The sequence below is a fragment of the Campylobacter concisus genome (assembly GCF_003048375.1).
GTDB lineage: Bacteria > Campylobacterota > Campylobacteria > Campylobacterales > Campylobacteraceae > Campylobacter_A > Campylobacter_A concisus_T.
The window spans coordinates 807,400-864,694 of record NZ_CP021642.1 but is presented as its reverse complement, the minus strand read 5'-3'; the positions used below and the strand labels follow the sequence as shown (position 1 = coordinate 864,694).

55 protein-coding genes, 1 other RNA gene and 2 pseudogenes (2 of these 58 running past the window's edge) are annotated in these 57,295 nt (G+C 39.9%); 15 read left to right on the top strand and 43 right to left on the bottom strand.

What is annotated here, in order from left to right; translation table 11 throughout:
- Both fliS and CCS77_RS04300 read left to right on the top strand, forming a co-directional pair.
- Positions 1–29: the 3' end of a flagellar export chaperone FliS gene (gene fliS / locus CCS77_RS04305; protein WP_035143745.1), read on the top strand. 343 nt of this gene lie to the left of the window's left edge; the window shows 29 of its 372 coding nt (coding positions 344–372); its start codon lies off the left edge, out of view; the stop codon is at positions 27–29.
- A complete protein-coding gene (locus tag CCS77_RS04300) occupies positions 22–249 on the top strand; it encodes a hypothetical protein (RefSeq protein WP_103571903.1) in 228 nt (75 codons plus the stop codon). The genes fliS and CCS77_RS04300 overlap by 8 nt, the downstream gene beginning before the upstream one ends.
- A gap of 94 nt (positions 250–343) precedes the next feature.
- Here the strand turns inward: CCS77_RS04300 and rnpB are convergent.
- An RNA gene (rnpB, locus tag CCS77_RS04295) (RNase P RNA component class A) lies at positions 344–670 on the bottom strand.
- Positions 671–1,178: 508 nt separating this feature from the next.
- Between rnpB and CCS77_RS10845 the strand changes: the two are divergent.
- A pseudogene (locus CCS77_RS10845) lies at positions 1,179–2,072 on the top strand (Cache 3/Cache 2 fusion domain-containing protein); the annotation flags it as partial.
- A gap of 24 nt (positions 2,073–2,096) precedes the next feature.
- Positions 2,097–3,149, top strand: a pseudogene (locus tag CCS77_RS10840) (methyl-accepting chemotaxis protein); the annotation flags it as partial.
- Positions 3,150–3,260: 111 nt separating this feature from the next.
- Here the strand turns inward: CCS77_RS10840 and truD are convergent.
- Both truD and CCS77_RS04280 read right to left on the bottom strand, forming a co-directional pair.
- Positions 3,261–4,385, bottom strand: coding sequence for a tRNA pseudouridine(13) synthase TruD (gene truD / locus CCS77_RS04285; protein ID WP_107916681.1), 1,125 nt, complete (start codon positions 4,383–4,385; stop codon positions 3,261–3,263).
- Positions 4,363–5,184 (bottom strand): thiamine-phosphate kinase, encoded by an 822-nt coding sequence (locus CCS77_RS04280; RefSeq protein ID WP_107916680.1) that lies wholly within the window; start codon positions 5,182–5,184, stop codon positions 4,363–4,365. Before CCS77_RS04280 ends, truD begins: the two co-directional genes overlap by 23 nt.
- A gap of 63 nt (positions 5,185–5,247) precedes the next feature.
- On the opposite strand from CCS77_RS04280, the gene CCS77_RS04275 reads away from it, so the two are divergent.
- A complete protein-coding gene (locus CCS77_RS04275) occupies positions 5,248–6,267 on the top strand; it encodes a hypothetical protein (protein WP_107916679.1) in 1,020 nt (339 codons plus the stop codon).
- 865 nt (positions 6,268–7,132) lie between these two features.
- Here the strand turns inward: CCS77_RS04275 and CCS77_RS04270 are convergent.
- The 11 genes from CCS77_RS04270 to CCS77_RS04220 all read right to left on the bottom strand — a co-directional run bounded on the left by CCS77_RS04270 (position 7,133) and on the right by CCS77_RS04220 (position 16,413).
- Positions 7,133–8,941: a menaquinone biosynthesis decarboxylase gene (locus CCS77_RS04270; RefSeq protein WP_107916678.1), complete on the bottom strand. Its 1,809-nt coding sequence runs from the start codon at positions 8,939–8,941 to the stop codon at positions 7,133–7,135.
- A gap of 196 nt (positions 8,942–9,137) precedes the next feature.
- Positions 9,138–9,488, bottom strand: a complete 351-nt coding sequence (locus tag CCS77_RS04265) for an Imm10 family immunity protein (RefSeq protein ID WP_107916677.1) — start codon at positions 9,486–9,488, stop codon at positions 9,138–9,140.
- Between the two features lie 2 nt (positions 9,489–9,490).
- A complete protein-coding gene (gene hemC, locus CCS77_RS04260; protein ID WP_107916676.1) occupies positions 9,491–10,420 on the bottom strand; it encodes a hydroxymethylbilane synthase in 930 nt (309 codons plus the stop codon).
- Between the two features lie 8 nt (positions 10,421–10,428).
- Entirely contained in the window at positions 10,429–10,860 is a 432-nt protein-coding gene (locus tag CCS77_RS04255) for an FxsA family protein (RefSeq protein WP_103589763.1), read from the bottom strand.
- Entirely contained in the window at positions 10,857–12,557 is a 1,701-nt protein-coding gene (locus CCS77_RS04250) for a proline--tRNA ligase (RefSeq protein WP_107916675.1), read from the bottom strand. The genes CCS77_RS04255 and CCS77_RS04250 overlap by 4 nt, the downstream gene beginning before the upstream one ends.
- On the bottom strand, positions 12,547–13,830 hold the full coding sequence (gene hemA, locus CCS77_RS04245) for a glutamyl-tRNA reductase (protein WP_107916674.1): 1,284 nt from the start codon (positions 13,828–13,830) through the stop codon (positions 12,547–12,549). Before hemA ends, CCS77_RS04250 begins: the two co-directional genes overlap by 11 nt.
- The gene (locus CCS77_RS04240) at positions 13,830–14,723 is read right to left on the bottom strand and encodes a polyprenyl synthetase family protein (protein ID WP_107916673.1); all 894 of its coding nucleotides are present in this window, start codon (positions 14,721–14,723) and stop codon (positions 13,830–13,832) included. Before CCS77_RS04240 ends, hemA begins: the two co-directional genes overlap by 1 nt.
- Before the next feature lie 10 nt (positions 14,724–14,733).
- Positions 14,734–15,165 (bottom strand): hypothetical protein, encoded by a 432-nt coding sequence (locus CCS77_RS04235; RefSeq protein ID WP_107916672.1) that lies wholly within the window; start codon positions 15,163–15,165, stop codon positions 14,734–14,736.
- Positions 15,158–15,412, bottom strand: coding sequence for a DUF2018 family protein (locus CCS77_RS04230; RefSeq protein ID WP_107916671.1), 255 nt, complete (start codon positions 15,410–15,412; stop codon positions 15,158–15,160). The genes CCS77_RS04235 and CCS77_RS04230 overlap by 8 nt, the downstream gene beginning before the upstream one ends.
- 48 nt (positions 15,413–15,460) lie before the next feature.
- Positions 15,461–16,084 carry an HAD family hydrolase gene (locus tag CCS77_RS04225; RefSeq protein WP_107916670.1) on the bottom strand — a complete coding sequence of 208 codons (624 nt, stop codon included), beginning with the start codon at positions 16,082–16,084 and terminating at the stop codon, positions 15,461–15,463.
- Positions 16,081–16,413, bottom strand: coding sequence for a hypothetical protein (locus CCS77_RS04220; protein WP_107916669.1), 333 nt, complete (start codon positions 16,411–16,413; stop codon positions 16,081–16,083). The genes CCS77_RS04225 and CCS77_RS04220 overlap by 4 nt, the downstream gene beginning before the upstream one ends.
- Positions 16,414–16,520: 107 nt before the next feature.
- On the opposite strand from CCS77_RS04220, the gene CCS77_RS04215 reads away from it, so the two are divergent.
- Entirely contained in the window at positions 16,521–17,792 is a 1,272-nt protein-coding gene (locus CCS77_RS04215; RefSeq protein WP_107916668.1) for an O-acetylhomoserine aminocarboxypropyltransferase/cysteine synthase family protein, read from the top strand.
- 46 nt (positions 17,793–17,838) lie between these two features.
- On the opposite strand, the gene CCS77_RS04210 is transcribed toward CCS77_RS04215, so the two are convergent.
- The 6 genes from CCS77_RS04210 to CCS77_RS04185 all read right to left on the bottom strand — a co-directional run bounded on the left by CCS77_RS04210 (position 17,839) and on the right by CCS77_RS04185 (position 23,985).
- Entirely contained in the window at positions 17,839–18,018 is a 180-nt protein-coding gene (locus tag CCS77_RS04210) for a transformation system protein (protein ID WP_107916667.1), read from the bottom strand.
- A gap of 617 nt (positions 18,019–18,635) precedes the next feature.
- Positions 18,636–20,078 carry a potassium/proton antiporter gene (locus CCS77_RS04205; RefSeq protein ID WP_107916666.1) on the bottom strand — a complete coding sequence of 481 codons (1,443 nt, stop codon included), beginning with the start codon at positions 20,076–20,078 and terminating at the stop codon, positions 18,636–18,638.
- Positions 20,079–20,096: 18 nt separating this feature from the next.
- Positions 20,097–20,534 carry a pyridoxal-5'-phosphate-dependent protein gene (locus CCS77_RS04200; RefSeq protein ID WP_012001631.1) on the bottom strand — a complete coding sequence of 146 codons (438 nt, stop codon included), beginning with the start codon at positions 20,532–20,534 and terminating at the stop codon, positions 20,097–20,099.
- Positions 20,535–20,565: 31 nt separating this feature from the next.
- Positions 20,566–21,807 carry an ArsS family sensor histidine kinase gene (locus tag CCS77_RS04195; protein WP_107916665.1) on the bottom strand — a complete coding sequence of 414 codons (1,242 nt, stop codon included), beginning with the start codon at positions 21,805–21,807 and terminating at the stop codon, positions 20,566–20,568.
- Positions 21,807–22,484: a response regulator transcription factor gene (locus tag CCS77_RS04190; RefSeq protein ID WP_002940190.1), complete on the bottom strand. Its 678-nt coding sequence runs from the start codon at positions 22,482–22,484 to the stop codon at positions 21,807–21,809. The genes CCS77_RS04195 and CCS77_RS04190 overlap by 1 nt, the downstream gene beginning before the upstream one ends.
- A 97-nt stretch (positions 22,485–22,581) precedes the next feature.
- Positions 22,582–23,985: a Do family serine endopeptidase gene (locus tag CCS77_RS04185; RefSeq protein WP_107916664.1), complete on the bottom strand. Its 1,404-nt coding sequence runs from the start codon at positions 23,983–23,985 to the stop codon at positions 22,582–22,584.
- Positions 23,986–24,140: 155 nt separating this feature from the next.
- On the opposite strand from CCS77_RS04185, the gene CCS77_RS04180 reads away from it, so the two are divergent.
- Genes CCS77_RS04180 through CCS77_RS04170 form a run of 3 tightly spaced genes read left to right on the top strand, consistent with a single transcriptional unit; the run spans position 24,141 to position 27,044 of the window.
- Positions 24,141–25,037 (top strand): DnaJ C-terminal domain-containing protein, encoded by an 897-nt coding sequence (locus tag CCS77_RS04180; RefSeq protein WP_103641707.1) that lies wholly within the window; start codon positions 24,141–24,143, stop codon positions 25,035–25,037.
- Between the two features lie 3 nt (positions 25,038–25,040).
- Positions 25,041–25,415 (top strand): heat shock protein transcriptional repressor HspR, encoded by a 375-nt coding sequence (locus CCS77_RS04175; RefSeq protein ID WP_107916663.1) that lies wholly within the window; start codon positions 25,041–25,043, stop codon positions 25,413–25,415.
- 3 nt (positions 25,416–25,418) lie between these two features.
- Entirely contained in the window at positions 25,419–27,044 is a 1,626-nt protein-coding gene (locus CCS77_RS04170) for a cation:proton antiporter (protein ID WP_107916662.1), read from the top strand.
- A 250-nt stretch (positions 27,045–27,294) separates the two neighbouring features.
- Here CCS77_RS04170 and CCS77_RS04165 read toward each other — a convergent pair whose 3' ends face one another.
- Both CCS77_RS04165 and secA read right to left on the bottom strand, forming a co-directional pair.
- Positions 27,295–28,494, bottom strand: a complete 1,200-nt coding sequence (locus CCS77_RS04165) for an ABC transporter permease (RefSeq protein ID WP_107916661.1) — start codon at positions 28,492–28,494, stop codon at positions 27,295–27,297.
- A 51-nt stretch (positions 28,495–28,545) separates the two neighbouring features.
- The gene (gene secA / locus CCS77_RS04160; protein WP_107916660.1) at positions 28,546–31,152 is read right to left on the bottom strand and encodes a preprotein translocase subunit SecA; all 2,607 of its coding nucleotides are present in this window, start codon (positions 31,150–31,152) and stop codon (positions 28,546–28,548) included.
- Positions 31,153–31,249: 97 nt separating this feature from the next.
- Between secA and lolA the strand changes: the two genes are divergently transcribed.
- The gene (gene lolA / locus CCS77_RS04155) at positions 31,250–31,762 is read left to right on the top strand and encodes a LolA-like outer membrane lipoprotein chaperone (RefSeq protein ID WP_012001621.1); all 513 of its coding nucleotides are present in this window, start codon (positions 31,250–31,252) and stop codon (positions 31,760–31,762) included.
- A 27-nt stretch (positions 31,763–31,789) separates the two neighbouring features.
- Here the strand turns inward: lolA and CCS77_RS04150 are convergent, their stop codons facing one another.
- Genes CCS77_RS04150 through CCS77_RS04125 form a run of 6 tightly spaced genes read right to left on the bottom strand, consistent with a single transcriptional unit; the run spans position 31,790 to position 37,451 of the window.
- On the bottom strand, positions 31,790–32,329 hold the full coding sequence (locus CCS77_RS04150) for a hypothetical protein (protein WP_009293697.1): 540 nt from the start codon (positions 32,327–32,329) through the stop codon (positions 31,790–31,792).
- Positions 32,326–33,645, bottom strand: a complete 1,320-nt coding sequence (locus CCS77_RS04145; RefSeq protein ID WP_107916659.1) for an ATP-dependent DNA helicase — start codon at positions 33,643–33,645, stop codon at positions 32,326–32,328. Before CCS77_RS04145 ends, CCS77_RS04150 begins: the two co-directional genes overlap by 4 nt.
- Positions 33,646–35,661 (bottom strand): SH3 domain-containing protein, encoded by a 2,016-nt coding sequence (locus tag CCS77_RS04140; protein ID WP_107916658.1) that lies wholly within the window; start codon positions 35,659–35,661, stop codon positions 33,646–33,648.
- Positions 35,658–36,152, bottom strand: coding sequence for a chemotaxis protein methyltransferase (locus CCS77_RS04135; protein WP_012001617.1), 495 nt, complete (start codon positions 36,150–36,152; stop codon positions 35,658–35,660). The genes CCS77_RS04140 and CCS77_RS04135 overlap by 4 nt, the downstream gene beginning before the upstream one ends.
- Positions 36,145–36,588: a DUF523 domain-containing protein gene (locus tag CCS77_RS04130; protein WP_107916657.1), complete on the bottom strand. Its 444-nt coding sequence runs from the start codon at positions 36,586–36,588 to the stop codon at positions 36,145–36,147. The genes CCS77_RS04135 and CCS77_RS04130 overlap by 8 nt, the downstream gene beginning before the upstream one ends.
- On the bottom strand, positions 36,585–37,451 hold the full coding sequence (locus CCS77_RS04125) for a D-amino acid aminotransferase (RefSeq protein ID WP_107916656.1): 867 nt from the start codon (positions 37,449–37,451) through the stop codon (positions 36,585–36,587). The genes CCS77_RS04130 and CCS77_RS04125 overlap by 4 nt, the downstream gene beginning before the upstream one ends.
- A gap of 104 nt (positions 37,452–37,555) precedes the next feature.
- Here CCS77_RS04125 and CCS77_RS04120 point away from each other — a divergent pair, with 104 nt between their 5' ends.
- Positions 37,556–38,062 (top strand): hypothetical protein, encoded by a 507-nt coding sequence (locus CCS77_RS04120; protein WP_002940170.1) that lies wholly within the window; start codon positions 37,556–37,558, stop codon positions 38,060–38,062.
- On the opposite strand, the gene CCS77_RS04115 is transcribed toward CCS77_RS04120, so the two are convergent.
- Genes CCS77_RS04115 through rsmH form a run of 3 tightly spaced genes read right to left on the bottom strand, consistent with a single transcriptional unit; the run spans position 38,041 to position 41,200 of the window.
- Positions 38,041–39,990 (bottom strand): FUSC family protein, encoded by a 1,950-nt coding sequence (locus tag CCS77_RS04115; RefSeq protein ID WP_107916655.1) that lies wholly within the window; start codon positions 39,988–39,990, stop codon positions 38,041–38,043. The two genes, CCS77_RS04120 and CCS77_RS04115, sit on opposite strands and share 22 nt — an antisense overlap.
- On the bottom strand, positions 39,981–40,274 hold the full coding sequence (locus tag CCS77_RS04110; protein WP_002940285.1) for a hypothetical protein: 294 nt from the start codon (positions 40,272–40,274) through the stop codon (positions 39,981–39,983). The genes CCS77_RS04115 and CCS77_RS04110 overlap by 10 nt, the downstream gene beginning before the upstream one ends.
- Positions 40,275–40,276: 2 nt before the next feature.
- Complete coding sequence (gene rsmH / locus CCS77_RS04105; protein WP_107916654.1) at positions 40,277–41,200, bottom strand: 16S rRNA (cytosine(1402)-N(4))-methyltransferase RsmH; 924 nt, start codon at positions 41,198–41,200, stop codon at positions 40,277–40,279.
- Positions 41,201–41,326: 126 nt separating this feature from the next.
- On the opposite strand from rsmH, the gene CCS77_RS04100 reads away from it, so the two are divergent.
- The 4 genes from CCS77_RS04100 (at position 41,327) to ftsZ (ending at position 46,089) form a co-directional block, all read left to right on the top strand.
- Entirely contained in the window at positions 41,327–41,914 is a 588-nt protein-coding gene (locus CCS77_RS04100) for a class II aldolase and adducin N-terminal domain-containing protein (protein ID WP_002940326.1), read from the top strand.
- 139 nt (positions 41,915–42,053) lie between these two features.
- Positions 42,054–43,511: a peptidylprolyl isomerase gene (locus CCS77_RS04095; RefSeq protein ID WP_107916653.1), complete on the top strand. Its 1,458-nt coding sequence runs from the start codon at positions 42,054–42,056 to the stop codon at positions 43,509–43,511.
- A gap of 5 nt (positions 43,512–43,516) precedes the next feature.
- Positions 43,517–44,935, top strand: coding sequence for a cell division protein FtsA (gene ftsA, locus CCS77_RS04090; RefSeq protein ID WP_107916652.1), 1,419 nt, complete (start codon positions 43,517–43,519; stop codon positions 44,933–44,935).
- A gap of 14 nt (positions 44,936–44,949) precedes the next feature.
- Entirely contained in the window at positions 44,950–46,089 is a 1,140-nt protein-coding gene (ftsZ, locus tag CCS77_RS04085) for a cell division protein FtsZ (RefSeq protein WP_012001610.1), read from the top strand.
- 284 nt (positions 46,090–46,373) lie between these two features.
- On the opposite strand, the gene CCS77_RS04080 is transcribed toward ftsZ, so the two are convergent.
- From CCS77_RS04080 to mnmE, 12 genes are all read right to left on the bottom strand, one after another.
- Positions 46,374–46,670 carry a metal-sulfur cluster assembly factor gene (locus tag CCS77_RS04080; RefSeq protein WP_107916651.1) on the bottom strand — a complete coding sequence of 99 codons (297 nt, stop codon included), beginning with the start codon at positions 46,668–46,670 and terminating at the stop codon, positions 46,374–46,376.
- 3 nt (positions 46,671–46,673) lie between these two features.
- Positions 46,674–47,864, bottom strand: coding sequence for a peptidase M50 (locus CCS77_RS04075; RefSeq protein WP_107916650.1), 1,191 nt, complete (start codon positions 47,862–47,864; stop codon positions 46,674–46,676).
- A gap of 1 nt (position 47,865) precedes the next feature.
- Positions 47,866–48,204: a hypothetical protein gene (locus CCS77_RS04070; RefSeq protein WP_107916649.1), complete on the bottom strand. Its 339-nt coding sequence runs from the start codon at positions 48,202–48,204 to the stop codon at positions 47,866–47,868.
- A gap of 73 nt (positions 48,205–48,277) precedes the next feature.
- On the bottom strand, positions 48,278–49,318 hold the full coding sequence (msrB, locus tag CCS77_RS04065) for a peptide-methionine (R)-S-oxide reductase MsrB (protein ID WP_107916648.1): 1,041 nt from the start codon (positions 49,316–49,318) through the stop codon (positions 48,278–48,280).
- A gap of 77 nt (positions 49,319–49,395) precedes the next feature.
- Positions 49,396–50,928 (bottom strand): bifunctional phosphoribosylaminoimidazolecarboxamide formyltransferase/IMP cyclohydrolase, encoded by a 1,533-nt coding sequence (purH, locus tag CCS77_RS04060; protein WP_107916647.1) that lies wholly within the window; start codon positions 50,926–50,928, stop codon positions 49,396–49,398.
- Positions 50,929–50,958: 30 nt separating this feature from the next.
- Positions 50,959–51,525, bottom strand: a complete 567-nt coding sequence (locus tag CCS77_RS04055; RefSeq protein WP_107916646.1) for a hypothetical protein — start codon at positions 51,523–51,525, stop codon at positions 50,959–50,961.
- Complete coding sequence (locus CCS77_RS04050; RefSeq protein WP_107916645.1) at positions 51,526–52,260, bottom strand: TerB family tellurite resistance protein; 735 nt, start codon at positions 52,258–52,260, stop codon at positions 51,526–51,528.
- A gap of 1 nt (position 52,261) precedes the next feature.
- The gene (locus CCS77_RS04045; protein WP_107916644.1) at positions 52,262–53,311 is read right to left on the bottom strand and encodes an SDH family Clp fold serine proteinase; all 1,050 of its coding nucleotides are present in this window, start codon (positions 53,309–53,311) and stop codon (positions 52,262–52,264) included.
- A 3-nt stretch (positions 53,312–53,314) separates the two neighbouring features.
- Complete coding sequence (purL, locus tag CCS77_RS04040; protein ID WP_107916643.1) at positions 53,315–55,504, bottom strand: phosphoribosylformylglycinamidine synthase subunit PurL; 2,190 nt, start codon at positions 55,502–55,504, stop codon at positions 53,315–53,317.
- Between the two features lie 56 nt (positions 55,505–55,560).
- Complete coding sequence (locus CCS77_RS04035; RefSeq protein WP_107916642.1) at positions 55,561–56,280, bottom strand: hypothetical protein; 720 nt, start codon at positions 56,278–56,280, stop codon at positions 55,561–55,563.
- A 70-nt stretch (positions 56,281–56,350) separates the two neighbouring features.
- On the bottom strand, positions 56,351–56,932 hold the full coding sequence (locus CCS77_RS04030; RefSeq protein WP_107916641.1) for an NAD(P)H-dependent oxidoreductase: 582 nt from the start codon (positions 56,930–56,932) through the stop codon (positions 56,351–56,353).
- Positions 56,933–56,974: 42 nt separating this feature from the next.
- Positions 56,975–57,295 carry the 3' portion of a tRNA uridine-5-carboxymethylaminomethyl(34) synthesis GTPase MnmE gene (gene mnmE, locus CCS77_RS04025; RefSeq protein WP_107916640.1) on the bottom strand. 1,005 nt of this gene lie beyond the right edge of the window, so 321 of the gene's 1,326 nt are visible here — the last part of the coding sequence; its start codon lies beyond the right edge, outside the window — the gene reads right to left on this strand; it ends in the stop codon at positions 56,975–56,977.

Sequence of the window (57,295 nt, the reverse complement as noted above, 5' to 3'; positions counted from 1 at the left end):
CATGGAGGGAGGTAACATCAGGTGAATAGCTGGATCAATGAATTTAAGCTAGCGTTAATAAACGAAGATACAATAAAACTAGCTGCACTATCACAAAGCTTTAGCGAAGATATGTTTAAAAGCTTAGCTTCGGCTCAAGAAGCACAAGCGCTAATTGGCGGTGCGATAGAGCTTTTTAAAACCAAATCTTCACACATCCAAAACGAGCTTACAAAACTACAAAAAGCTCAAAAATACGTAAAAAACTAATCTAAACTCAAACTTTCAAGGCACGGCATATTTGCCGGTTTTGTCTTGAAAATCTTTTGAATTTACCAACTAATTAAAATTTACTCTAAATTTAAGCAAAGGCACGGCGTTAAGCCGAGTTCTGTCTTGAGCGATCATTTATCTACGCTTGCTTTTACAAACAAGCTCTAGCGAAGGGTTTTAATATAAGACCAAAACCATCCCTTCTTACTGCAAGTTGGGTTTATATGGCCACGCAAGTTACCAAGCGTGCCGGTGGGCTCTTACCCCGCCGTTTCACCTTTACCGCCAAGGCGGAAGTTTGCTTTCTGTTACACTATCCCTTAGGTTTCCCTAGCCATCCGTTAGATGGAACTTTGTCTTATCGCAGCTCGGACTTTCCTCTTTTGTAAGATACAAAAGCGACCGCTTACCGTGCCAGAGCGTGATTATATTTAAAAATATATAAATTTACCCTGCGACCAAATTTTTCATCAAATTTTGCAAATTTTATCTAGGCATTTTTTTGATTTTTGAGCCTAAATTTTGTCACAACTTGGTATGAAATTAATTTTTTTATTTAATCTTTTTAAAATTTCTTTACAAAAACAAGAGTAAAACGCTCCAAATTTCACTTTTTTGTTATTTCTCTTTAAATCTTAAACCAATCTAATAAAATAGACAACAAATCAACAAAACGATACAAATTTAAATTTTAATCCCTCAAAAGCGCAAAATTCTTGCTTTTGCCAAACTATAAATTTTGCTTAAAAAGCCAAATTTAAATAGCAATTTTTTATAAATTTTTGCTCCAGTTTCATAAAAGTTATAATTATAAATACAAAGCAAACAAAAATTTAAAATTCGTTATTTTTCCCTAAAATTCTATATGTTTTACGAGAAAAAATTTGTATAATAAACCCTTAAAATCTAAACCAAGGAGGATATAGATGAATTTGCGTAGCATCTTAGTCAAGGTCTCAGCGGTCATCGCTTTAGTTCTTGCCATTTGTATGGCTTGCTTTGTATTTTTTATATCACATGTCTTAGAGCGTGAGATCAAGGAGGGAGTAGAAACAACTATCCAGCAAAACGTTGCGCTTGCGATGGACACGGTTGAGCTATTTGATGAAGATAACGAAGATAATGCAAAACTATATATGCATGTCTTAAAAGAGGCTTTAGGTAACATAAGAGCCACTAGCCAAACCATAAAGACTGAAAATGACGACGCTTTAGAGCTTATCTCAGACAAAATGGGCGTGTTAAATAACAACCATGAAATTTCTGATAAGATCAAAAAGCTAACAAACGGCGGTATCCCAACCATCTTTGCAAAATCAGGCAATGAATTTGCTGCTGTATCTACTTCACTTTTACTAGATGATGGCAGTAGAGCGCTTGGTATGCTAAATAAAACGATCTATCCAAAGATGATGAACAAAGAGACATATGTGGGTGCTCTAAATATTTTTGGCAGAAACTACATGTGTGTTTATGAGCCAGTCGTTCAAAACGGCGAAGTTGTGGCAGTTTTATTTATAGGTTACGACTTTACTGAAGGCTTAGAAGATCTTCAAAAGACAATGGCACAAATGAAGCTAGGCGAGCGTGGCTACTTCTCTATCTTTAATACAAAGACAAATGTCTATGACATTCACCCAAAGCTAGCTGGCAAAGCACCAGAAGGTCAGCTAAAAGATATAGTTGATGACATAGTAAAAACTAAAGAAGGTGTCAAACTCATAAATGTTGATGGAGTTGAGAGAGTAGTTGCTTTTGAGCCATTTGATAAGCTTAACTGGATCGTGCTTGGCTCAGCTGTTACTGATGACTTCTTGACACCTCAAAAAGTAGTTAGCAAAAACTTCATCATCGCAAGCATTATAGTTACATTGCTTCTTATCATAGTATCTATCTTCTTGCTTAAAAAGCTAGTTGCAAATCCTATCGATAGACTAGGAGCAAATTTAAATGCTATAACATCTGACTTTACTCTTAAAATCCCGATCTACGGCAAAGACGAGATAGCTAAAATAAGCAATGATATAAATAACTTCATAGAGCGCATTAGAGTTCTTATAAGCGACACCAAAAACCTTTCAAGCGAAAACAGCTCAGTTGCTAACGAGCTAAGCTCTACCTCACTTCAAACAGGCAAACGCGTAGAAGAATCAACCCAGATCGTCGAAGAGACAAATCAAAGATGTAAGTCTATGCAAGAAAGCATGAAAGAGTCACTTTCAGTTGCTCAAGCTGGCAAAGATGATCTTCAAAAGGCAAGCACTCATATAAAAACAGCTACTGAGGCTATCAGAGCCCTATCATCTCAGATCATAGACTCTGCTAATGTAGAAAATCAAATGGCTGGTAAGATCGAGCAGCTTAGCCGTGATGCAGAGCAGGTTAAATCAGTGCTTGTTGTTATCAACGATATAGCTGATCAGACAAACCTACTTGCTCTTAACGCAGCCATTGAGGCAGCTCGTGCAGGTGAGCATGGACGTGGCTTTGCAGTCGTTGCTGACGAGGTTAGACAGCTAGCTGAGAGAACTCAAAAGTCTCTAACAGAGATAAATGCAACTATCAACGTTATCGTTCAAGCGATAAATGATAGCAGCGAGCAAATGGGTATCAACTCTAAACAAATTCAAGAGCTAACCCACGTTGCAAGCGACGTTGAAAAGACGATAAATGATATGAGTGCAACGATGAATAACGCCATAGCGATGTCTGACAAGACTATGCAAGACTACATCGCAACTGGCAAGAATGTAAATGAGATCATGGATGGCATCTCAGAGATCAATCAAATTTCATCTGAAAATGCTAGAAGCGTAGAAGAGATAGCTTCTGCGGCTGAACATCTAAATAAGATGACAGACGCGCTAAATTCTAAACTAAGTGTCTTTAGAACTTAAGTTTTTACCTCTTAAATTTAATGTTTTAGGTCTAGCTCCGGCTAGACCTTTTTAAATTTCACATAACTAAATTTAGCCAGCAACCCTTTTTAACCTATCTTTAAATTTAGCCTACTCAAATATATTTTTATGCAAAATTTCCTCTAACACAACTGTGGCGTATGAGCCCTTTTGAAGTGTGAAATTTAAGCTAAAGTGAGCGTTTTCTTCGTTGTATTTGTAGCTTGTATTTTCTAAATACGCCCAGTTAAAGCGCCTTGAGCCAGTGATCTTTGAAGTAAGCAAAACTGCCTCAGCGAAAATTTCATTCTCAAGCTCTTTTGCCACGCCGCTTGCTTCATAGGCCTTTGCGCCGACAATGAGACCAAGGCTTGTTATATCACGCCTAGCAAATCTTTGTGCCTCTTGATCTAAATTTTCACACAAAAAGAGCTTGCCAAATGGATAGTGCCCCAAAACCTCTCCAGGAAGCAGCTTAAAAAAGCTCTCCTGCGCCTTCATCGCCTTTAGATCATCTTTGCTAAAATTTTTGTAAATTTCGCCTAGCTCATTTAGACTAAAGTCGCTTACAAACCTTGAAATTTCAACCCTTTTGCTAAGATAGCGGTTAAAAAGATCGCTTTGATAGGCTGAGATCAAAAAGTCATTTAGCTTTACATTTTTGCTCTTTTTGCCATTTATCGTGCCGTTTTTAAGTAGCTCCAGCCCAGTTTCAGCATTGTCGCCAAATTTGCCAAAACGCTGGTAGCCAAAGTAGTTTGCATAGCCCATTTTATCGATGCTGACAAAGGCCTGCTCTAGCTTTTTAGCGCTACTTGGCAGCACCTTTTTTAGGCGGATGAAAAAGCTATTGCCCTTTAGATGTCCGATGCGAAGCTTGTTCTTATGCACGTTTAGGTTTAAAATTTTCATCTTTTCGTGGCTAAAGTTTGCAAGCGCGCTCTCAAATTTACGAGGCATAGAGATAAACTGCGTAGTCATCCCCTGCTTATCCTTTAGCCCAGCATAGCCAAAGTCGCGCATTTTTGCCCCTGTAACCTCGCTAAAGACGTGCAAAGCGTCGCTTGTCGTCATATCTTTTTTAGAAATTTCAACGATCAAATGCTCGCCGTCACCGCTAAATTCATAAAGCGGTATCTCTCGCACGACAAAATCATCTGAATTTTTAGAAAAATATGCCTCAATGGGCGCATGAGTGAGCGCATAGAGTGGCTTAAAAGTGGTGGCTTCTTGCATTTTGTCTTAACCTTTTGTGTGAAATTTTGGCAAAAATCGTGATCTTTGTCCTAGTTTTATCGGCGATCCTTTTAATAGCGCTTAAATTTTTAGGGCTAAAGGTAAATAAAACCTCATACTCCTCGCCGCTACTAAGCTCAAATTTGCTTAGCTTTTTTGTAAATTTAGCTCCCTTTTTGCTAGCCTTTAAAAGCTTGCCAAGGTCGGTATTTAGCCCGTCTGAGATATCCATGGCAGAATTTATAAGATGAGCTACTTTGTAAAAAAATTTATCTCTTAAAACAGGCTTTTTAAAACGTGAGTTTTTTGAAATTTGAGCCAGTCTTAGAAGTGAGTTTAGCCCCTTTTGACTGCCTCCAAGCTTGCCAGTAAATGCAACAAAATCGCCAAATTTAGCATTTCTTCTAAGCACAGCCCTGCCCCTTAGCTCGCCGATCACGCTAACGCTTATGTTTAAAATGGGGCTACTTATCGTGTCGCCGCCTATTATCTTTACGCCAAACTCCTCACACGCCCTATTTATGCCACTGCTTAGCTCGCTGATCTGCCGAGGCGTGAAGCTCTTTGGCAAGCTAAGGCCAAGAAGGGCAAATTTTGGCTTTGCATTCATCACGACCGTGTCTGAGAAATTTACGATCATCGCCTTGTAGCCGATCTCTTTAAGGCTTAACCAGCCAAGCTTAAAGTGCGAATTTTGCGCAAATATATCTTTGCTAAAGACCATTTTGCCAGCCACTGCCGCATCATCGCCGATATATGCGTTACTAAAGCATGCAATCGTGAAATTTTCTTTATCCATTGCGCTATTATAATAAAACTCCTTTTAAATTTAGGATAAAATAAGCCCAAAAAAAGGATGCAAATGCAAAGAGTTGAGATTTTTAGATTTGACGCGAAAAGAGATGTTTTGGCATATTTTAAGCCATATTTTTTAGAGATTTCAGACTTTTCAAACTTAAACGAGCTTTTTGCCCACGTAAAGAGCATAGACCCCTACTTTAGCCCTTTTGAAGGCTTTGTCAAGGTAAATGGTGTCGTAGTTAGCACCGCCCAACCACTTGCAAATTTGCTCTTTAACTTTGGCAGCGAGCTTTGCATCGCCCCGCTTGATGAAAAAAGAGCGGTTTTAGACCTTGCCATAAATGATGATGATTTTTGGGCGAAATTTGAGCCATTTGCTAGCTTTTGCAAAAGGGCCGACAAAGAGCTTTACGCTAGCTTTAAGCCATATTTCTACGCTGATTTTGTAAAAGACTACGAGCCAAATTTCATAGGAGCTGCCGCGATAATGCTAGCTCATCATCTTTACAAAAATGAGAAAAATGATGAAATTTTAAAGCTTATTAGCGCTAAAAACGGCGTTTTGATAGCCTGCGAGCTTGATGATCTGCTCTTTGAGGGAAGCGAAAAATACACCGAAGCGATTGATTTTTTCAAAGAAATTTTAGGCATAAAATCTGCGAAAAAGCACGAAAACGAGCTTGAAAAGATAGAAAAACTTAGCAAATTTAAAGAGTTTAAGATAGCCATAAAAGATAGACTGCCTGCAAATTTAAGCTATTTTAGAGCAAATTTCATAGAGTTAGATCTAAAAATTCCTTGCGGGTTTGATCTTTTAAAGGTCGATGAAGAGCTAGCTTGCAAGCTTGCTAGTAAGATAGTTTTTGCTGCATTTGATAGTGGGGCTGATTTTTTACTAGCTAGCAATGAGGCGGAGTTTCATATCTTTGACATGCTAGCAAAAAAACTTGAAAAAAGTGCCAACAGAAGCTTGCAAGACTTTTATGTCCTAAGAGCGAGCGAGCTAATGGCGCTTGAAAATGGCGAGATACCAAGCAGCCTAAAAGAGCATGTTTTGAAGGTTGGCCTAGTAAATTTATAAGCTAAATTTACTAGGCCAAATTTAAAGCTTTATGGCACTCGTGCGATTTTAAATCTTGTATTTAGGGTTTATAATTTTTCTAAAAACAAAAATAAGCTATTTTAAACGCTTGATTTACCAAAGCTGGCATAGCATATCTTTTTTTAAAAAACGCACCTGTAATCTGCTAACTTTATTAAATTGAAAAGTTTTGACGCTTCTAGTTATTTAAATTTAAAAGTTTTTACACTTCTGATCTTTTGAATTTAGATGTTTTTATGCTCACATAACAGATCAAATTTAATTTTCACTTGTCTCTTACTCCAAATTTTATCTCTACACAAGGCAGAATCATATTATTTTACGTAAATTTTTACATATTATTTTTAGTATTTTAAGAAATTTGAAGTGCTAAATTTAAAAATTTGCGTTTGCTGGTGTAAATTTTGGTAGCTTTCAAGCCAACCAAGCCAACCAAAACCCCCAGATAAAACAGAAAAAATTAACTAGAAATTTTCATAAAAATGGCAAGAAATTTATGCCAAAGTATAAAAATAGCCTTAAGTTAAGCCATTTTTAAGTGCAAAAACCAATCTATTTTGAATTTAAAAGCAATTTTATCAAGCCAAAATGCTAAATCAAATTTAAAGCTTAATGATAAAGAGCTTTGCCTATACGGCCAAGAGCGAACTTGAGCGATCACGCTAGCTTTATGCGCCGATCGAGCCATTTTTAGCGATAGAGACGGCTAGCAAACAGGGAGCAGCATTTCACACGACTGCGACCGGCAAGTAGCCGTTTGAATATAACTACAAGGGTTGGGTGGCTGAGCACATTTTCTTGTCACTTTTGCGCACGAGCGTGCCAAAGCCACTAGGTTACAACCCTACCCAAATATCTCAAATTTATGAAAAAGCTCTGGCTCATCTTTTACTACACCACGCTTCACAAGATCAACCACCACTTCTCGCTCGCAGTCAGTTTGCATAGGCCAGCCACGCGTGTAGCCCTCAAGCTCACTCTTGCTCGTCGCATCCACACAGAAATTTTCACCATCTATGTAGATATCACGCAAGGCATCTATGTTATTTGTCACGCGCCAAAGCAGCATATATGGATTTTCTAGGTAGTTTTGCATATCCACGACGACTAGAAGCTTGAAAAATTCTCTAAACTCCAAAAGCTTAGAAAATAACTCTTTTACAGGGCGATCTTTTTTAAATTTAATCACACAAATAGGCGTTTTACTCTCTTTTTTAAACTGCCTAAGCTCTTTAACATTTGGCGCAACGCTTTGAAATTTAGCCAAAAGCTCGTCATCGCTTAAGACCGCAGGGCTAAATTTACAAAAATCCTGCGTCGCATCGATGCCAAGCTTGCCGCCAAAGCACGAGTTTGGACTGGCGTGATCGAGCTGGTCGCACACGCCTTGGCTTATTAGCACACTCTCACTGCCAAATTTATCAAGCACAAAGTCCGCAAATTTGTCGTATTCTGCTAGCTCTGGTGCATCGCTACCCACAAAGATCGCGTGCTTTACAAAGCTCATCTGCCCAACTCCCCAAAACGCGTGCATCGCCTGCTTTGCATGAGCCGGATAAAGGGCGTTGATCTTGGCTAAGATCAGGTTGTGAAAGACGCCATTTTCAGGCATATTGTAGTCTAGTAGCTCTGGCACGGTCGTTCGCAAAAGCGGCAAGAAAATGCGCTCAGTCGCCCAGCCCATGTATTTATCTTCAAGCGGCGGTTTGCCAACCACGGTCGCGTGAAATACGGGGTCTTGCTTGCTCGTTATCGCCGTGACCTCCATCACTGGAAACGGCTCAACCGGCGTGTAAAAGCCAGTGTGATCGCCAAATGGCCCCTCAAGCTCGCTCTTAGCAGTATCCACAAAGCCCTCGATCACGTAGTCAGCGTCGTGCGGGACGTAAATTTCATTAGTGAGCGACTTTACAAGCTTGGCTGGCTCTTTGCGGATAAAGCCGTAAAGTAGCAGCTCAAAGACGCCCTTTGGCAGTGGCGCCTGACCGCACCAGATGTAGAGTGGATCGCCGCCGATCGCCACAGAGACTGGCATCTTACGGCCTGCGCGCTTATACTCGTGAAAGAAATTTGCGCCGTCTTTGTGGATCTGCCAGTGCATGCCAAGGCGATTTTTATCATAAATTTGCAGTCTATACATGCCTAAATTTTGCAGCGCACCATCAAGACCTTGCGTATAGACCTGCCCCATCGTGATAAAAGCACCTCCGTCATGCGGCCAAGTCTTTAGCGCAGGCAAGCTCAAAAGATCAGCCTGCTCGCCTATAAATTTGACCTGCTGGCACTCGCCCTCACCCTTTAGCCTTTTTGTAAAAATTTTTCTCATGCTAAAAAGATAGGCTAAAAAGTCAAGCTTTTCTTTGAAATTCTCAGGTTTTTTGGGCTTTAAAAGTTTCTCTATCTCAGCTGCAATCTCATCAGGCTGCACGCCAAATATCAGCTCAAGCGCCCTTTTTGAGCCGTAGATATTTGTAAGCACTGGGGCAAATTTACGCCCAGTTTTTTTGCAGACTGGGTTTGTAAAAAGTAGTGCTTGTGAGCCCTCGCGTTTGACCTCGATGTAGCTAGCGTGCGCGATCTCCAGGTCGATATCCACTGGCTCCTCGATCACCCTAAGTAGGCCATTATCTTTTAAAAGCTTGATGTAGTCCATATTTTTCCTTAAATTTTTAAAGATGATAGCTAAAATTTGATAAAAAAGGCGATGCTAATATTTTGTTATTGCACGCAAAGGCAGTTTGTGTGGCGTTTGGTTTATTTTCTGTTTTGATCGCAAAGATAATAAATTTATGAACTATCATCGTGGCTAAAAAAGTGGCGGCAAAGCAAGCAAATTATTAAATTTAAAACTACTCTAGCAGCTCGCCAAATATCTCTTTGCTATATTTCATAAAGCGCTCATTAAGCTTTACACCCTCGGTATCTACGCAAATGAGACTATCTTGCACCTCAAAAATGATGCTCTCATCAGTGATCTTCACCCTTTTGCAAGCGTTATAGCAAATGTCGCCGTTGCACTCGGCGTATAGGCCGTTTATGTCGGCGTTTTCGTCGTCGCCCTTTTTTAGTTTGATCGGTCTTTGAAAGATTATGTAGTTTTTGTAGTTATATTTGTCGTCTGCAAGACCGATCATATAGTAGTTGTCTTTGCTATTTTTGGTGGCGCTTATGGCTTTTGCTTTAAATTTTAGCAAAAACACGCTTACGCCATCTCTTCAGCGCGCTTTAAAAGCTCTTTCGCCCCTTTTTCTATAAATTTATGCGCTAGCTCCTTGCCGATGCTTTGAAATTTATCTTTGCCAGTCTTTAAGCTATCTTTTATATACTCGCTTCCATCAGGCAGACCAACGATTGCATCGATAGAAATTTCATCGCCTTTTAGCCTTGCGCTTATGCCTATTGGCACTTGGCAGCCACCCTCCAAAACGCTTACAAAGTCACGCTCTATGGTCGTTTCTATGACTGCATTTTCATCATTTAAAAAAGAGATCTCATCTAAAATTTGCTTCTCATCTCTAGCCTCGACACCAAGAGCGCCCTGACCCATCGCAGGTATCATCTCGTCAAAGCCAAATGTGTAGATATGCGCCACTTCGGCCTTGATATTTAGGCGGTTTATGCCAGCCATCGCCAAAATGATCGCGTCAAATTCACCCTCTTTTAGCTTTCTAAGTCTAGTTTGCACATTACCTCGAAGCGAGATGATCTCAAGATCAGGCCTCATGATAAGCAGCTGCATCTTACGGCGTAGGCTCGTTGTGCCAACCTTTGCGCCGTGCGGTAGGTCGCTAAATTTAGCAAATTTCTCACTTATCATCGCATCTCTAGTATCCTCGCGTGAGCAAATGGCCGCAAGTCTAAGCCCTTCTGGAAAGACTACTGGCACGTCTTTTAGGCTATGGACTGCGATGTCAGTCTCGCCTTTTAGCATGCTATCTTCAAGCTCTTTTGTAAAAAGCCCCTTACCGCCGATCTTGGCTAGTGGCGTGTCAAGGATCACGTCACCTTTTGTCTTCATGCCCTCAAGCACGACCTTCACGCCCTTGTGCTGCGCCTCGATCCTAGCCTTGATATGCTCGCTTTGCCAAAGCGCTAAGATACTCTTTCTAGTTGCTATTTTTATCTCTTTCATCATCTCTCCTAATTTACTCTTTTTGGCTCTTCGATGACCTCAACGTCGATGATCTCGCCATCATCTTTTTTACTGCCCTGCTCGCTAAAATTTTGAAATTTAAACTCCTGATAGCTCTCATTTTTCGCTGCATTTTTCTTAAATACTAAAGAAAAAACGACCACGGCGATACCAAAAATATCTGTCAAAATCCCTGGTAAAAATAGAAGCGCTCCGCCAAAACTAAGCCCTAGCTGGCTAAATAAATTTCCGCCAATAAAGCTCTTAAACGCCACTTGAGGCGAATTTAAACTAGAAAATCCAGCATTAAAAAGAAGTGCGATACCAACAAATCCAGAGACCAGCACCTCAAGAAAGTAGTTCAAAAAGCCAAATTTATCAACAAAAAGATAGATAAATACCGCTTCTATCAAAAAAAACAAAAATGCAAAAAATCTCATAAGCTTTCTTTTATCTTTCTAAAGGCATCGTTTGCCTCTATCGTCTCTTTGCTTAGCCCATCTCTCGTGATAAACTCAACCTTGCCATTTGCAAATTCTTTACCCACAAGCAGCGCGTAAGGAAAGCCGATAAGTTCAAAATCATTCATTTTAACGCCAAATCTCTCGTTTCTATCGTCGATAATGACGCTAACGCCAGCTTTTTTGAGGCTCTCATAAAGCTCAAATGCAAATTTCACGCCCGCTTCATCTTTTAAATTTGAGATGATGATCTCCACATCAAACGGCGCGCACTCTTTTTTCCAAATGCAGCCCTTTTCATCGTGGCTAGCTTCTATCATCACAGCGATAAGCCTGCTTATGCCAATGCCGTAGCAGCCCATCAAAAATGGCTTAGCCTTGCCATTTTCATCAAGATATGTCGCGTTCATCGCAGCTGAATATTTATCGCCTAGCTGAAATATATGACCGACTTCTATACCTTTGCTAAGTTTTAAATTTCCGCCGCAAACTGGGCATTTATCGCCCTCTTTTACCTTTACAAGGTCTTTAAATCTCTCTTCGTTAAATCCGCTAACACTAATGCCAACAAAGTGGTAATCCTTCTCGTTAGCGCCGCATATCATGTTGTTTGCGCCTTTTAGCTCGTTATCTATGAAAAATTTAACATCCTTTAGCCCAACTGGCCCGCAAAATCCAGCCACAAGCCTAGCCTTTGCCACGTCAGCCTCGCTAGCATCAACAAGCTCTAGCGCCTTGCAAGCATTTTGCGCCTTTGTCTCTTGAAGCTCGTCATCACCTCTTACAAAAAAGACCACGACCTCTTCTTTATCCTCATAAATCGCCTTTTTCATAACAGCTTTTATGCAGTAAAACTCGCTAACTTTGAAAAACTCCGCCACATCTTTTATAGTTTTTGCATTTGGCGTTAGAAATTTAGCCGCGTCTGCCTCTGGCGCCTCAGCCTCGCTAACTCTTGGTTTGCGCCTTGCAGCCTCGACGTTTGCAGCGTATCTGCAGGCCTCACAGCAAAGTATGTCGTCCTCGCCGTTACTTGCAAGCACCATAAATTCTTTACTGCCACTACCACCAATGGCTCCGCTATCAGCCTCAACAGCTCTAAAATTTAGCCCCAAACGGGTAAAAATCTTACTATAAGTTGCCTCCATAAGGTCAAACTCACGCTTAAGATCCTCTTTGCTAGAGTGAAAGCTATAACCATCTTTCATCGTGAATTCGCGACCTCTTAGCAAGCCAAAGCGTGGTCTTGCCTCGTCACGAAATTTGGTGTTTATCTGGTATAAATTTAGCGGTAGCTGCTTGTAGCTAGTCACCTTACCACGCACCAAAGCAACGGCTGCCTCTTCGTTTGTAGGGCTTATGACAAAGTCATTATCTTTTCTATCTTTAAAGCGCAAAAGCTCCTTGCCAAAGACGTTGTAACGACCACTTTGCTTCCAAAGCTCGCCTGAAGTGACCACGCTAAAGCTAACCTCTAGCGCGCCAGCCTCGTTCATCTCCTCTTTTACCACGCGTGAAATTTTATCGTGCATGATCTTTCCAAGCGGCAGATAGTTGTAAAGCCCAGAGCCAATCTGCTCGACAAAGCCACCTCTTATCAAAAACTGATGACTTGGTAAAGATGCATCTTTTGGCGCTTCTTTGGTCGTTGGGGCGTAAAATTTACTAAATTTCATCTATATCTCCTGCTTGAAAATTTTGTTCATCTTTTATGTCAAATAAAAATTTAACTCCGTTTGAAAGCTCGCTAGCTCTCTCCTCGTCTGCAAGCCCTTTTAGCTTCATCGTTGGTTGGTGCAAAAAGGCTTTAAAGACCTGATGGATGAGCTTTTGCGCCTCGTCGTAATCGCTATGTTTTAGATAGCCCTTTTTTATCGCCTTTTCTAGCTCGTTTTTTGCGCAAATTTCAGCCTGCTTGCGGATAGATTTTATAAGAGGCACGCTCATATCTTCTTTTAAAGTCTTTAAAAACTCGCTCGTGTCTTGACCGACGATCGAGTAGGCCTTTTGCGCCTGCTCCTCTCTTAGGGCTAAATTTTTACGCACGATCTCCTCTAGGCTATCGACCGTATAGACGCTGATAAGCTCTGTGTTTAAAAGATCGATATCTCTTGGCACAGCGATATCAAAAAAGTATCTGTGAAATTCTCTTGGCTCGATGATCTCGCCTGTGATGATGGCGTGCGGGGCTGCAGTGCTTGAAAAGATGAGATCGTAGCTGTTTACATACTCTTTTAATTTCAAAATGCTATCCCAGCTTGCATTATCTCCTAGACTATCAACTAGCTGCTCGACGCGCTCAGAGCTTCTGTTTATGATGATAACCTCTGCGCCGCTTGATATGAGGTGCTTTGCTGCTAGCTCGCCCATCTCGCCAGCGCCCACGACGATAGCCGTTTTACCTTCAAGCGTGCCAAAAATTTCTTTTGCCTTTGCCACGGCTACACTTGAAACTGAGATCGGGTTTTTAGAAATTTGAGTTTCGTTTCTAACCTTGGCAGCGCACTTACATGCGTAGTGGATGATCTTGCTGATATCTTCGCCACATGAGTTGTTATCATAGGCAAATTTAAAGGCATTTTTTAGCTGGCCAACGATCTGCGTTTCGCCAACTACTAGGCTATCAAGCGAGCTTGCCACGGCAAATAGGTGGTGTGCAGCACCGCTGTTTTCATAGATGTCAGCTCTCTCATAAAGCTCATCTTCAAAAACGCCTGAAAATATCGACATACACCTGATGATATGAGCAGTAGCGGCCTTTACATCCTCTACGCTAGCTATGATCTCGACGCGGTTGCAGGTGTTTAGCACCATGCTCTCTTTTATGTTTTTGTTTGAGTTTATCAGTTTTAAAATTTGCTCTTTTTTCTCGTCACTATCAAAGGCAAGCTTCTCTCTGACCGAAATATCAGTGTTTTTATATGTAAAACTTATGTCTAAATAGTGCATCAAAATTCCCTATCTATCATGCTTTTTATGATCCCTTCAAGCTCAGCGTTTTTATACTCTCTTATCGCTTCTATTGCTTCAGCTCCAAGCCTTTTTGCCTCGCTTATAGCTTTGCTAAGTGAGCTAGTTTTATCAAAATTTTCTTTTAGCCATAAAATTTCGTCCGCGTTTAACTTCTTTGCCCAAAGCGATCTAAGCTTTGCCCTACCAGCCTCGTCCAGGCTCTTATAAAGATAAATGTAAGGAAGTGTCGTTTTGCCCTCGACAAAGTCGTTAAGTGCTGGTTTGCCAAGCGTTTTTTCATCTTGAGTGATGTCTAAGATATCATCAACGATCTGAAATGCAAGACCTAAATTTTTGCCATAAATGCCAAATTTCTCGCTATCTTTGCCAGCTAGCTTTGCCCCACAAATAGCCGTAGCTTCTATCAAAACAGCTGTTTTATAGTAGATCATTTTTAAGTATTCTTGCTCGTTTTCATTAAAATTTTCAGCCATTTTCACATCCATCATCTCGCCGATGCTTAGTTTGCTGACCGCGTCTGATATGACAGCTGCGATACTTGGATCAAATTTTGTAAGCTCAAAATAAGCCTTTGAGTAGAGGATGTCGCCTAGCATGACTGAGTTTTTACTGCCAAAAAGTGCGTTTATGCTTGGTTTGCCACGTCTTATATTTGCCTCGTCTATGACGTCGTCGTGAAGCAAGCTTGCAAGGTGGATGAGCTCGATGATAGCGCAAAGCTTAAGTGAAATTTCACTCTCGCCTGCGATCTTTAAAAGAAGTTTTGAGCGTAGCTTCTTGCCTGAGCTTATCTTTAAAAACATCTCAAACGCCTCTTTGTAGCCAAGCTCGCTTATAAATTTGCTCATTATTTCATCGATTTTATCCATTTTTATCCTTCTATTTATCCTCGTGCGGATCTCTAAAACCCACATCCACACGCTTGCTCTCATCTAGCAGCGCCACCCTAAAATGCGCCTTTTTGTCCCTAAAATCAATAAATGATATATAAAGGCTCACGCTCTCGTTTGGCGGCATCATAAAATCAGGCAAAACTCGCTGCATGTAGGTGTTTTGTCCTTGTCTTAGCGAAAAGACCATCTGCCTTGGATAGCGCCTAAAAAAGCTTTGCACAGTGATATTTGTACTATCAAACAGCGTCCAACGAAAGTCAAACGTTTCAACCCTTTGAGTTCGCTTTTCAGTTATAAAGACCCGCGCCCACTCATCTTTTTTAAGCTCAAATGTATGCACCGAGTTTGGGTCAAAATTTGGCTCTTTTGCAAAGACAAGAGCGGCTAGCAAAGCAATGAGCGCAAAAACCTTACTCATTTTGGCTTAAAATTTCTCCGCTAAGCTCGATATATAGGTCATTTACTCCGTTATAAATTTTATCTTGCTCTAAGGCCATAAAATTTCTGATCTCATCTTCGCCAACGCCATGCTTTTCGCAAAGCTCGCTCATAGCCACAAATTTATCAAAAATTTTATCTATCTCGTTTTTAACTAAAACGGCATTTGCGTTAAACAAAATGTCATAAAATTTATCCCTCGCACTGCCCTCAAATATATCTATCATCGCTGTTTCTTTGAAAATTTCTTAAGATTATAGCCAATTAAAACTAAGTTAAAAATTTAATATTATCTCCCAAGCCTCGCTAACATTTTTGGCGTTATAAGTGGCTGTTTTGCTCTCCTCGCCAAATCCCCAACAAACTTGTACATATGGCATATTTGCGTTTTTGGCGGCCAGTTCGTCTTTTAGGCTATCTCCTATAAAGATCGCCTTGTTAGCTTTAGTTCTACTAACAGCTAGGTGAAGCATCACAGGATCAGGCTTTTGCGGTATCTCCTTGCTAGCGCCGATGACCTCGTCAAATAGCTCGTAAATTTCATTTTTCTTTAAAATTTTCTCTAGCGTATCGTGCGGTGCGTTGCTTGCCAAAACGACCTTATAGTGAGCCTCTTTGCACTTTTGCAAAAGCTCTTTTACACCCTCATAGGTAGTCGCACACTCATCGTAAAATTTCTTAAATTTCTCTTCAAAACCCTCTTTTAAGCTCCTGCTTGGCGTGTCGATGCCATAAAACTCAAGGGCCAAATTTCTACCTGGCTCGTTGATCGCTTTTATGATAAATTCTTTTTCAAGTGGCGGCAAATTTAGCTCATCTCTTACTTCATTTACCGTCTTATATATCGCCTCGCCACTATCGATCACCGTGCCATCCATATCAAAAATAACTACTTTCAATCCTCATCCTTAAATTTATTTTTATGTTTTTCTTTCTTATATGTCTTTTGATTTTTTAGCTTATCAAGTAGATTTGCCGCCTTTAAAAGCTCCTCTTTTTGGGCGTTTTTGATAAGCAAATTTATAAAATTTTCTAGCGCCTTTGAGTATGGCTGGTCAAGATAAACAGCTTCGACTTTTTCGATGACTTTCGCGTTTTTCTCCACTCTTTGGCGAAATTCAGTCTCGTCAAAGTCATCTCTTTTTAGCCCGTTTATCGCTGATTTTGCAAATTTTTCTAGCGCACGAAGATATTTTACACGCTTAAATTTGTCCGTGACTTGGTTCAAATTTTTCCTTTTTTTTGGCAAATTATATCAAAATTTGATTTTATCCCCTAAATTTTGGCTTTGCTAATGTATAATTTACGCCAAAATTACTTAAACAAGGAGCAAAAATGAGGCAAGAAACCGCTGCGATCCACGTAGGCTACGATACAAACGAGGGCTTTGGCACGATGGCTGTGCCTATTTTTCAAAGCACAGCTTATGACTTTGGAAGTGCCGAGACAGCAGCTGCTAGGTTTGATCTAAAAGATAACGGCTACATCTACACAAGACTTAGCAACCCAACGACAGATATCTTTGAAAAAAGGGTCGCCGCACTTGAGGGCGGAGCCGCTGCGATAGCGACGGCAAGCGGTCAGTCAGCTTTGTTTTACAGCATCATAAATTTAGCCCAAGCAGGCGATAATATCATCATCGCTAAGAAAATTTATGGCGGCACAACAGTGCTTTTTACGCACACGCTAAAAAGATTTGGCATAGAGGCTAGAGTTTTTGACAGCGACACTGCTGATGATCTGGAGGGCTTGATAGACGAAAAAACTAGGGCTATATTTTTTGAAACGCTTTCAAATCCGCAAATTTCTATCCCAAATATCGAGAAAATCGTAGAAATCGCAAACAAATATGGCATTATCAGCATCACTGATAACACAGTGCCAACACCTATCATCTTTCAGCCACTTCGCCACGGTGTCGATGTTTGCGTGCATAGCGCTAGCAAATATATGAGCGGTCAGGGCCTTAGTCTAGCAGGCGTGGTTGTAAGTGCAAATCACCTAAACGAAAAACTAAAAGGCAACAAGAGATATGAGCACTTTAACGTGCCAGATGCGAGCTATCACGACATCGTCTATGCTGATATGACGGATCGTTTTGATATCTACACGCTAAGAATGAGGCTTGCTATCGTGCGCGACATCGGCGCTGTGATATCTCCGTTTAACTCTTGGCAGCTCATACAAGGGCTTGAAACGCTTGCTGTTAGGGTTGAAAGACACTCGCAAAACGCGCTAAAAGTGGCTAAATTTCTAAACTCTCACAAACATATAAAAAGTGTGGCATACCCAGGGCTTGCCGACAACGTAGATCACGCAAAGGCGCAAAAATACTTTAAAGATGGCATGGCAAATGGACTTTTTTGCTTTGAGACTGATAGCTTTGAGCGCGCAAAAAAGATGCTAGAGCGCGTAAAACTCTTTAAGATCGTAGTAAATATCGGCGATACAAAGTCACTCATCACACACCCAGCCTCGACAACTCACCAGCAGCTAAGCAGCGAAGAACTCATCAAAGCTGGCATCACAAAAGAGCTGATAAGAGTTAGTATAGGTCTTGAAAATGCCGAGGATCTGATAGCTGATCTGGCTCAAGCCTTAGAATAGAATTTTCTATTTTTTTCTAGCTCATTTTGGGCTAGAAATTTAAAATTTACTCAAGCTTGCCGCATATCCTCTCGCACTCTTTTGCATGCCTTATAAATTTTATAACGATATAGATGACAAGTAGCGGCACGCTTATATACCAAAATGCAAAAAAGGCGAGTATAAAAAACATAAATAAGAATGTTGCGAAATATACTAAGACAGCAAGGATGATATCATCAAGCATTTTGCCTCCCATTTTGCTAGTGCTTTGGTGATTTTATAAAAAGCAAAATAAAATGATACTGAACGGATTTGTTTTGGCTCTAAAAATTTAAGCTAAGCGGTTAGTGAAGTCAAATTTGAGTAGGTAATTTTGTATATATGAAGCTCTAGCAAATTTTAAAATTCCATGAGCGAGTAATTTCGGCTCTGATTTTAGTGGCAAGCTTTGCGAGACCTAAAATCAGTAGCCAACTCTTGCGAGTGAATGGAATTTTAAAATTTGCAAAGACAGTTTGATTAAATTTATAAATTTCTTTTTATTCAAATTATCCAAAAGGGAGACAAGGGGACTCGAGTTACGGTCTGCTTGCAGTTGCGAGCTTGCGAAGCAAAGCCGTCCTCTTATCCACCTTTTTAAATCCCCCAAACCCCTCGCACGTTAGAAGTGCATGCGATAGCACTATCGTGCCACATGCGGCTAAAAACTCTGGCAAATTTTAAAATTTATGAGCGAGCATATCACGGCTCTAAATTTAGTACTAAACGAAGTGTAGCCTAAATTTAGTAGCCTGCTAAGGCAAGCGAGTAAAGTTTTAAAATTTACAAAGAGAAATGAAATGTGGCAAGTTTTATCAAATTTTAATAGGTCAAATACTTAATCGTATCTTGATAAAGCACTTGATTTTCGCATTGTATCAACAACAGATCATTTTCTTCAAAGATTGTTGAGCCAGTTGGCTTTTGATATTCGTTTTTACGCTTTATTAGGATTATTAAAAACTCAGTTGGAAGCTCAAGCTGAGCCAAATCTTTGCCAATTAGTTTTGAGCCATGGTGGATGGTGTGCTGGCGAAGCGTATAGCTTAAGATCGGAGAGTTTTCTACTGCCTTAACATCCTCTTGCTCACTCTCTTTAACCTTAAATTTATCAGCTGCAAAGCCAAGCGACATGCCCTGTATCAAAATCGAAATCAAAACCATAAAAAATATAATGTTAAAAATCATATCCGCATCACGTACGCCATCGACATAAACATAGGTAGCTAGCACAACTGGCACAACACCTCTTAGTCCAACCCAAGAGATAAAAATTTGCTCATTTATCTTAAATTTTGAAAATGCAAGCGATGCAAAAACACCAAGTGGTCTTGCAAAAAACATAAGCCACAAGGCCAAAACAAGCGCTAACAGCGCAGTTGCAGGAAGTTGTGATGGATTTACCAAAAGGCCAAGTGTTAAAAAGACAACTATTTGCATCGTCCAAGCGATACCGTCGTGAAAACCGACTAAATTTTTCTTGTGAGAAAACTCTTTTTTATTTATAAAAATTCCAGCAATATAAACAGCCAAATAGCCATTGCCACCGATTTTAAAGCAAAGCGTATATAAAAGCAATATCCAAGCGATAGAAAAAACTGGATAAAGGCCCCAGCTTTTTAGGCGAAGTCTATTAAAGATGGCTGGCAAAGCAACGCCAAATAAATAGCCCATAGCGATACCTATGCCAAACTGCTTAACAAGTGTGATCGCCCACTCTGACGCACTTGGAGTGCTATTTAGTGAGATCATTTGAATGATCGTCATAGTTAGAAATATCGCCATTGGATCGTTTGAGCCAGATTCAAGTTCAAGCAATGGCGCAATGCTATTTCTAAGTGAAATTTTCTTAGCTCTTAGTATGGCAAATACCGCTGCTGCGTCTGTCGAAGAGATAATGGAGCCTAGCAAAAAGGCCTCCGCCCAGGTAAAATCAAGCAGATATTTTGCAACTGGAGCGATGGCTAGCGCAGTTAAGAAAACACCAAGTGTAGCAAGTGCTAAACCTCTACCAAAGATAGGTTTAATCGCTGCAAAATCAGTATCTAGCCCACCAGCATAAAGTATAAAAATAAGTGCTAGCATGCCGACATTTTGAGCGATCATTTGATCATCAAAATTTACGCCCAGCAAGCCATCTGAGCCAGCTAGCATGCCAACGCCTAGAAATATTATTAAAGAAGGAATTCCAAATTTATCAGAGATTTTGCTAAATAAAATGCTAACTATCAGTAAAACTGCAAAAAATAGTAGTAAATTCTCCAATCATCCTCCAAATTTAGATCAAACGATATCTTCAAAAACTTCAAATTTGTCGTTATTTACTAGCATTTCTAGTAAAACACCGTAGTTGTCCTTGATCTCATCTTGTAGCTTGATAGTAAGCTCTTTTGCGTCTTTGCCGTCTCTTGGATAGCTCACTACAAGATCGACTGGCTCAGCGTTTAAAAACTCTTGTATGCCAGTTAGTAGCTCGCTAGCGCCTCTCTCGTTTGTGCCGTGAAGCACGACTACATAGTGCTCATTTTCTCTTATAACGACGTCAGTTTGTCTTAAAATTTTCTCAAAAATTTCGCCGTACTCTTTGCTGTTTGGTAAAGAAAAATATATCAAAGATAAATTTTTCGCATAGTCCTTTACGTTTTTGTAGCGTTTGATTATTGCTATCTCAAGATCGATTATTGATAAAAGATCAACTGCTGAGAAGATTTTTGCCGCCATTTTTTCACTCCCTTTATTTACGGTTTTTATTTTAAGCCGCTATTATATCTTGTAAATTCTCAAAAACAAAGACATTCATTCCGTTTTTGTATTCGTAGCCAAATTTTAGCCCATGGGCCTCAAGGATATTGCTAACTATATATAAACCTAGACCAAAGCTCTTTTGCGCATCCTCGCCTTTTATAAATGGCTGGATGTAAAAGTCAAGGTCATTTTTTAGCTTCTCGCCTTGGGTTATAAATTTCATATGATCCTTGCTAACCATGATATTTACGTGCTTATCGGTTGAGTACTTTATGCCATTATCTATCATATTTTTTATAGCGACTGAAAATAGCTTAAAATCAACCATCACCCTAACCTCATCAAGCTCGCTGATGCCAACATGCTCCTTTTCAATCATCGCTATATCGATAGCCTCATCAATGAGATCTCTCATAAGACAAGGCGTTTTATTGGTAAGTCCTATCTTTGAAGTGATCTGCTCGATCGCTGCAAGCTCGTTTATTAAATTTTCAAGCTTGTGAAAGACAGAGATTAGCCTCTCTTGATTTTTGCTTTTTTCTATCATTTGAGCGGCGATTAGCCCCTTTGTGATAGGCGTTTTTAGCTCGTGCATGATATTTCTTAAGAAAAGATGCCTTGAGTCATTTAGTGCTTTGATCTGACAAACAGCCTCATAAAATGCCTCTGAAACTTCAGAAATTTCATCCTTGCCGTTGCCGACATTTTGCACGCCGTCAAGCTCGCCATTTGCAAATTTCACGATCTGACGCTTTAGCTTTCTAAGCGGTTTTATCTTATAGATGACAAATATATAAGCAGCCAGCAAAATGACCGCAACTACGGCAAACACAGCCTTTATCACCTCGTATCTATATGGCTGAAATTCCTTATCCATCAAAAGCTTTAGCTCGTCTAAATGCTCGATCTTTAGGTAGTGATGCTTATCATAAAGCAAGATAGCACTTGATCCAAGATCACTTGAAATTTCTTCTAAAACGGCTGCATTTTTTAAAATTTCTTCTTTTTCATTTTTGGCGGTGATCTCTGGCATGTCGATGTTTGAGAGCTGACGGTCATACTGGGCTTTGTTTATGATGCCACCCATGTAGAGCAAATTTGTCCTAGCGACGTTTGAGTATTTGTTATTTAGCTCTCTTGTGTAGTTTTGCTTGTCAAAGCCCATGAGCCACAAAAAGGCTAGAAATATCGAAACGAGCGCAAGTCCAAAGATAAACGTTATCGTGATAAATATAGAAGATCTTGGCATCAAAGAACCAACTTGTAGCCGATGCCGCGGATCGCGTGGATGTATTTTGGCTCTTTTGGATTTTCATTTAGTTTTTGGCGAATTCTACCGATGATGACGTCGATACTTTTGTTTGAGCTATCTTCATTTATGCTCTCGCAGTTGTAGATGAGCTCCTCTCTAGTGACCGCCCCACCCTCTTTTTGAAGCAGATATTTTAAGATGTCATACTCCGCTGCGGTTAAATTTAAGACACTGCCTTTAAATAAAATTTCTCGCTCAAATTCTTTTAGTACCAAGTCTTTGTTTAAATTTCTTGCCTCATTTGCAGGGGCAATACTCTGCCTTCTTAGATGACTTTTGATGCGAGCAAGAAGCTCTTGTGGGTCATAAGGCTTTGGCAAATAATCATCCGCGCCGTTATCTAGGGCATTTACTTTGTCCGTTATATCGTGCCTTGCGCTTGAGATGATTATAGGGATGTTGTGCTTTTTTCTTATCTCTTTGCAAACCTCTAGTCCGTCCATGCCAGGGAGCGTAAGATCAAGGATAACTAGGTCAAATTCGCTCGTATTTAAGGTAGATAGTCCGATATATGGCTCTTCAGCCGTCGTTACTTTGATATCGTAGTTTTCTAGGTATTCGGTTAAAATTTCAGCAAGCTCCATATCATCTTCTATCATTAAAATTCTAGTCATGATCTTTCCTGATGTAAATTTATTTTTAAGGATTATAGCAGATAAAGGTTTTAAAAATTTAAAAGAGTTAAGAGCTGAAATTTCAGCTCTTAAGTGGTTATTTTATAACAAGACCTTGCATGATGCCACCGCGGTTTATCCACACTAGCGTCTTTTTACCTTTTGCGTTTTTGACAGTGCTTGCAAAAGTTTGAAGATCTTTTATGCTCTCTTCGCCAACTTGAACGATCACATCACCTCTTTCAAAGCCAAAGTCTTCAGCCTTTGAGCCAGATTTTACGTCAGTTACAAGCACACCTTGAGTGTCTGGGCTGATCTTATATTTAAATCTTATCTCATCGCTTAGATTACTAACGCTAAGACCTTCGATGATGACGCTTTTTGTCGCATCTTTTGCGTTGTGATCCATATTTACAAGCTTGATTTTTGTATTCATCACTTTATTTGATCGCTCGTAAGTTATATCAACGCTGCTATTTGGAGTTAGTGAGCCGATGAAATTTTTAAGATCATTTGCGTTTTTGATAGCTTTGCCGTTTGCTGAAATAACCAAGTCGCCTCTTTTTAGCCCTGCTTCATCTGCTGGCATGCCCTGCTCTACGCCGCTTATTAAAGCGCCTTCTTTATTTGTGTAAAGCTCTTTTTGCTCATCAGTTAAATTTGCGATCGTAACGCCGATAAAACCACGCTCGATCTTACCGTCAGTTATCAGCTTTTTAGCGATATCTTTTACCATATTTGATGGTATAGCAAAGCCAATGCCGTTGTTGCCACCACTTCTTGAAAGTATGGCTGAGTTTATACCAACTAAATAGCCCCTGCTATCAACCAAAGCGCCACCTGAGTTGCCAGGGTTTATAGAGGCGTCTGTTTGGATGAAATTTTCATATTGATTAAGTCCGATATCATCTTTATTTAGCCCTGAAACGATGCCTTGAGTGATGCTCTCGCCTACGCCAAATGGATTGCCTATGGCAAAGACTACGTCCGCATCAAGCAGCTTTGATGAGTCGGCAAATGTGATCGCATTTAGCCCATTTGCCTCTATCTTTATAACGGCTAGATCGGTCTTTGGATCGCTACCTATTAGCTTTGCTTTATACTCCTTGCCACCCTTTGCCAAGGTAACAACGATCTGGTCGCTATCTTCGATGACGTGGTTGTTTGTAACGATGTAGCCGTCATTTGAGATGATGACGCCAGAGCCAAGAGAGGTTGTCTTTTCTTTCTCTTTTGGTTTTGCAAAGTTAAATCCAAAAAATTCATTAAAAAACGGGTCATTAAACATCTGTTCGATGCCTGCGTTGCTTACTGTTTTTGTAGTTGAGATATTTACAACTGAAAGTTTTGCCTGAGCGATAGAGTCATAGTATGAAAGTACACTATTTTTATCACTTAACGGCGAAACTCTAGTTACATCTTGGTTTGCTTCGTTAAATTTAATATCAGCTCCCATTAGCAAAGAAGCCGCCGCTAATGAAATTAGCATAAATTTTTTCATTTTTTTCCTTTAAATTGAAAATGTCTTGAAATTATAAATAGAGCTTAAAAATAAAATCTTAACGCTTTTTTCTCCTTTGTAAATAAAAATAAACTTGACTTGCATAGACTAAAGTTTTGTGATATAATCCGTGTCAAAAAACATAAGGAGAATATATGAGCGAAAGCTTATATGAAACTTTAGGAGTTTCAAAAGGCGCATCAAGCGACGAGATAAAAAAAGCTTATAGAAAACTTGCTAGAAAGTACCACCCAGACATCAACAAAGACCCTGGAGCAGAGGATAAATTTAAAGAGATAAACGCTGCTTATGAAATTTTAAGTGACGAGAAAAAACGTGCCCAGTATGATCAATATGGCGATAATATGTTTGGCGGTCAAAATTTCCACGACTTTGCCAGAGGTTCAGCCGATATGGGCGATCTAAACGATATCTTGAAAAATATCTTCTCAGGCGGATTTGGTGGGGGCGGCGCTAAATTTAGCGGTGGCTTTGGCGGAGGTTTTGAAGGATTTGAAGGCTTTGGTGGAGGCGGATTTGGCTTTGGCGGAGCTGATCTAGACGTAAATGCCAAAATTTCTATACCATTTGACGTGGCTGTAACTGGCGGCGAACACAAGATAAATTTTAATGGAGAAAGCATAAAGATAAAGATCCCAAGCGGCATAGAAGGCGGCGAAAAACTTCGCATAAAAGGCAAAGGCAAGAGTGCTGGCGGTCAAACTGGCGATCTTATACTTGCCATTAGCGTTGAGCCAAGCGACGAGTATGAAAGAGTCGGAGATGATCTTTATAAAGATGTAGAAATTCCACTAAAAACTATGCTCTTTGGCGGCAAGATAAATGTGCATACATATAAAAAAGATGTAACCATCAAAATCGCTGAGAACTCAAAAACAGGCACGAAGATCCGCTTGAAAGGATACGGCGTGCAAAACAGAAAGAGTGGAATTTTTGGCGATCTTTACTTAAAAGCTAGGGTAAAACTTCCAAATATCAGTGAGCTTGACGAGGGCTTAGTAAAAGAGTTAAAAGAAAAATTACCGGAGTAAAAAATGCAAAATTACGAAGAACCACTTTTTTTAATAAGCGTTGTAGCAAAGGTTTTAAGCATACATCCACAAACTTTAAGACAATACGAAAGAGAAGGACTAGTTGAACCCTCAAGAACAGATGGCAAGATGAGGCTCTACTCACAAAAAGACGTTGATCGTGTAAAAACTATACTAAATTTAACCCGTGAGCTTGGCGTAAATTTAGCAGGTGTTGATGTGATACTTCAGCTAAAAGAGAAAATTGACGATTTAGAATCAACTATTGATGATTTAAATAAAAAATTACACGAAGCTACCAGTCAAACTAGCACCAAAAGATCGCTTGTGAAGAGAAAAAGTAGCTTTGATCTTGTATTTTACGAAGGCAAAAAATAATATATGGAACAAATTTTAGAAGGCTTCTTGCTTGTCGCTGCGATCTCAGTCGCACTAAATGTCATATTTAAGAAATTTCAGATACCAACCATCATCGGTTACATCGTAACCGGCACGCTTATATCTGAGTTTTTCAACCTAAAAAGCAACGATGAAATTTCTCATATAGCTGAATTTGGTATCGCATTTTTGATGTTTACGATCGGACTTGAGTTTAGTTTTAAGCACCTGATGAGCATGAAAAAAGAGGTCTTTCTAAATGGCGGTCTGCAAGTTTGTTTAAGCGGCTTTGTGATGGGCGTGATGCTTTACTACGCGCTTCATCTAAAGGACGAGACAGCGCTTATCGCAGGTCTTGCCTTTGCTCTATCATCAACTGCGATCGTGCTAAAAACACTAAATGACAATGGCGATGTGAGTAAAATTTATGGTAGAAAGGCGCTTGGAATTTTGCTATTTCAAGATATCGCCGTTATCCCGATCTTGCTTATGATAGATATGTTTAGCTCGCAAGATGCCTCGATAAATGAGCTTTTGCTAAAGACATTTACGAGTGCGGTTATCCTTATCGTTGTGCTATTTTTGCTCGGCAAATACGTCATCAACTGGATATTTTACAAAGTCGTTCAGACAAACTCTCAAGAGGTCTTTATCGCAACGATCCTCTTTTTGGTCGTTGGTGCTAGCACGCTAGCTCACTTCTTTGGCTTTTCATACTCTCTTGGTGCATTCTTAGCTGGTATGATGATGGCAGAGACTCAATATAAGCACCAGATCGAGGTCGATCTCATACCTTTTAGAGATCTGCTTCTTGGACTGTTTTTCATAACCGTTGGCATGCAGATAAATTTTGTAGTCGTGCTCTCAAATATCTGGCTAGTTCTAGGTTTAGTCTTTAGCATAATGGTCGTAAAAGCCATCGTCGTTTTTGCCGTTTTAAATATCTACTTAAAACGCAGGGTCGCTGCTAAGACCGCGCTTAGCGTCTGTCAGATCGGCGAATTTGCACTGGCTGTCTTTGGGCTGATGACTACTAGAAATTTACTTGATATCCAAACAGCTCAAATTTTCATCGCAGCCTCTGTTATATCGATGTTTGCAACACCTTTTATACTTAAAAAGCTTGATGTCTTAGCTGATCTTGTAGAGCGTGAGGTGGTAGTTGAGTCAAACGAGACCTTAAAGCCACAAAAACTAAAAAATCACATCGTGGTCTTTGGCTATGATAGGCTCGGTCAAGAGGTCGTTTTAAGGCTAAAAGAGACAAAGCTTTTATACATCGTGCTTGATAACGACATCAGCCTAGTCGAGCTTGGTAGGAGCCGCGGGGAAAATGTATTTTTAGGAAACGTGCTTCAAAGCAACACCCTTGAAAATGCCTGCCTAGACGACGCAGCCGCTGTCATCATAACTGTAAATAATGAGCAAAGAGTTGAGCTGATCGCGCAAAAGATCAAAGACTACGGAGCAAATATCCAAACGATCATCAAAGCAAATGGCGAGGGCAACAAAGATATCTTTGGCGAGCTAGGTGCAAATTTCCACCTAATAAGCGAGGAGCGCGTCATGGCAAAAACCCTTGTTCATGAAGCCCTTCAATGCAAGATCGACCACGACGTAAGAGCGTAGTAGATTTAGCTTCTTAAAACACGATTTTTGTTAAGTTCGTTTAAATAATTTGATTATATAAGAAACAATAGAGACAATAAGAAGCTAAAAATTTGTCTAGCCACAGTATCATTTAGATATAAATGGCAAAGAATTAAAAATTGATGAGCTATTAAAAGATAAAAATAGAATTTATTGCAAATTAAAAAAAGCATATTAGAAAATAATATGCTTTTAAAAATCAAATTTAAAGCCTAGTTTTGCCAGGCTTTTACTCATTTCTTAAAGTTTGAAGGACATTTACCTCTGTGGCTTTTTTAGCTGGATAGTAAGACGAGATAGCCACGATAAACACAGCCCCAACTACGATCAGCACAAGATCGATGGTTGAGAGTTCAAGTGGTAGTTTGCTTGAGCCATAAACGTCAGCTGGCAGGTCTATGATGTTGAAATTTCCAAGTAAAAATAGCCCCAAAAAACCAAGCACTAAGCCAAATATGATGCCGCCTCCACCTATTACTAGCCCTTGATAAAAGAAGCTTCTTTTTATCTCGCCTTTGCTAGCTCCAAGTGCTAGAAGCAAGGCGATCTCCTGCCTGCGGTTCATCACGGTCATTAGTAGCGAGCTTATGATATTTAGCGACGCCACAAGGATAATGAGCATCAAAACTATAAAAAGTGCTCTTTTTTCAAGTGCGAGAGCTGAGAAAAAGTTGCCATTTTGCTCCCACCAGCCAATGGCAACCGTGCCTGCTGGAAGGCCTTCGCGCACCCTTTTTATATCATCAAATGGCTTGTTTGAAAAGATGTGAATTCCATCATAAACGCCCTTTGGATAGTCCAAAATTTTCCTCAAAGCCTCGACAGAAGTATATGAAAACGCCTTGTCGTAAGCGATTAGCCCAGATGTAAATGAGCCGCCGATGTCAAAGCGCTTCATCTTTGGCGTTAGCGAAAAGCCAGCAGGATCAGCCTTTGTAAAGATAAGCGTTAGTTTTTCATCATCTCTTAGTCTAAACTCACTCATTATGCCACTTCCCACAAGTATCTCAAAGCCCTCTAACTCTTTGTCTTTTAAAGCTTCGTTTACGACTGAGTTTATCTGCTTTTCATCTTTAAAATTTACGCCATAAATTAGCCCGCCTTCAAGTGCATTTGCCGAGCGGTAGATGACCTGCGTGCTGATATATGGACTAAATTTAAGGTCGCTAAATTTAGCCTTTAGCTCATCTACAAAGCCATCATCGATCGATCCTTTAAAGGCGCTTTGAACGGTTATAGGATAGTTCATCGTAAAAAGTTTGCGCTCAAATTCTTTATCAAATCCGTTCATAATAGCCATGGCAACGATCAAAACCATAAGACCAATGCTAACACCAAGAAAGGCGAGCAAGGCACTTAGAGCGATAAATGGCTGAGTTTTATCAAATCTTAAATATTTAAAAAGTAGGTACTTTGGTAAGCTTGTCATCAAATAGCCTTTAAAAGATTAAGGCGCTTTGGCGCCTTAAAAGTAGAAATTTTAAGCAAATATGCCTTTTTTAGGGCCACTTTTGCCGTGGCAATCTTTATATTTTTTACCGCTTCCGCAAGGGCATGGAGCGTTTCTTGGTATCTTTTTTTCTGGCGTAAAATTTTCATCTTCGCCTTGGTTGTTGTAGTTTAGAGGCTCATTTTCAGCATTTTGACTAGCTTCTAGCATCATCCTAGCTTGCTCTTCTTGCTCCTCGCGGCTCTTAAATCTAACGATTTGAAGCGTTTTAACGCTCTCAGTTTTTAGTCTGCCAACTAGCTCCATAAAGAGGTTGTAGCTCTCTTTTTTATATTCAACTAGCGGATCTTTTTGATTATACCCTCTTAGACCGATGCCAGTTTTTAGGATATCCATCTGATAAAGATGCTCTCTCCACGCATTATCAAGCACTTGAAGGTATAAAATTTTCTCTATATCTTTTCTTTGCTCTTCGTTTAGCACGCTCATTTTTTCGTTATATCTAACCTCTAAAATTTGCGCTATTTTTTCTACTAGTTCATTATACTCTAGCCCTTTTAGCTCGCTCTCGTCGATCTCTTCGCCGCAGTCCGCAAGGATGATAGAGCATAAATTTTTAATATCGTAGTCATCTTTCAAACCGCCATGGAAAATTTCAGCCGTATCAAGTAAATTTGTAGCATATTCAACTCTGTTTTGAGCTATCTTCTCGCTCATATCGTAGTTTTTATCAAGTAGTTCGTCGCGGTATTTATAGATGGTCTTTCTTTGCTCATTTGCCACGTCGTCATACTCAAGCAAGTGCTTTCTAGCCTCAAAGTGCAAGCTCTCAACTTTCTTTTGAGCATTTTCAACAGCTCTTGTCACCATGCGGCTCTCGATACTTTCGCCTTCGTCGATACCAAGCCTATCCATGATCGCTTTTATGCGGTCGCTACCAAAAATCCTTAAAAGATTGTCCTCTAAGCTTAGATAAAATCTACTCATACCAGGATCGCCCTGACGTCCAGCACGGCCACGGAGCTGATTATCTATCCTTCTACTTTCGTGCCTTTCGGTGCCGATAATATATAGGCCGCCAAGGTCTCTCACCTCGTCATTTATCCTGATATCAACACCACGTCCAGCCATATTTGTAGCGATAGTCACAGCGCCTTTTACGCCAGCTTGTGCGATAATCTCGGCCTCTTTTTCGTGGTTTTTAGCATTTAGCACAGAGTGTGGGATGCCAGCTTTTTTAAGCATCTCGTGAAGCACCTCACTGCGCTCGATACTTGCAGTTCCTACAAGCACTGGCTGACCCTTCTCGTGAGCTTTTTTGATCTCGTCAATGACAGCTTTAAATTTCTCGTTTTGAGTTTTATAGATAAGGTCGTTTTGATCGATCCTCTTAACTGGCACGTTTGTTGGGATCGAGATGACATCAAGGTTGTAAATTTGAGAAAACTCGGTAGCCTCAGTTTGAGCCGTACCAGTCATACCTGCAAGCTTTTTATACATCCTAAAGTAGTTTTGGTAGGTTGTATCAGCTAGCGTTTGGCTCTCTTCTTGGATTTTAACGCCCTCTTTTGCTTCAAGCGCTTGGTGAAGTCCCTCACTAAAGCGCCTGCCCTCGCTTAGACGTCCTGTAAATTCATCAACAATAACAACCTCACCATCTTTTACAACATAATGAACGTCTTTTTCAAAGAGATTGTGCGCCTTTAGAGCTTGATCTAAGTGGTGGCTTAGCACGGCATTTTCAAGGTTGTATAAATTTTCAACCCCAAAGAGCTTTTCAGCCTTGCTTATGCCAGCTTCTGTGATCATTATCGTTCTATTTTTTTCATCTACTATAAAGTCGCCAGTTGGCTTTGAGCCTGGCACGTTTGGATCAGCTGGAGTGCCTCTGGTAAGCTGTTTTGCGACTTGATCGGCTCTTATATAGCCATCAAGCGTGCGGTTTGTTGGACCAGAGATGATAAGTGGCGTTCTAGCCTCATCTATCAAGATACTATCGACCTCGTCTACGATGACGAAGTTATGGCCTCTTTGCACCTTTTGGCTAGCTTCAAATTTCATATTATCACGCAGATAGTCAAAGCCAAATTCTGAGTTTGTGCCGTATGTTATGTCAGCGTTATAGGCAGCTTGTCTTACTTCATCATCGTATCCGCCGCTTAGTATCACATCTACGCTTAAGCCTAAAAAGTTATAAAGCTCACCCATTTGCGTCGCGTCACGCTTTGCAAGGTAGTCATTTACTGTTACTACATGCACGCCCTTACCGGTCATCGCGTTTAAGATAACTGGCAAAGTCGCAACCAAGGTCTTACCCTCGCCTGTCTTCATCTCAGCGATCCTGCCCTCGTTTAGTACCATGCCGCCGATTAGCTGCACATCAAAATGGCGCATCTTAAGCACCCTTTTGCTAGCCTCTCTAACGATCGCAAAAACATCATTTAAAATTTGATCTAAAGTGACTTTTTCTTCGACGACTTGGGCTTTAAACTCGCTAAATTTGATCTTAAGCTCATCATCGCTCATCTTTTCATAAGTAGGCTCTAGCGCGTTTATCTGCGCCACACGTTTTATGTATTTTTTGACTTCTCTATCGTTTTTCGTGCCAAAAATCTTTCTAAATACCGATGAAATCATTACTTTACCTTCCTAAATTTTTAAACTTTGGATCTTAGCATAGTTTAACTATTTATTTAATTAAACTGGGCTAGAATACGCCAAAAAAGGATAAAAAATGAGAAAATTTTTAGTTGCATCTCTTGTCGCAGTTTGCTCATTTGGCGCTGGCTTAAATTTTAAAAGCCTGCAAAGTGACTTTACTCAAACTGTCTTTAGCGAAGGCAAGAGTGTAAATTATAAGGGTAGATTTTACGCTAAAAGCGACAACACTGCGCTTTGGATATATGAAAGTCCAACGCCAAAGAGAATTTACTTTGATAAAGACAAAGTGGTCGTGATCGAGGATGAGCTCGAGCAAGCCATCATCTCAAGACTAGATGATACACCAAATTTGACGCAGGTCTTAGCTCACGCAGAGCAAATTCAGCCGACACTTTATAAGGCGATATATGACGGGGTTGAGTACTTTATAACGATCAAAAACACGCTTCCAACGACGATTGATTATAAAGACAAACTATCAAATAAGATAAAAATCACTCTAAGCAACCCCGTAAAAGACGCGCTCATCCCAAAAGAGACGCTAACTCCAGTCATCCCACAAGGTTACGACATCGTAAATCAATAAATTTGGCTAGCTTTTAGCCAAATTTACTCACTTCTCTCCGAAGTCTTTTCCAAATTCTTGCACATTATTTAGATCGATCGGCTTTTGCACCACGTCATTTGGATCAGGTGCGACGATGATCTCGTTGCCTTTTTTCTTCTTTTCTGGCTTTGTCATCACATCTTCATTTACGCTTGGATCAGAGCATAAATTTTGGCTTTTTATCGCCTTTATGATCTCGCTTAGCTCTAGATTATTTATCACTTTGATGTTTAAAATAAGCACATCATCGATATCAAGCGAGTGCTTTTTGGCTGCGTATTTCATAAAAAGCTCTTTAAATTTCTCTTTTCCCATTGAGGTTAGGATATCCTCCACGTAAAAGCTGCCAACCACGACGTTTAGCGCATCAAGCACATAGGCTTCGTTCTCCTCCACATCACGTCCGACAACTTCAAGGTTCATGCTAATCTTTTTTGTTAAATTTTGTCCAGCTTTTGAGTAGATATCTGTCTGAAAGTCACTCACTTTTAGCACGTCTGCAAATGCAAAAACGCCAAAAACAAGGCTTAAAAATAGCTTTTTCATAAACTCTCCTTAATATGCAAAAATACGTTTTCTTGGTAAAATTTCTTAACTTCGTCGTCAATTTTAACCACTTTTCTTAAATGCTGCCTAAAATCATTTTTCTTATCATAAAAAAGTTTTAAATTTTTAGGATTTACCGCGCGAGAAAGTGCGACGTAGAGCTGTCCTTTAGCAAAGATGTGGTTAATGTTGCAAATGAGCGAATTTATGCTCATGCCTTGAGACTTGTGGATAGTTAGCGCATAGGCAAGTTTAAATGGAAACTGATAAAGCGAAGCCTGCACGTTCTCCTCGATCTCGTCTTCGTTTAAATTTAGCGCGCAAAAGTTATAAGCGCACTTTTCTATCTCGCATATCTCGCCGCTATCTTTTTGCACGATCACGCTTGAAATGGCGCCATTTTCTTTTAAAATTTGCATGATCTTGCCCTGCTCGCCGTTATAGTACTCGCCCCATTTATTTGAAGTAAAGATGATTTTTGCACCTATCTTCATCTCCAAATTTCGCGAGATATTTAGCGTGTTTGCCCACTTTTCAAACTCTTTTTTGTCTAAATTTTCATCCATAACAAGCACATCCGAGTTTGAAATTTCAAGCGGTGCGTTAAGCGCAAGAAGTCTCTTTTGATTTAGCATCTCAGCCTCGGCGTTTCTACCAAAAAGCACGCTAGTCTCGCTATCTGGCTCGATAGCTCCCACTCGCAAGCTCTCGATATAAGCCATCATCTCATCATCTAGCTCACCAACTCTAAGACGAGAGAGAATTTCATAAAATTTAAGATCATTTGTGCGTTTTGAGAGCAAAAGCTCAACATTTGTAAATTTCATATCCTCCCACGCGCTGGAGTTAAAGGCGTATAAAAAGTTAAAAAGTTTGCTCTCACTTTGCTCTTTTTGCACGGGTGGCAACTGATAAAAGTCGCCCACTATAAGCACCCTGCCCTTAAATTTAGACGTAAGCAAGCGGTATCTTATCATCTCCATAACATTTGAGCTAACCATCGAAATTTCATCAATTACAAGCAGATCGCAAGCATCTAGCATATTTCGTAGTTTGCTTAGCTTATCTTTTTGGCGGTAGTCAAGCCGTCTTAGCTCCTCATAGTCCTTGCAGTAGCCAAATTTAAAAAAGCTATGCAAGCTCACGCCCCCAAGGCTAACAGCACTTATGCCAGTTGAGCCAAGGATGACGACGTTTTTGAAATTTTCTTTGTAGTGTCTGATGATGGAGGCGGTTAGATAGCTCTTGCCAACACCGCCACCGCCTGTTAAAAAGACATTTGAGCGAGATAAAATTTCTAAAATTTGATCTTTCATCTACTCAAACATCTCTGGGCGATACTCAAAATGCATCGTATCAAAGTGCTTCCAGCGTCCACCCCAGATAAATTTATGCTTTTCAAATACTCGCACGATCTTTTCAGGGATCAAGTTCTCATAGCCCTTGCTCCACTGCCAGTAGTGGCTCTTTTTTACATTTATATCGATCGCAATGCCGTAGCTGTGCGCGCTTAGGCGGTTTGTGCCAGCGATGATGCGCCACTTAAATGTCCCGCCTGGCTCTTTTAGATACTCAAGTAAATTTGGATCGCTCTTTACCATCTCGTTTAGCTCGTTGCTAACTTCTTGCAAGGCAGCTGCAGCGCCATTTTTAGAGTTAAATTTTAAAGGCAAATTTAAAAAATCCTTTAGCCAGATGACATCAACCAAATTTGCTTTTACAGCACTCTCGCTTGAGCCATAAATTTTGCCTAGAAGCTCGTAGTTTCTGCATCTGCCAGCATCACTTAGTGCCGTGCTAAGTGGTGAAAACGCAGCGTAATCAAGCGCGTTCATATCCTCTATATCAGCGCCGGTGCTGCACTCTTCATCTTTTTGTTTAAAATCATCATAGACTAAACTCGTGCCATCACTAAATTTAACCAAATTTTCTTCTATCTTTACGCCGTAAGCTCGCTGCAAAGCCGAGATCTTTCTAGCCTTATCTAGCATCCCTTGCTCAGGTCTCATCACATTTATAGAATCAACCTTAGAAATTAGCAAATTTGCACTTTGTATGTCGCTTCTGTTTTGTCCGATGTTTAGCGTAGTTATCGCGGTCGCTCCGATTAGCGCTCTACCGTTATTTGCGGTCTTTAGCCCCCAAGCATCATGCACCACGTAGATATCATCGCCCTTGTATCCAGCGTAGAGCATGATGTGACCTGGCAGATGCACGAGCGTGAGATATGGCACGCCCTTTTCTTTTATCTCTTTGCTCTTTGCAGCGTTGCTAAGACCTTTTAGATTGATCTTTTCTCCCATATTTGCCTGCGCCCTTGAGTTCCTAGGTAACCACACGCCAAAGCTTGCTAGCAAGTCTTTTGTAAAAAGCGAGCAGTCTCTTAGCTTATCCACCCCACCCCAGCCATAAGGCTGAGTAAGAAGCGAGCTAAGAATAGTTTTTAAATTTGAATCGTTAAATTTAAGTGGAAAAAGGGCGCTAAAAGACTTTGGGAGGACAAACTCCCTAAGTATATTTCTTACATAAATTTTGCCGTAGTAGTTTTTGTCATCTTGCGCCAAAACTGGCAGTATCGCGCCGACACGTGAGTAAAACAAGAAGTTTCCGCCCTTGTCATAAACTGGCATCTTGTCGGTTTTTATCGTGACAAAGCTTGATTTTTGATAGGCAAGCGCCTCTTCATCGCTTATAAATTTGATATCTTCAACCTTCACCCAGCCCCAAACCGCATCATCACTCACAAACGCCCACGCCCTATCTTTTGAGAGGTGCGATACAAAAAGCGGATGAGCGATGCTTAGGGTTGATTCTTGCAGATAGTCAAACGGATAGCCCTCTCCTGGAGTTTGTGGGTTTAAAAATATCGGCTCGTCGGTTGGGAAATTTCTTACAGCTGTGTTTGCCGAAGTTAGAGCGTAAGCTGAAATTTGCAAAAAGCCAGCGAAATTTGCATTGTCCTTTTGTGCGTCAAACCAGCTTTGCGGTATCTGCCTAAAATTTGAGCCAAAATACTTTCTCTTCTCGCTTGGTTTATATACATTAAACGCCCAAAAAGCGTCGTTTGGGTTAAATTTCACGCCTCTAAGGGTAAAAACCTTAAACCTTCTTTTTAAAATTTCATCTTGAGCAAAACTCGCACTTTGCATATTTTGAGGTAGCGACGAGGCGTCTTGTTTTACTTCAAATTCAAGCAAGCTGATGCGCTCATTTGGCTTATAGACATTTTCGTCTGGCAGGGCATTTTGCTGCTTGTTTGGCTCTGGTTTTGTTGTCTGCGAACAACCCAAAAACAAAGCAACACTAAGTGCTAAAAATATACTTTTTTTCAAATTTCTTCCTTATCCTTAAATATAGCCTCTACGATCAAAACAAAGATATAAAACATCTTTTCATCGTTGTTTTTGCAAATTTGCTTCATCGTCTCGTTTTGATCCTTGACCTTTATATCGTTTGATCTTAAAATTTCTGCAATGTCTGAGCCAAATTTCTTTGAAAGCTCGCCCACTTTGACATCATTTAGCGCGTTTAAAAACCTTGTCGTGTTGCAGTCCATCTGAACTGGCTTGTGCTTTAAGATATTTTTAAACTCAAGGCTTAGCTTTTTTAGTTTTTTCTTCTTGACGTAGCTGTGAATGATAGTTAAAACAACCAAGCTAAAGCCAAAGAAAATGTGCAAATTTAGCGAATTTTCGCTCATCTCTCCCTTTAAAAAGAGCACGCCGCTTGCAAAAAGTCCAACCACGCAGGCAAAAAGTAGCAGTAAGATGATGTATTTAAAGATCACCTCGACCATGACATTATCTTTTAGCCTCTCAAACATCAAGCCGCCCTATCTCATCTTCGCTAAAGACTAAAATACCATTTTCTTTTAGCAGTTTTGCCGCTATGCCGTCGCCAAAGATTAGCTTTTTACTAAAGCTTCCATCATAAATTTGCCCGCTCCCGCAGCTTGGACTTCTAGCTTTTAAAATAGCCTTTTTGCAGCCATTTAGCTTAGCTATCTTTAGGCAAATTTCAGCCCCAAATTTAAAATTTTCGCTCACATCTTTAGCGGTTTTTGTGACAACGAAGCCACCTTTCATCTCAGCTGGCTCTCTTGGCGTGCTAAGTCCGCCAAAGACCTCTGGACAGACGAAAAGCAGATGATATCTCTTTGAAATTTCATCTAAAACGCCTCTACCCAAAAGGTTATTTTCGCCGTTAAATTTGCAGTTTATGCCAGCAAGACAAGCGCTTATTAAGACCTTTTCTCTCAAAGCCCAGCTTCTTTTAAAAGCTCACTAGCATAAATTTCACGAAGTTTGCTTGAAATTTCGCCAACTTTTGCGCCGTTTATCGCCTTGCCATCAGCATAGATGACTGGCAAAAGTATGAGCGTAGCAGCCGAGATAAAGACTTCATCAGCCGCGTAAACCTCGTCCATGCTAAATTTACGCTCCTCTATCTTTAGTCCGATATCTTTAGCGATCCTTAAAAGCCTCATACGGCGGATCCCTGGCAAAATTTCATTTGAAAGTGGCTTGGTGATGAGGGTTTTATCCTTGATGATAAAAGCGCTCGAGCTACAGCCCTCTGTGACAAAGCCGTTTTCGACCATAAAGCCCTCGTCTGCGCCCTTTTTGTGAGCCTCATTTTTAGCGTAGCACTGAGCCAGAAGCGAGATCGACTTTATATCGCGCCTCTTCCACCTGATGTCCTCGACGCTTACCACTTTTATGCCAGTTTTTGCGGCTGGGTTGTTTAAAATTTCACTCTCATAGCAAAAGATAAATACGCTTGGGGTTAAATTTTCCATAAAGTAAAAATTTCTAAACGCCACGCCTCTTGTCACTTGCATGTAAATTCCACCCTCTTTTAAGGCGTTTTTGGCGATCATCTCATTTAAGATCGCTTCAAATTTATTTTTTTCGTAAGGCAGGCTTATATCTATCTCGTTTAAGCTTCTCTCAAACCTCGCCCAAAAGCCCTCTTTATCGACCATTTTTGAATTTATCACAGGCACCACTTCATAAATTCCATCGCCAAATATAAATCCCCTATCAAATGCACTAACTTTTGCCTCATCTTTTGGCAAAAACTCGCCATTTAAAAAGACCGTTTCTAAAGCTTTATCTGCCATTTTTAGCTCCTTAAATTTTATGCAAATTGTATCTAATTTTGTTTGAATTTATAGATTTTTAGATACAATGAGCTGAAATTTTTAAGGTAAAAAGTCTATAAAAAATGAAAGAAAATCTAAGAAACACTATCATTAAAAATATTTTTTTCGTCTCAAAACAGCCAGTTTTATTTAGAGATTTACTTGAAGCAAATGCCCTTTTTAACGAAGGTATGCTAGTTGATGGCGCAAAGCTAAATTTTAGATTTAACCATGTGAAGCTCTATCAAATTTACGCACTTATCTGCTTTGTAGTCTTGTTTCCGCTTCTCATCATCACGCACCACTTTTTAGCAAAGGCCGACGCGCACATCTCGATAATCGCAACTACCATTGTCACTTCAGCTGTTTTTATCGGCTTTGATATGTTTAAGGTTTGGGCAAGAAGAGAGATAAGCTTGGATCTTATAAAAAAGGCTTGGAGCGTGCATTTTCCATATTTTGGATATGAAAAGTATTCAAGCAAGGTTGAAGAAATTTACAACACCGCTCTTAAAAATGACGTTTCAAAAAAAGATTTAGAACAATATATATATGAAAAGCTAATCTCTCAAAAAGAGAGCGCTGAGTAAATTTCATTTTGTTTTAAAGCAACTCGTAAAATTAGCTTTTTAACGTTTTCATCTTTGCAAAGCAGCTTCGCTTCTATCTCACTTATGAAATAATATGGAAGTTTTTTGATCTTTTTATCTAACATCAAAAACCTATCTGAGATGATTTTTATATCATTTTGCAAGGCGTTTTTCTCTTTTAACTCATCTAAATTCAGATAATTTCTAAGCTTAACCAGATCGCTATTTATATCATCAAGCTTGCTAGCTATAAATTTTGCATTTTTCATATTATCATCGTCTAAATTTTTACTAACTTTTATAGCGTAGTTTAGCTCATTTAGCGAGCCTAAAACCCCTTTTTCATCCGTGCTAAAAGCATCTTTGTTTGACTCATTTAGAGAAATTTGCACTAAATTTCTAAAACCTATCAAAACACTGCTTAAGCTATTTTTTATAGCTGTATAGTCATTTTTCTTAGTTAGCAGATATGTAAGAAAAACTATCAAAAAGCCAGCTGCCACATCAAGCAGTCTATCGACCATAAGGGCTAAAAAATCTCTTTTTATAAGCGAAAAAATAGCTGTAAATTCAAACATAAAAGCCGTTGCAAAGACGATTTGTTTGTATGATTTTAGATAATAAACCAAAAACATACCGATAAAGACAACCATGTAAAATGCGTATGATTCACCCATAAATTTCACAAAAACAAGCGCGATAAAAAAGCCGATAACTCCGCCAAGAAGGCTATCTCTGCCTGCATTTTTTAAAGCATCTTCATCGCTTTTGTTTAGGCTCATCACGGCAATTGCGATCCAAATTCCATGATTTATATGCATCGCCTGCGCTATAAAAATGGCTATCGACATGCAAATGGCAAGCCTTAAAGACTCTTTTAATATTTCATTTTTTAAATTTAGCTTTTTAAACGCCTCTTTTAGCGTGATCTTTTTTGTGTTGTTAAACGAGAGTTTGTCCTCGCCGCCCTCTTTTATAAGCAAAAATTTATCATATAGCACACTTAGTGAGCTTGCAAAAATTTTAAAATTTGAGTTTTTAGCTAAATTTAGCGCCTCAAATTTTAGATTTGGAGTTTGATTTTTGAAAATTTTTTTAAGCTCAAAAAGGTTGTAAGCGATCTCATTTTTTACCTCGATTAAAAGCGCTCTGTCCTCGATCCTTTCAAACGAAGCGCCCAATGTTCGAAGCAAAAGAGCGATCTCTTCAACTTTATAAAAATAAAATAGCGCTTTGGCTTGATTTCTAACTAGCTTAACATCTTTTATCTTTAGGCTTTTGTTTGCAAAAATTTCTTTTGATTTATCAATCGAGCTCATCAAATCTGCAATACTTGCGTAAAAATGGCTCGTGCCAAGCGCCTTGCTCGATAAGATGGCGCTGTCTAGTAAAAAGCCGATGCTTTTTTTAGTAAATTTGCCGTATTTTCCAAAATTTTCAAATTTTATGATGATGCTTAGCACGCCAGCCAAGATAAGTCCGCCGATACTATCAGGCACATTTAGCCCAACTGCGGCCTTTGTCACAAAGGCAACTAGCCCTGTTGCATTTACAGCGAGTAAAATTTTGTTTAAATTTGAGCTATAAATTTGGCTAATGCCCACCACAAATATCCAGACAAATACGATAAGCGAGAGCCAAACGCCAAGGCTGATAAATGGACCAACAAAGGGCATAAAAGCGCAAGAAAGCGCGATGTAAAGCAGCAAAAATGCAAATTTGCTCCTATCCTTGCACTCAAGCTCGCCAAGAAAGAAGATACCCATCGTGATATTTACAGCCATGATGGCGCCACTTAGATGAAAGAAGTAAAAGCACAAAAAGCAGTTAAAAGCGATGGTTGTGGCAGCTTTTAGCGAGTAGATGAGCTGGAAATTTGCAGGGTCGTAGTAGCGGATAAAGCTTTTAAATTTCTTAATTATTTCCATTGACGCTCTTGCATATTGTTTAAAATTTGATTTTTATAACGCAAATTTTCAAGCTTTATGCTAAGAGCTCTGTTTTCTTCAAGGAGCATATCTCGTTTGCCGCTGATATCGGCGATATCTCTACTTATATAATAAATTTGATTTGCTATATAAATTTTTGGCAAAAATAGAGCCAGCGCTATAAAAACCGCCAGATAGACCATCACTAGCGTCTTAAAGCTTAAATTTACCTCACGTTTTTGCTCCTCGTCGTGAAGTGTTAGCAGCTCTTCTTTTTCTTGCATCTTTATCCCTTTATCTTAAAAACACGCAGTTTTGCGCTCTTGCTTCGTGAGTTTTGCGCTAGCTCACTTTGGCTTGCTGTTAGTGGTTTTTTGGTTAAAATTTCGCCCAGTTCGTGGTTATTTCCGCACTCACATCGGTAGATGCCAGGCGGGCAGATACAGCTGTTTGCCCACTTTTTGAAGCGCTCTTTTACGATCCTATCTTCAAGCGAGTGAAATGTTATGATCGCCACCAAGCAATCTTTAAAACCGCCCTTTTCTATACTATCAAGCAAATTTGTTAGCTCGTCTAGCTCGCCATTTACCTCTATCCTGATCGCCTGAAAAGCAAGGATTGCAGGGCTAACACCGCGCCCTTTTATCTGGGCTGTGCCTATTATATTTGCAAGCTCTTTTGCGCTTGTTATCTCGCCTAAATTTCTAGCATTTATTATCTTATTTGCGATCCCAGCGGCATTTTTTAGCTCGCCGTAATCCCTAAAAATCCTAACTAACTCATCAAACGAGTAATCATTTACCACGTCATAGGCGCTAAATCCTCGCTCTTTATCCATGCGCATATCAAGCGCACTTGAGCCAAGGCCAAAACCTCTATCATCTTTATCTATCTGTAAAGAGCTAACGCCGATGTCAGCTAAAATCCCTCTAACATTTGAAATTTCATCGCTGCTAAGTTTGCTAATAAGCTCAGAGAAATTGCTCTTATAAATTTTCACTCTGCTGCCAAATGGCTCAAGTTCTTTGAGCGAGAAATTTATAGCTTCACTATCTCTATCGCAAGCGATCAAATTTAAATTTTCATTTTGAGACAAAATAGCACTAGAATGTCCGGCATATCCAAGCGTGCAATCTATAAAATTTCCACGCAGGTCTTTAAAAAATGATAAAACTTCGTCAAGTAAAACGCTAATATGCGGACTTTGCAACACTGCCTCTTTAATGAAATTAGTGTGAAAATTTATCGAAATTTTACTTAAAAAGCTATCATTACATAAAATTTTACACAAATTTTAAGATAGCTTAAATATAATCACCCAAACATAGGAGAAAAAATGGACTTATTGCACTCAACAAATGAGATAAAAAAGATATCTCTTTCGATGTTTAGAAAGAATTTTTTTGGTGTTTTTCATGGTTCTATCTCAGCAAGGGTAGAAAAAAATCAATTTATCATCAACAAGCAAAGTGCCATTTTTGACGACTTGCAAGATAGTGATCTAACGCTTCTTTCATCAAAAAAAGACTACCGATGGAATGATGCAAGCTTGGATGCTGATATACACTTAAATATCTACAAAAACATAAATGAAGCAAAATTTGTCTGCTACGCCATGCCTCCATACGTGACAGCTTATGCAATGAAACATGAAAAGATCGCACCAAAAGACTATTTTGGATGCATGAGATTTAATGAAATTTTAGTCTATGATCCAAAGCAGTTTGACGACTGGTATGAGCGTGCTGAGACAGAAATTTATAGAGCAATGATAGAAAAAAACACTAATGTCGTCGTGATCAAAGGATACGGCGTTTACGCGTATAGCAGGAGCCCTCAGCTACTTGCAAAAGATATAGCTTTGTTAGAAAATAGCTGCAAACTGCTTCATTTTACTGGTGATTACAGCGATTTTAGCATTTAAATTTTTGCTAACAAAGATAAAAAATGTTAGTAAAAATTTAGCAAGAAACGTTTTTATAAAGCCCCATTTTAAGCTTATTTAAGCCAAATTTCTATAAAATATCGCACAAGCTTTGTTAGTATTTTAAAGGAAGAACTTAATGTTATCTTGGATGCAAAAACATAAAAAATACCTAGTCGTGACAATTTGGGTAAGCACGATAGCTTTTGTCGGTGCTGGTTTTGTCGGCTGGGGCGCATACGATCTAAACAGCAACAGAGCTACTTCAGTAGCCAAAGTAGGACATAGAAATATAAGCGTTCAAGAGTTGCAACAAAAATACGATAGGTTATATCAGTACTATAACAATGTGTTTGAAGGCAAATTAACTCAAGAGAAAGCTGAAGAGTTAGGTTTAGAAAATGCTGCACTTCAAGCTGCTATTCAAGAAAATTTACTACTAAATTTTGCAGACGACATCGGTCTTAGCGTAAATAAAGATGATGTTTTGAAATATATAATCGTCGATCCAACATTTCAAAAAGACGGCGTTTTTGACAAAAATTTATACTACGATGTGCTAAGAAGAGCCAGGATAAATCCAACTGATTTTGAAGACAATCTAAAACTAACCATCTTGCTAGATAAACTTAGAACTATTTTAAATCTACCTGCTAGCAAAGAAGATATCGCCATGATGGAAGCTAGCTTTTTCATGCAAGATAAATTAGCTGTGCAAGTAGTAAATGCTGATCAAAACGAGATCAAAGTAGATGAGAAAGAGCTAAAAGATCTTTGGGAGATAAATAAAAATAACTATATGACAAAGACACTTTATGGCATAGATACATACTTTGTCGAGTCAGAAAAAAGCGACGCAAACGAAAGCGTTTTAAAATCTTACTATAACGAGAACCAAGATAAATACAAGGGTTCTGATGACAAGATAAAACCTTTTAATGAAGTAAAGGCTGAAGTTAATAAAGACTACAACATAGAGCAAAGTAAAACTAACGCTTTAGAAAAGTATGTTGCTGTTAAAAAAGCTGAGCTTGCAACTAATGGTTTTATAAGTGTAAATGAAGACAACGCTACTTTTTCACTTGATGAGATAAAGGGCGCAAAAGTTGGCGAAGTGATAAAACCATTTATCTATAAAGATGGCTATTTGATAGCTAGAGTAAAAAGTATAACTCCTCCACAACCTATGAGCTTTGAACAAGCAAGAGCTAATGTGCTTGAAATTTATAAAAGTAAAAAAGAAAAAGAAATTTTAACAGCAAAAGCAAAAGAGACTCTACAAAACTTCAAAGGCACAGATGTTGGCTTTGTTAGTAGAGAGGTAAATGGCTCTATTGCGGGCTTAAATGAGAGCGATACAAGAGCTTTTGTATCTCAACTTTTTGACACTAACAACACAAAAGGTTATGTTATATTAGATGACAAAGCCGTAGTGTACGATATTTTGGAACAAAGATTGCTTACTAACAATATAAATAACAACTATAAGCAAATAACACAACAAAATGTTGCAATGCTTAAAAACAACGAGTTGATAAAAGATTTAACAAACAAGCTTCTAAAATATTATGAAGTTAAAGAATATGTCAAAAGGTAAAAATTTTGAGTACTAGAATTTTAGGCATAGATGTCGGATCATTTCAAATTTGCGCTGTTATAGCAGAGCAAAATGATGATGGCATAAAGATAATAGGAATAGGCACAGAAAAAGCACAAGGTATAAAAAAAGGTGCTATAAACAACATTGAACTAGCTGCAAAATCTATAAAAAATGCACTCATAGAAGCGCAAAAAGTTGCGGGCACACACTACGAAAGAGTAGTAGTTTCGATATCTGGCAAATATACTAAAAGCGTAAATAGTAGTGGCGTAGTAAATATACCAAATCATGAAATAGGCATAAAAGAGATAGAGCGTGCTATGCAGATGGCAGATCACAATGCCGAGACTTCCCCAGAATATGAAAAACTTCATGTCTTACCTTACAACTTTAAAGTGGATGGACAAGAATTTATAGAAGATCCTATTGGCATGAATGGCACTAGACTTGAAGTGCAAACTCATATCATAAGTATTCAAAAATCACAACTAAGCAACCTAAGAAAGGCTGTAAATTTAGCAGGCGTGCAGGTTGATAATGTAGTTCTTTCTGGTTACGCTTCAGCCATAGCAACACTAACAAAAGATGAAAAAGAACTTGGTGTTGCACTTATAGATATGGGCGGCGAGACATGTAATATGGTAGTGCACGCTGGAAATTCACTAAGGTATAACTCATATCTACACGTTGGCTCTGCAAATATAACCATAGATCTTTCAATGGCGCTTCATACTCCTTTACCAAAAGCTGAAGAGATAAAACTAGAATATGGCAAGCTAGTAAATAAATCAGTTGATCTTATCGAGCTTCCAAGACTTGGTGATGAGCAAAAAACACACGAAGTTTCACTTGATGTTATATCAAATGTCATCTCAGCTAGAGCAGAAGAGACTGTGATGGTACTTGCAAATATGCTTGAAGATAGTGGATATAAAGATCTTGTTGGCGCTGGCATAGTACTAACTGGCGGCATGACAAAGCTTGATGGACTAAAAGATCTAGCTTCTGCGATATTTGACAACATGCCAGTTAGGATCGCAAGACCAAAAGAGATGGATGGCTTATATGAAATTTTAAGAGATCCAGCAAATTCTTGTGCCATAGGACTTTGCATGTATGGCGCTGGTGAATTTACACCTTATGAGATAGACTCAGAAAAAAAGATGAGATATAAAGGCGAATTAAGATCAAAGCCAAAAGCAAATTTCAACATTTTTGAAGAAGAGAAAAAAGAGAAATTTGAAGTAAAGAAACAGGATAAAGATGATTTTGAAGAGGGCATTGAGCTTGTAAATATGGATATAAATTTAGAGCAAAAAAACAACAAAAACGAGCTTGCAAATATCGCTGATATAAGTAAGCAAGAAAAAAAACCAAGTGCTTTAAAGAAATTTTGGCACAGCATGACACAACTATTTTGAGGAGAATTTTTACTATGAGCAACAGTTTCACAATCGAAGAGAACAAGAGCCTATATAGCGCAAAGATAAAGGTAGTAGGCGTAGGTGGTGGTGGTGGTAATATGATAAACCACATCATAAGAGAGAATCCAAATTTAGACATCGATCTAATGATAGCAAATACAGATGCTAAGGCACTTGACAATTCTCCTGCACACACAAAGATACAGCTTGGTGAGAAAAAGACAAAAGGTCTTGGCGCTGGTATGAGACCAGAAGTTGGCAAAGAAGCTGCACAAGAGAGCTACGAAGAGATAAAAAGTGCTCTTGAGACTTCTGATGTTGTATTTATCGCTTCAGGTCTTGGTGGTGGTACAGGTACAGGCGCTGCTCCAGTTGTTGCACAAGCTGCAAAAGAGATAGGTGCGCTAACAGTTGCTGTTGTGACTATGCCTTTTTCATTTGAGGGTAAAAAGCGCAGCAAACTAGCTGATATCGGTCTAAGCGAGCTTAGAAAAGAGAGCGACTCTATCGTTATCATACCAAACGACAGACTTTTAACTTTGATAGATAAAAAATCAGGCATCAAAGAGAGCTTTAAAATGGTTGATGAAGTGCTTGCAAGAGCAGTAAATGGTATGTGCTCTATCGTGCTTGACTCTGGTGTTAGCGATATCAACCTCGACTTTGCTGACGTAAAAACAGTTATGAGCCACAGAGGTCATGCTTTAATGGGCGTTGGCGAGGCTTATGGCGAGGGTGCAGCTCAAGAAGCTATCAAAAATGCTATCCAGTCTCCATTACTTGATAACATGAATATAAACGGAGCGCTTGGCGTTTTAGTTCATTTTAAAATGCATCCAAACTGCTCACTTGACGATCTTCATAGCGCGATGTCAATGATCGAGGAGGCATCTGATGACGATGCTGATGTGATCTTTGGTACAACAACCGATGAAAACATAGAAGACAATAAAGTCGAAGTTACTATCATCGCAACAGGTTTTAAAGGTGCTGAAAAAGAAAGTGAAGAAAAAAAAATAGCCCAAGAGCCTGAAAATGATCTTCTAAATAAAAATATCGTTTTAAAAAGAAGAGTAAGTGGCGGATATAACAGTGATGAGTATATCTCTCAGCTAGATATCCCATCGTATCTTCGCCACCAAATGGACTAAGTCCTAGCTAAAAATTCTCCTGTTAAATTGCAAGTTTATCTTGCAATTTACCTTTTTATATATTCAATTTTTAACCATTACCTAGCAAATGCCTAAAATTATATTCTATAACTCGCATTATTTTTAGTTTTCACTTGTATAAATTTATTTGTAAATTTATTAAAAAGTTTAAGCACTCCCAAGCAAATTTAACTACGCTTTATGATATTTTTAAAATTTAAAGTAGAAGTTTAAGAAGAAAAGCTAGAAATTTGCCAGCAAAGCCAAATTTCTAGCCAAATTTATTATTGCACTCCAAGTTGTGCTTTTACAAAGTCGCTTGCCATTTGGATATTCCACTCTGGCTCCCAAACTAGGTCGATCTCACACTCTTTCACACCCTCCACACCAAGCACAGCCGTTTCAACCCAGCCAAGTATCATCTCATGAAGTGGACAAGACTTAGTTGAAAGCGTCATCGTCACCTTTGCTTTGCCGTTTTCATCGCAGCTCGCATCATATATGAGCCCAAGTGAAACAATGTCAAAGCCAACCTCGGGATCGACGATATTTGACAGAGCATCATAAATTTTTTCTTTCATTTTTTATCCTTTAAAACCAGTAAATTTAAAAACATTTATCATATTTATAGCAAGCAAAATGATGCTTAAAGCCATAAAAATCATACTTACATAGACTAAATTTCCCATCTCAAAGCCAACCGCCAAAGGATAGCACACAAGCGAAATGACATTAAAAGCTATGGCGTAATAAGCCGCCTTTTTTAGTATCATCGCATCAAGCAGCGGCACTTTTGCCTTGCCAACAAATGGCGCCACATAGTGATACCAGATAAGAAATGGCGCGATCTTATAAAGATGAGCCACGATAAAGGCAAACAAAAAGCCATATATCATAAAAAACGCAGCCAAATTTAGCTTTTCAAAAATCATAAATATAGCAGCCACAAACAAAGCAAGCAGCGAAAGTGCGATATTTACATTCCAGTAGTCATACGCCTTTCTCACGCGCTTTTTCAGGATATAAAACGCCTGTGCTATAAAAAGCAAAGCCGCCACAACCAGTGCAAAAATAGCTAAATTTTCATCGATTGCCAGCAAAACTCCAGCCAAAATATAAGAGGCAAGAGAAGCCTTGCTAAGTGTAAATTTAAGATCATGCGCCAAGGCAAACATCGGTAAAAGCACGCTTGCAGCTCCAAGTATCACAAAAAACACAAAACCAAGCACAAAATATACATGAAATTTTAGCGTCATCATAAAATCAAGCATAAGCGTGCCGCCAAGTATCATCACTAGGCAAAATCCAAGTGTTATGCCAACTAATAAAAATATCGCCGAGGCAAAGAGCGCAAAGGCAGCGAAACTTCTTTTTTCATTACCCATAAAGCTTAGCGCATATGTCGAGCCAAAAAAAAGAAGTGTACCAAAGAGAAAAACTCCGCTGATTTGCAAAATCCTAGCCTCGCCAAATATCATCGCATAGCTCATAGCAAGCAGCGACAGGCAAAAAATGGCTAAATTTAAAATAGCCCCTTTGACCGTGAAAAATGGCTTTTCTAAGATGACCGAAGTTAGCTGATAGAGCGCTCCGATGATGATACTCATCACAAAGCCCACGAAAAATATATGCAAAAAGCCAGCCGTATTTAGCGAGCTGATCGTCTCAAAATCAGCGTAAAAAAACGCCCCAAGGCTAAGCACTAAGAAAAAAATGCCAGCGATAAAGTAGCCGCCAACTAGCTTAAATGGCGGTGCATAAGTGTTTAGAAGCATTTTAGTGGCAAAGGCTGGTGTCTATGTTTTCGATACTCGCACCCTCTTTTAGGCTAAAAGTCATCTTTACAGCCCCGCCTTCAAGGTCCTCGCGCTTAATGTCAAAGCTCTTTTCTATCTTTGGGATGAGCCCAGCTGGAAATTTGTGATTTACCATCACGATCTTTGTATTTTTATCAGCAAATTTTATCGACAAAAGCGCGTTCATCATAGGCTCTGGCGGCACGCAAGGACGTGAGTCAAAGCCTACAAAGCTTACACCATTTTCACTAAATTTATAAAATGGCACCGTCGCACCATCGACGCTAAACTGCTCTGCATTTTTGAAAAATTCACTCATTTTTTCTCCTTTTGATTTTGGAGAATTATACTCTGATTAAACTTTTCAAACCATTGATTTGCTTCAACAAAAGCTACTTGACGTAGGGGATAAACTCCTCGTATCCAAGCCTAGCCATATCCTCAAGCGGTATAAATTTAAGGCTTGCGCCGTTTATGCAGTACCTTAGTCCGCCCCTATCGCTTGGTCCATCTTCAAAGACATGCCCAAGGTGTGCGTCGCTGTTTTGAGACCTCACCTCAACCCTTTTCATCATAAATGAGTTGTCCTCACTATACGCAAGCGCCGTTGTCGTGATAGGCTTTGTGAAGCTTGGCCAGCCACACCCCGCATCAAATTTATCAGCGCTTGAAAAGAGCGGCTTGCCACTGGTGATATCGACATAGATGCCCTTTTTGTCAAATTTATCATACTCGCTGCTAAATGGCCTCTCAGTCGCCGCCTCCTGCGTCACGGCATACTGCTCGCTACTTAAATTTTTCTTTAGCTCCTCTTTGCTAAGCGGCTTAAATTTAGCCTCATCATAAAGCGGCTTATTTGCCAAATTTAGATCTATATGGCAGTATCCAAAAGGGTTTTTGTCAAGATAGTCTTGATGATACTCCTCGGCAATGACAAAATTCTTAAGTGGCGCCACCTCAACCACGATCTTATCTTTAAATTTCTTTTGCTCGATCTTTATAAAGCTCTCAATAACTGGAAGATCGTCCTTGCTAACATAGTAAATCCCGCTTCTATACTGCCTGCCGACGTCATTGCCCTGTTTATTTAGCGAGGTCGGGTCGATCACTCTAAAAAAATGAGCCAAAATTTCAGCCAAAGCGACCCTGTTTTCGTCAAATTTCACATAAAGTGTCTCGGCGTGGTCGCTCTCGTGCAGCTCACGGTAGCTTGTGCTCTCGCTCTTGCCATTTGCGTAGCCCACCTTCGTATCCACCACGCCAAATATCTTTTTAAAATAGCCCTGCATGCCCCAAAAGCAGCCACCTGCTAAATAAATTTCTTTTAAATTTTGCCCTGCCATCGTCTGCTCCTTTATAAACTCATCTTTAGCCGTCAAATTTACACCCAAAAATACAATAAAAACCAAGAGAAAATTTAATATCTTTTTCATGAGAGCTCCTTTTTTGAAGGATTATATAAAATTTAAAGTTATAAAGTGTGAAGTAAGGGGCAAAGCGCCCCTAAATTTTAGTGTAAAAAGTGTCTAACGCCAGTGAAATATAGCGACATGCCGTGCTCGTCAGCAGCCTCTATCACCTCATCATCTCTGATGCTACCCCCTGGCTCGATGACGCATTTTACGCCCACTTTGCTAGCGATGTCGATACTATCCCTAAACGGAAAGAACGCCTCGCTTGCTAGCACGCAGCCATTTAGATCGATCTTTAGCTCTTTTGCCTTTGCCACGGCCGCACGAGCAGCGTCCACACGGCTAGTCATACCCATGCCAATAGCCACCATCGCGCCATCTTTTACATAAACTACGCAGTTACTCTTTGTTAGTGCAGCCACTTTCCAAGCGATCTGAGCGTCTTTTAGCTCGCTGCCAGTTGCAAATTTCTTGCTCATTTGCTTCATATTTTCAAGCTCTTCATCTTTTACGAAGTCTCTTTCTTGAAATACAAATCCACCATCGATGTGCTTAAAGTCAAATTTATCATTTGCACGGACTAAAAATTTATTATCCTGAGTGAAAATTTTGATGCGTTTTTTGCTCTCAAACACTTTAAGCGCGGCATCATCGACATTTGCAGCGATGATTACTTCAACGTAAATTTCATTTATCTTTTTAGCTAGCTCCTCATCAAGCGTGCCATTTATCGCGACCACGCCGCCGTATGCTGAGATCGGGTCGCACTTAAGCGCTGCCACGTAGCTCTCTAGCAGCGTATCTTTTACCGCAAAGCCGCAAGGGTTAGCGTGCTTGATGATAGCCACTGCCGGAGCGTCATCAAAGCTAGTTGCAAGCATTAGCGCGCCATTTATATCGGTCATATTATTGAAACTTGCCTCGCCTTTTAGGGCTCTAAAGTTGTTTGTGAAGAAATAATCAAACTCATAAAGCGCGCCTTTTTGGTGTGGATTTTCGCCGTATCTAGTGTCAAAAACCTTGCTTCCCACGATAAATCTAGCATCGCCAAAACCGCCATTAAATCTATCGTTCATATAGTTTGCTATCGTGCTGTCATAAGCTGCTGTGTGCTCGAACGCCTTTATCATCAGCGATCTTCTAAACTCGTAATCATCGCTTTTTTCTCTTAGGCGCTTTAAAATTTCATCGTAGTCAAGCACGTTTGTGACTATGAGCACGTCTTTAAAGTTTTTAGCAGCGCTTCTTACCATGGCTGGGCCGCCGATGTCGATATTTTCGATGATTTCGGCAAAGTCATCGGTCCTGATGGTAGTCTCTTTAAAAGGATATAAATTTACGCAAACTAGGTCGATGCCCTCGATACCATGCTCTTTTGCCTGAGCCACGTGCGTAGCGTCGTCACGTTTATGCAAGATGCCACCATGTATCTTTGGATGAAGGGTCTTTACCCTGCCCTCAAACATCTCAGGCGACGCCGTAAATTCGCTAACCTCAGTGGCTTTGACGCCCTCAGCCTTTAAAAGTTTGTAGGTGCCACCAGTTGAAAGTATCTGCCAGCCAAGCTCTTCTAGCCCCTTTGCAAACTCTACAATGCCCTCTTTATCGCTAACGCTAAGCAACGCTCTCATTTTTTCTCCTTTAGATTGATTAAATTTATTTTATTTCTCCGCCAAACACATCGCTTTTTCAAGCACAAGTAGCCCCATGGCTATGTCTTTTTTGATATTTTCCTCTGTTAAATTTTCTAGTTTTTCTAAACTTTTGCCGCTAGCATTTACTGCAAAGTGGCTCTTTTTAACTAAATTTTGAAACTCGCCACCTGCGATATCCACACTAAAGGCATAGTTTGAAATTTGTTTGCCGTTAAAGTAGCTAGAATTTAGCACGTTTAAATTTACAGCCTCTTTTTTACTAAATGCCTCGCAGATCGGGCTTTTAGCGCTAAATTTCACTACCTTTATGCCGCCTTCATCTGAAAATATATACTCTTTAAACTCATTTAATTTTTTAGCTATAACTGCCTTAAAATCAGCCTCTACGCCATCACTGCCAGCTAGGATGATGCTAGCAGCGCTTGTCTTATTATATTCGCCGATCTTTTTGCCATTTTCAAAAAGCGTGCTATCTTTTAGCTCAAATTTGATCTCATTTCCATTAAGATCGCTCACGTTTAGCTCTCTGCAAAAGCCAGCCACAGCCAAAAGTAAAATCACAAATTTCTTCATCTAAACTCCAAATTTCTCTTTTAATCTCCCATAAGCCTCATTTATCTCCTGAAGCTTCTTAGTAGAGCGCTCTATCACCTCTTTGCTCTCGCCTCTGCCCATCAAAATGTCAGGATGATACTGCCTCACAAGCTCTTTGTAGCGAGCCTTTATCTCATCAAGGCTTGCATTTTTACTAAGTCCTAAAACCTCAAATGCATCGTTTTCTTGGCTTATCTCATCGCGGTCTGCCCCAAATCTCGAGCCATAAAAGCTATCAAATTTAAAGATTATCTCATCAAGCGTCTCTTTATCGATGCCAAATCCATAAGCGATATTTCTTATGATGTCTTGCTCGCTTTTGTTAAATTCTCCGTCTATATAGGCTAAATTTAGAAAAAAAGTGAGCCTAGCCACGCAGGTATCGTAGTTTAGATTAAAAGCGCGCTTGTAGTTTCTGGCGGTTTCATAGGCGTTATCTACATTTTCTTTTTGGCTATTATAGACCTCTTTTAGATACTCGCGCACGCCGCTAACGCCGCTAACTTTCTGGCTTAGATCATCTAGCACTTGAGTGATCAGTCTAGCCTCTAGCTCGCTAACTCTGCCGTCACTTTTAGCGACTTTTGCAAGCAGTGAGACTAGAAATTTAGCCTCATCTACATTTGCTTGTTTCTTGCGGTTACTACCTATTTGGACATTCATAAATAAAAATATCGCACCGCCTAATATGAGTAAAAACAGGACTCCAGACATATTACCACAAGTGATAGATCGTATTTTTTATCTTGCCATTTACCAGCTCATTTTTGCGCCATGAGCTCTCGTCATTCATCACGTTCCAGCGGCGCTCCTCAGGACGATAAAACCAGTCTTTATCGATCTGATAGTAAATTTGCTTGCCATTTGTCTCGATGATGTTTGCGATGTTGTTATCGTGATAGCTGTTCTCATCGTAGTCTGTAAAGGCTCGCTGTCCCATCTCTGAGTAAAGCAGCGTTAGCTCCTGAAGCATCTCATTTAGATCATCGTCCATCTTTTTGACATGCAGACCGATCTCCTGCGCCTCACGAAAGAGTATCGGATACTCGTGCGCTGGGTAGTCTGCGTTTAGACGCTCTGAAATTTCAGCGATCTTTTTATCATCATCTATGTGATATCTAAGTAGCTCAGAGCAAATTTTAAGTGAGAGCGAGCTAGCACGATCAACCGCACCAAAAACTAGCGGATGGATATACTCATATAGCGAGTTATAGGGGTTTGTGTCATTTGGTCTATCTTTGTCCTGCTCTTTCCAAAGCTTGACTACACGGCTAAGCTCATCCATAGAGACGCTAACAAGCTCGTTACCCTTGTTTGTAGGGCTAAGTTCATGCTTGAGCGAAGTATCAACTGGCGTTAGATAGGCAAGTGGGCCCATCACGATCTCGTTTGCGCCAAGCGCCATCATCGTAGCAGCTGAAGCGCAGTTTGATGGGATCAGCGCTATTAAATTTTTGCAGTAGTTTCTAAGGGTGCTAATGATCCTAAGTGCAGCTATACCGCTTCCGCCATCACTTTTTATGAAAAGGTAGGCAGTGTCTATCTTTTTACCCTTTAAAATTTCATACATAGCACTTGCATCGTTGCCGCAGACATTACCAGCGTTTGAGTTATAGTAGGTTATCAAAGGGGCATTTAGCCTTTTTTCTATCGTACTTATCAAATTTTGAGTATCGCTAAAGAGCACTGGCGGTTTCGCCACGCCCTTTTTCTCGTTTTGCTCTACTTCCTTTTCCCCGCTTGTTTTTTCCTTTTTAGAAAACATCTCTTAGTCCTCCTTTTTTACGATTTTCGCAAACTCATTTAGATAAATTTCTCTTACGTCCTCTAAGCTCTCATCTATCTCATTTAGCTTAAATCTCTTGCCTCCGCTAACGCCGATCTTTTCAAATTTCACACCAAATTTAGTCGCAAGCGCTTCAAATTTAGCCTCGTCTTTCACACCCACAACCGCTCTTGAAAAGCTCTCATCAAAGATGAAATTTGGCTCTTTAAATTTAACTTCACATTTTACGCCGATGTTTGAGATGCTAGCCATTTTTGCCAGCGTAATAGCAAGACCGCCCACGCCTACGCTATTTGCAAACTCTAAAATTTGCTCTTTATTTGCCTCTATCACTAGCTCCCAAAGGGCTCTCTCAGCTTTATAATCAACCTCTTTTAGCTTGCCACCAACCACGTTAAATAGCGCCTTTGCGTAAAGAGAGGCAGCAAATTCACCGCTTGTCTCGCCAAGTAGATATATCGCCCTGCCCTCGCTTAAAAATGTGCTTTTTAGGTTTAAATTTGCGTCTTCATTTACACCAACCGTGACGATGGCTGGCGTTGGATAGACGCTAACGCCGTCAGTGTCGTTATAAAGGCTCACGTTGCCACTAACAACTGGTGTATTTAGCTCACGGCAAGCCTCTTTTATGCCTTCACATCCCTCTTTGAACTGCCACATAACCTCTGGATTTTGCGGGTTACCGTAGTTCAGGCAGTCGGTGATCGCAAGTGGCACAGCGCCGCTCATCGCGACCTTTCTGCCAGCTGCAGCGACGGCCCTTGCAGCGCCAATTTTTGGATCAACGAAATTTGCTCTAGGATCGCACTGAGCAGCCATAGAGACGGCCTTTTTAGTGCCTTTTACTCTGATACTTGCAGCGCCTAAGTAACCAGGCTGTTTTATAGTGTTTGTCTGGATATTTGCGTCGTATTGATCGTAGATAAAGCTTTTATTTAGCACTTCTGGCTCTTTTAAAAGCTTGAAAAATGCGCTTTTATTATCAACATTATTTGGTATTTGTAAATTTACTATCTCATCAAGGTATTTTGGACGTGCGACTGGACGATCAAGCACAGGAGCTGCCTCGCTAAGTGGGCCGATAGGGATTTCGCCTGCAAGTTCGTCATGCCAGTAAAGCTGCATCACGCCGCTACTTGTAACCTCGCCAATGATCTCAGCGTCAAGGTCCCATTTTCTAAAAATTTCAAGCACCTTTTGCTCGTAGCCTTTTTTGGCGCATATTAGCATACGCTCTTGAGACTCGCTTAGCATTAGCTCATAAGGCGTCATGCCAACTTCGCGCATCGGTACGCGCTCTAGATACATCTTCATGCCGCTGCCACTTCTACCAGCCATCTCAAAGCTAGAGCTTGTAAGTCCTGCTGCGCCCATATCTTGGATGCCAATGATGTAGTCTTTTTTAAAGAGCTCCAAGCACGCCTCCATGAGCAGCTTTTCGGCAAATGGGTCGCCCACTTGCACCGTTGGGCGAAGTGATTTATTTTCGTCGTTAAAGCTATCGCTCGCCATCACAGCGCCGCCAAGTCCGTCTCTACCGGTCTTTGAGCCCACGTAAATGACTGGGTTGCCCACACCTTCAGCCTTGCCGTAGAAAATTTCATCACTTTTGCAAAGTCCAAGCGCAAAGGCGTTTATTAGGATATTGCCATTAAAGCTAGGATCAAATGTAGTCTCGCCGCCGATCGTTGGGATACCCATGCAGTTGCCGTAGTGTCCTATGCCAGCGACACTTCCTTTTAGTAGATATCTATGCTTTTTAGCTAGCTCGCCCTCGCCTCTTATCTCGCCAAAACGAAGTGAGTTCATGTTCGCAACAACTCTTGCGCCCATCGTAAAGACGTCTCTTAAAATTCCACCAACGCCAGTTGCAGCGCCCTGAAACGGCTCGATAAAGCTTGGGTGGTTGTGACTCTCCATCTTAAACACAGCTGCAACCCCGTCGCCAACGTCGATGACACCAGCATTTTCGCCAGGTCCTTGGATGACCCAGGGTGCCTTTGTCGGAAAGCCGTTTAGGTATTTTTTGCTTGATTTGTAGCTGCAGTGCTCGCTCCACATCGCTGAAAATATGCCAAGCTCTAGTAAATTTGGCTCACGGCCTAAAATTTTTAAGATCTCCTCATACTCTTCGTCGCTGATTTTATGTGCTTGTATGGTAGCTTTATCCATTGATGTAACCTTTTAAGAATTTTAAGCTATTTTACAACCTTGCTTATAAAAAGTTACTAAAAAGCCTTTTGGAATTTACTAAAACAAAGCACATTTGAGAGAATTTTGCCTTGATTTATAAGGTCACTTTCGATAAATGTTTTATAAAAATTTTGCGTTAGCGTCTCAGCCTTAATCTTCTCTTCATCTTCACTTGAAAGGTTGAAATAATAGCTCGTCTCTCTTAGAAAAAAGCCTTGATCATTAGATATATCTGAGTTTAAGATCACCGCAAAAAAGCCATTTTTCAAAGGGTGATTTGTCACGCTTTTTACTTTTATCGCCTCTTTGCCACCTGCAAAAGCTTCGCAAACTGGCATGCTTTTTGTGCTATAAACCACGCTTTTGATAGCGCCATTTGAAATTTCATAAAATTTGATATTTTTTGCATTTGCTAGCTCCTCTATGTCACTAGCATTTGACAAGATGAGCTCATGATTTGTACCCAAATTTTTAACAAGCACCATTTGATCTGCTTCGCTGCCTTGCATGAGATCGCCAAGAGAGCTAAATTCTGCATTTGTGCTGGCTGCTTTAATCCCAGCCTTGCCGACAATGTTTGCAAATTTATTAAAGTCATCTAGGCTGTTTTGCAGCTTATAAAATTTCATCTCGTGCAAGGTTTCGTTATTTTCAAGATAGAGTAAATTTGACTTTTCGCTTGGATTTAGAATTTGCTTGCTAGCACACCCAGCAAAAAAGATAATAGCAGCTAAAAGTAGAAATTTTGCCCTCATTTTCCCCACACAAGATATAAATTTAGATTCTCTCTAGCACAAATGGCTAAAGAGCGGTAGAAATCTTTTTTTACGCTTTGAAAACTTTTTCAAGATGCGCCTCATACTCTTTTAGATATCTTGGCACGTCTGGCATCTTGATAACATCGTAGCATACAAAATACGGAAGTGGCTTCATGCCCAAAAACTCATTTGCCTTTCTAAAATGAAAATAAACCCCATCAACGCCACGCGCCTCAAAAAACTCATTTGGATCGCTAAATGCCTCAGCTGGGGCGTTCCAAGTAAGGCTTAGCATAAATTGCTTGCCATTTAGCAAGCCGCCTTTGCCGTAGTTTTTGGCTGGATCAACCCTATGCCTGCCATCACTCGTATAAAGCTTGCCGTGTCCTGCTGTAAAGACCTCGTCGATATACTTTTTCACTATCCAAGGCTCGCCCATCCACCAAGCTGGCATCTGCCAAACTACCGCGTCCATCCAGAGAAATTTCTCAACTTCAGCCTCGATATCATAGCCTTGATCTATCGCGGTTTGTTTTACCTCGTGACCCATTTTCACTAGTTTTTCGTTTGCTAGATCGTGAAGTGTTTGATTGAGCCTGCCATCTGAATGGCCAAATTTTTTGCCGCCATTTAAAAGTAAAATTTTCATATTCTCTCCTTTAAAAAGCGCAAATTTTAACCAAAAAAAGTATCATTTTCCTAAACAAAAATGGCTAAACATCTCATCTAAAATTTCACTTCTCTCAAATGGCTTTGTGATGCTTGCAAGTGCCTTTATCGCGGTATTTAGCTCGTAAGCAAAAATTTCTAGCTCCTCTTCACTTAGCCTTAAAAACGCTCTTTTTAAAGCCTCGCTCGCCTCTTTACAGCTTAAAATTTGGCGGTTTGAGCTTAGCATGATCTCGTCAGTGTCTTGCGTCTTGAGATAGCCCTCAAGCTCTTTTAAAACTACGCTCGTATCGTTTTTTGCTGAAATTTTGATAGCGCCCTCTAACTCTATGTCAAATTTAAA

Excerpts from the sequence above, each read along its gene's own strand:
- truD (WP_107916681.1), bottom strand. The coding sequence starts at position 4,385 with ATGCAAGAAGCCACCACTTTTAAGCCACTCTATGCGCTCACTCATGCG.
- CCS77_RS04280 (WP_107916680.1), bottom strand. The coding sequence starts at position 5,184 with ATGGATAAAGAAAATTTCACGATTGCATGCTTTAGTAACGCATATATC.
- CCS77_RS04275 (WP_107916679.1), top strand. The coding sequence starts at position 5,248 with ATGCAAAGAGTTGAGATTTTTAGATTTGACGCGAAAAGAGATGTTTTG.
- CCS77_RS04270 (WP_107916678.1), bottom strand. The coding sequence starts at position 8,941 with ATGGACTACATCAAGCTTTTAAAAGATAATGGCCTACTTAGGGTGATC.
- hemC (WP_107916676.1), bottom strand. The coding sequence starts at position 10,420 with ATGAAAGAGATAAAAATAGCAACTAGAAAGAGTATCTTAGCGCTTTGG.
- CCS77_RS04255 (WP_103589763.1), bottom strand. The coding sequence starts at position 10,860 with ATGAGATTTTTTGCATTTTTGTTTTTTTTGATAGAAGCGGTATTTATC.
- CCS77_RS04250 (WP_107916675.1), bottom strand. The coding sequence starts at position 12,557 with ATGAAATTTAGTAAATTTTACGCCCCAACGACCAAAGAAGCGCCAAAA.
- hemA (WP_107916674.1), bottom strand. The coding sequence starts at position 13,830 with ATGCACTATTTAGACATAAGTTTTACATATAAAAACACTGATATTTCG.
- CCS77_RS04240 (WP_107916673.1), bottom strand. The coding sequence starts at position 14,723 with ATGGATAAAATCGATGAAATAATGAGCAAATTTATAAGCGAGCTTGGC.
- CCS77_RS04235 (WP_107916672.1), bottom strand. The coding sequence starts at position 15,165 with ATGAGTAAGGTTTTTGCGCTCATTGCTTTGCTAGCCGCTCTTGTCTTT.
- CCS77_RS04230 (WP_107916671.1), bottom strand. The coding sequence starts at position 15,412 with ATGATAGATATATTTGAGGGCAGTGCGAGGGATAAATTTTATGACATT.
- CCS77_RS04215 (WP_107916668.1), top strand. The coding sequence starts at position 16,521 with ATGAGGCAAGAAACCGCTGCGATCCACGTAGGCTACGATACAAACGAG.
- CCS77_RS04210 (WP_107916667.1), bottom strand. The coding sequence starts at position 18,018 with ATGCTTGATGATATCATCCTTGCTGTCTTAGTATATTTCGCAACATTC.
- CCS77_RS04200 (WP_012001631.1), bottom strand. The coding sequence starts at position 20,534 with ATGGCGGCAAAAATCTTCTCAGCAGTTGATCTTTTATCAATAATCGAT.
- CCS77_RS04195 (WP_107916665.1), bottom strand. The coding sequence starts at position 21,807 with ATGCCAAGATCTTCTATATTTATCACGATAACGTTTATCTTTGGACTT.
- CCS77_RS04190 (WP_002940190.1), bottom strand. The coding sequence starts at position 22,484 with ATGACTAGAATTTTAATGATAGAAGATGATATGGAGCTTGCTGAAATT.
- CCS77_RS04185 (WP_107916664.1), bottom strand. The coding sequence starts at position 23,985 with ATGAAAAAATTTATGCTAATTTCATTAGCGGCGGCTTCTTTGCTAATG.
- CCS77_RS04180 (WP_103641707.1), top strand. The coding sequence starts at position 24,141 with ATGAGCGAAAGCTTATATGAAACTTTAGGAGTTTCAAAAGGCGCATCA.
- CCS77_RS04175 (WP_107916663.1), top strand. The coding sequence starts at position 25,041 with ATGCAAAATTACGAAGAACCACTTTTTTTAATAAGCGTTGTAGCAAAG.
- CCS77_RS04170 (WP_107916662.1), top strand. The coding sequence starts at position 25,419 with ATGGAACAAATTTTAGAAGGCTTCTTGCTTGTCGCTGCGATCTCAGTC.
- CCS77_RS04165 (WP_107916661.1), bottom strand. The coding sequence starts at position 28,494 with ATGACAAGCTTACCAAAGTACCTACTTTTTAAATATTTAAGATTTGAT.
- secA (WP_107916660.1), bottom strand. The coding sequence starts at position 31,152 with ATGATTTCATCGGTATTTAGAAAGATTTTTGGCACGAAAAACGATAGA.
- lolA (WP_012001621.1), top strand. The coding sequence starts at position 31,250 with ATGAGAAAATTTTTAGTTGCATCTCTTGTCGCAGTTTGCTCATTTGGC.
- CCS77_RS04150 (WP_009293697.1), bottom strand. The coding sequence starts at position 32,329 with ATGAAAAAGCTATTTTTAAGCCTTGTTTTTGGCGTTTTTGCATTTGCA.
- CCS77_RS04145 (WP_107916659.1), bottom strand. The coding sequence starts at position 33,645 with ATGAAAGATCAAATTTTAGAAATTTTATCTCGCTCAAATGTCTTTTTA.
- CCS77_RS04135 (WP_012001617.1), bottom strand. The coding sequence starts at position 36,152 with ATGTTTGAGAGGCTAAAAGATAATGTCATGGTCGAGGTGATCTTTAAA.
- CCS77_RS04125 (WP_107916656.1), bottom strand. The coding sequence starts at position 37,451 with ATGGCAGATAAAGCTTTAGAAACGGTCTTTTTAAATGGCGAGTTTTTG.
- CCS77_RS04120 (WP_002940170.1), top strand. The coding sequence starts at position 37,556 with ATGAAAGAAAATCTAAGAAACACTATCATTAAAAATATTTTTTTCGTC.
- CCS77_RS04115 (WP_107916655.1), bottom strand. The coding sequence starts at position 39,990 with ATGGAAATAATTAAGAAATTTAAAAGCTTTATCCGCTACTACGACCCT.
- CCS77_RS04110 (WP_002940285.1), bottom strand. The coding sequence starts at position 40,274 with ATGCAAGAAAAAGAAGAGCTGCTAACACTTCACGACGAGGAGCAAAAA.
- CCS77_RS04100 (WP_002940326.1), top strand. The coding sequence starts at position 41,327 with ATGGACTTATTGCACTCAACAAATGAGATAAAAAAGATATCTCTTTCG.
- CCS77_RS04095 (WP_107916653.1), top strand. The coding sequence starts at position 42,054 with ATGTTATCTTGGATGCAAAAACATAAAAAATACCTAGTCGTGACAATT.
- ftsZ (WP_012001610.1), top strand. The coding sequence starts at position 44,950 with ATGAGCAACAGTTTCACAATCGAAGAGAACAAGAGCCTATATAGCGCA.
- CCS77_RS04080 (WP_107916651.1), bottom strand. The coding sequence starts at position 46,670 with ATGAAAGAAAAAATTTATGATGCTCTGTCAAATATCGTCGATCCCGAG.
- CCS77_RS04075 (WP_107916650.1), bottom strand. The coding sequence starts at position 47,864 with ATGCTTCTAAACACTTATGCACCGCCATTTAAGCTAGTTGGCGGCTAC.
- CCS77_RS04070 (WP_107916649.1), bottom strand. The coding sequence starts at position 48,204 with ATGAGTGAATTTTTCAAAAATGCAGAGCAGTTTAGCGTCGATGGTGCG.
- msrB (WP_107916648.1), bottom strand. The coding sequence starts at position 49,318 with ATGAAAAAGATATTAAATTTTCTCTTGGTTTTTATTGTATTTTTGGGT.
- purH (WP_107916647.1), bottom strand. The coding sequence starts at position 50,928 with ATGAGAGCGTTGCTTAGCGTTAGCGATAAAGAGGGCATTGTAGAGTTT.
- CCS77_RS04055 (WP_107916646.1), bottom strand. The coding sequence starts at position 51,525 with ATGAAGAAATTTGTGATTTTACTTTTGGCTGTGGCTGGCTTTTGCAGA.
- CCS77_RS04050 (WP_107916645.1), bottom strand. The coding sequence starts at position 52,260 with ATGTCTGGAGTCCTGTTTTTACTCATATTAGGCGGTGCGATATTTTTA.
- CCS77_RS04045 (WP_107916644.1), bottom strand. The coding sequence starts at position 53,311 with ATGTTTTCTAAAAAGGAAAAAACAAGCGGGGAAAAGGAAGTAGAGCAA.
- purL (WP_107916643.1), bottom strand. The coding sequence starts at position 55,504 with ATGGATAAAGCTACCATACAAGCACATAAAATCAGCGACGAAGAGTAT.
- CCS77_RS04035 (WP_107916642.1), bottom strand. The coding sequence starts at position 56,280 with ATGAGGGCAAAATTTCTACTTTTAGCTGCTATTATCTTTTTTGCTGGG.
- CCS77_RS04030 (WP_107916641.1), bottom strand. The coding sequence starts at position 56,932 with ATGAAAATTTTACTTTTAAATGGCGGCAAAAAATTTGGCCATTCAGAT.